The 42,971-nt window shown below is 24.9% G+C and carries 37 protein-coding genes and 1 pseudogene; 18 read left to right on the top strand and 20 right to left on the bottom strand.

What is annotated here, in order from left to right:
- Window positions 1-506 precede the first annotated feature (506 nt).
- The 3 genes from MBBAR_RS07820 (at window position 507) to speB (ending at window position 2,960) form a co-directional block, all read left to right on the top strand.
- The gene (locus MBBAR_RS07820; protein WP_080460737.1) at window positions 507-728 is read left to right on the top strand and encodes a histone-like protein; all 222 of its coding nucleotides are present in this window, start codon (window positions 507-509) and stop codon (window positions 726-728) included.
- A 589-nt stretch (window positions 729-1,317) separates the two neighbouring features.
- Window positions 1,318-1,707 (top strand): translation initiation factor IF-5A, encoded by a 390-nt coding sequence (locus tag MBBAR_RS07815; protein ID WP_042703418.1) that lies wholly within the window; start codon window positions 1,318-1,320, stop codon window positions 1,705-1,707.
- Between the two features lie 362 nt (window positions 1,708-2,069).
- Window positions 2,070-2,960 (top strand): agmatinase, encoded by an 891-nt coding sequence (gene speB / locus MBBAR_RS07810; RefSeq protein ID WP_080460736.1) that lies wholly within the window; start codon window positions 2,070-2,072, stop codon window positions 2,958-2,960.
- A gap of 110 nt (window positions 2,961-3,070) precedes the next feature.
- On the opposite strand, the gene MBBAR_RS07805 is transcribed toward speB, so the two are convergent.
- Genes MBBAR_RS07805 through MBBAR_RS07795 form a run of 3 tightly spaced genes read right to left on the bottom strand, consistent with a single transcriptional unit; the run spans window position 3,071 to window position 5,341 of the window.
- Complete coding sequence (locus MBBAR_RS07805; RefSeq protein WP_143746168.1) at window positions 3,071-3,859, bottom strand: ABC transporter permease; 789 nt, start codon at window positions 3,857-3,859, stop codon at window positions 3,071-3,073.
- A 5-nt stretch (window positions 3,860-3,864) separates the two neighbouring features.
- A complete protein-coding gene (locus MBBAR_RS07800) occupies window positions 3,865-4,815 on the bottom strand; it encodes an ATP-binding cassette domain-containing protein (RefSeq protein ID WP_080460734.1) in 951 nt (316 codons plus the stop codon).
- Window positions 4,805-5,341 (bottom strand): MarR family winged helix-turn-helix transcriptional regulator, encoded by a 537-nt coding sequence (locus MBBAR_RS07795; protein ID WP_158082561.1) that lies wholly within the window; start codon window positions 5,339-5,341, stop codon window positions 4,805-4,807. The genes MBBAR_RS07800 and MBBAR_RS07795 overlap by 11 nt, the downstream gene beginning before the upstream one ends.
- Before the next feature lie 507 nt (window positions 5,342-5,848).
- On the opposite strand from MBBAR_RS07795, the gene MBBAR_RS07790 reads away from it, so the two are divergent.
- From MBBAR_RS07790 to MBBAR_RS07780, 3 genes are read left to right on the top strand one after another with little or no spacing between them, the layout of a single operon-like run.
- Window positions 5,849-6,301 (top strand): MarR family winged helix-turn-helix transcriptional regulator, encoded by a 453-nt coding sequence (locus tag MBBAR_RS07790; RefSeq protein WP_080460732.1) that lies wholly within the window; start codon window positions 5,849-5,851, stop codon window positions 6,299-6,301.
- Between the two features lie 46 nt (window positions 6,302-6,347).
- A complete protein-coding gene (locus MBBAR_RS07785) occupies window positions 6,348-7,232 on the top strand; it encodes a DUF2156 domain-containing protein (protein ID WP_080460731.1) in 885 nt (294 codons plus the stop codon).
- A 2-nt stretch (window positions 7,233-7,234) separates the two neighbouring features.
- Window positions 7,235-7,825: a GNAT family N-acetyltransferase gene (locus MBBAR_RS07780; RefSeq protein WP_080460730.1), complete on the top strand. Its 591-nt coding sequence runs from the start codon at window positions 7,235-7,237 to the stop codon at window positions 7,823-7,825.
- A gap of 227 nt (window positions 7,826-8,052) precedes the next feature.
- Here the strand turns inward: MBBAR_RS07780 and MBBAR_RS07775 are convergent, their stop codons facing one another.
- The gene (locus MBBAR_RS07775) at window positions 8,053-8,790 is read right to left on the bottom strand and encodes an SAM-dependent methyltransferase (RefSeq protein ID WP_080460729.1); all 738 of its coding nucleotides are present in this window, start codon (window positions 8,788-8,790) and stop codon (window positions 8,053-8,055) included.
- 1,332 nt (window positions 8,791-10,122) lie between these two features.
- A complete protein-coding gene (locus MBBAR_RS07770) occupies window positions 10,123-11,502 on the bottom strand; it encodes a hypothetical protein (RefSeq protein ID WP_080460728.1) in 1,380 nt (459 codons plus the stop codon).
- Window positions 11,503-12,053: 551 nt separating this feature from the next.
- On the opposite strand from MBBAR_RS07770, the gene MBBAR_RS07765 reads away from it, so the two are divergent.
- On the top strand, window positions 12,054-12,275 hold the full coding sequence (locus tag MBBAR_RS07765; protein WP_080460727.1) for a TetR/AcrR family transcriptional regulator: 222 nt from the start codon (window positions 12,054-12,056) through the stop codon (window positions 12,273-12,275).
- A gap of 363 nt (window positions 12,276-12,638) precedes the next feature.
- Here the strand turns inward: MBBAR_RS07765 and MBBAR_RS07760 are convergent, their stop codons facing one another.
- On the bottom strand, window positions 12,639-13,448 hold the full coding sequence (locus MBBAR_RS07760) for a hypothetical protein (RefSeq protein WP_080460726.1): 810 nt from the start codon (window positions 13,446-13,448) through the stop codon (window positions 12,639-12,641).
- Window positions 13,449-14,037: 589 nt separating this feature from the next.
- On the opposite strand from MBBAR_RS07760, the gene MBBAR_RS07755 reads away from it, so the two are divergent.
- Both MBBAR_RS07755 and MBBAR_RS07750 read left to right on the top strand, forming a co-directional pair.
- The gene (locus tag MBBAR_RS07755) at window positions 14,038-14,292 is read left to right on the top strand and encodes an ArsR/SmtB family transcription factor (protein WP_225369526.1); all 255 of its coding nucleotides are present in this window, start codon (window positions 14,038-14,040) and stop codon (window positions 14,290-14,292) included.
- Between the two features lie 94 nt (window positions 14,293-14,386).
- On the top strand, window positions 14,387-14,656 hold the full coding sequence (locus MBBAR_RS07750; protein WP_080460724.1) for a hypothetical protein: 270 nt from the start codon (window positions 14,387-14,389) through the stop codon (window positions 14,654-14,656).
- A 370-nt stretch (window positions 14,657-15,026) separates the two neighbouring features.
- On the opposite strand, the gene MBBAR_RS10460 is transcribed toward MBBAR_RS07750, so the two are convergent.
- On the bottom strand, window positions 15,027-15,797 hold the full coding sequence (locus MBBAR_RS10460) for a hypothetical protein (protein WP_211272925.1): 771 nt from the start codon (window positions 15,795-15,797) through the stop codon (window positions 15,027-15,029).
- 284 nt (window positions 15,798-16,081) lie between these two features.
- Here MBBAR_RS10460 and MBBAR_RS07740 point away from each other — a divergent pair, with 284 nt between their 5' ends.
- The 6 genes from MBBAR_RS07740 to MBBAR_RS07715 all read left to right on the top strand — a co-directional run bounded on the left by MBBAR_RS07740 (window position 16,082) and on the right by MBBAR_RS07715 (window position 20,289).
- Window positions 16,082-16,375 (top strand): hypothetical protein, encoded by a 294-nt coding sequence (locus MBBAR_RS07740; protein WP_080460723.1) that lies wholly within the window; start codon window positions 16,082-16,084, stop codon window positions 16,373-16,375.
- 2 nt (window positions 16,376-16,377) lie between these two features.
- Window positions 16,378-16,782 (top strand): type II toxin-antitoxin system VapC family toxin, encoded by a 405-nt coding sequence (locus tag MBBAR_RS07735; RefSeq protein WP_080460722.1) that lies wholly within the window; start codon window positions 16,378-16,380, stop codon window positions 16,780-16,782.
- 732 nt (window positions 16,783-17,514) lie between these two features.
- The gene (gene pyrH, locus MBBAR_RS07730; RefSeq protein ID WP_080460721.1) at window positions 17,515-18,192 is read left to right on the top strand and encodes a UMP kinase; all 678 of its coding nucleotides are present in this window, start codon (window positions 17,515-17,517) and stop codon (window positions 18,190-18,192) included.
- Between the two features lie 372 nt (window positions 18,193-18,564).
- On the top strand, window positions 18,565-18,753 hold the full coding sequence (locus MBBAR_RS07725) for a DUF2116 family Zn-ribbon domain-containing protein (protein WP_080460720.1): 189 nt from the start codon (window positions 18,565-18,567) through the stop codon (window positions 18,751-18,753).
- A 188-nt stretch (window positions 18,754-18,941) separates the two neighbouring features.
- Window positions 18,942-19,268, top strand: coding sequence for a YbjQ family protein (locus tag MBBAR_RS07720; protein ID WP_080460719.1), 327 nt, complete (start codon window positions 18,942-18,944; stop codon window positions 19,266-19,268).
- Window positions 19,269-19,431: 163 nt separating this feature from the next.
- Window positions 19,432-20,289, top strand: a complete 858-nt coding sequence (locus tag MBBAR_RS07715; protein WP_143746167.1) for a heavy metal-binding domain-containing protein — start codon at window positions 19,432-19,434, stop codon at window positions 20,287-20,289.
- A 119-nt stretch (window positions 20,290-20,408) separates the two neighbouring features.
- On the opposite strand, the gene MBBAR_RS07710 is transcribed toward MBBAR_RS07715, so the two are convergent.
- A complete protein-coding gene (locus MBBAR_RS07710) occupies window positions 20,409-21,512 on the bottom strand; it encodes a sulfite exporter TauE/SafE family protein (protein WP_158082560.1) in 1,104 nt (367 codons plus the stop codon).
- A 490-nt stretch (window positions 21,513-22,002) separates the two neighbouring features.
- Between MBBAR_RS07710 and MBBAR_RS07705 the strand changes: the two genes are divergently transcribed.
- Both MBBAR_RS07705 and MBBAR_RS07700 read left to right on the top strand, forming a co-directional pair.
- Window positions 22,003-23,331 carry a hypothetical protein gene (locus tag MBBAR_RS07705; RefSeq protein WP_080460716.1) on the top strand — a complete coding sequence of 443 codons (1,329 nt, stop codon included), beginning with the start codon at window positions 22,003-22,005 and terminating at the stop codon, window positions 23,329-23,331.
- A gap of 239 nt (window positions 23,332-23,570) precedes the next feature.
- Entirely contained in the window at window positions 23,571-25,541 is a 1,971-nt protein-coding gene (locus tag MBBAR_RS07700) for an MJ1255/VC2487 family glycosyltransferase (protein WP_080460715.1), read from the top strand.
- Between the two features lie 564 nt (window positions 25,542-26,105).
- Here the strand turns inward: MBBAR_RS07700 and MBBAR_RS07695 are convergent.
- The 5 genes from MBBAR_RS07695 to MBBAR_RS07675 all read right to left on the bottom strand — a co-directional run bounded on the left by MBBAR_RS07695 (window position 26,106) and on the right by MBBAR_RS07675 (window position 32,328).
- On the bottom strand, window positions 26,106-28,025 hold the full coding sequence (locus MBBAR_RS07695) for a hypothetical protein (protein WP_080460714.1): 1,920 nt from the start codon (window positions 28,023-28,025) through the stop codon (window positions 26,106-26,108).
- A gap of 50 nt (window positions 28,026-28,075) precedes the next feature.
- Window positions 28,076-29,452 (bottom strand): right-handed parallel beta-helix repeat-containing protein, encoded by a 1,377-nt coding sequence (locus MBBAR_RS07690; protein WP_080460713.1) that lies wholly within the window; start codon window positions 29,450-29,452, stop codon window positions 28,076-28,078.
- Window positions 29,453-30,263: 811 nt separating this feature from the next.
- Window positions 30,264-30,566 carry a DNA-3-methyladenine glycosylase I gene (locus MBBAR_RS07685; protein WP_211272924.1) on the bottom strand — a complete coding sequence of 101 codons (303 nt, stop codon included), beginning with the start codon at window positions 30,564-30,566 and terminating at the stop codon, window positions 30,264-30,266.
- A gap of 60 nt (window positions 30,567-30,626) precedes the next feature.
- A complete protein-coding gene (locus MBBAR_RS07680; RefSeq protein WP_042703385.1) occupies window positions 30,627-31,559 on the bottom strand; it encodes a transcription initiation factor IIB in 933 nt (310 codons plus the stop codon).
- A gap of 385 nt (window positions 31,560-31,944) precedes the next feature.
- The gene (locus MBBAR_RS07675; RefSeq protein WP_080460712.1) at window positions 31,945-32,328 is read right to left on the bottom strand and encodes a Gar1/Naf1 family protein; all 384 of its coding nucleotides are present in this window, start codon (window positions 32,326-32,328) and stop codon (window positions 31,945-31,947) included.
- 687 nt (window positions 32,329-33,015) lie between these two features.
- Here MBBAR_RS07675 and MBBAR_RS07670 point away from each other — a divergent pair.
- On the top strand, window positions 33,016-33,480 hold the full coding sequence (locus MBBAR_RS07670; RefSeq protein WP_080460711.1) for a VOC family protein: 465 nt from the start codon (window positions 33,016-33,018) through the stop codon (window positions 33,478-33,480).
- Between the two features lie 75 nt (window positions 33,481-33,555).
- Here the strand turns inward: MBBAR_RS07670 and MBBAR_RS07665 are convergent, their stop codons facing one another.
- The 7 genes and pseudogenes from MBBAR_RS07665 to MBBAR_RS07640 all read right to left on the bottom strand — a co-directional run.
- A complete protein-coding gene (locus MBBAR_RS07665; RefSeq protein WP_080460710.1) occupies window positions 33,556-34,332 on the bottom strand; it encodes a type 1 glutamine amidotransferase in 777 nt (258 codons plus the stop codon).
- A 44-nt stretch (window positions 34,333-34,376) separates the two neighbouring features.
- On the bottom strand, window positions 34,377-35,834 hold the full coding sequence (locus MBBAR_RS07660) for a Mur ligase family protein (protein ID WP_080460709.1): 1,458 nt from the start codon (window positions 35,832-35,834) through the stop codon (window positions 34,377-34,379).
- Window positions 35,835-35,992: 158 nt separating this feature from the next.
- A complete protein-coding gene (gene xerA, locus MBBAR_RS07655; protein WP_249025052.1) occupies window positions 35,993-36,889 on the bottom strand; it encodes a site-specific tyrosine recombinase/integron integrase in 897 nt (298 codons plus the stop codon).
- 548 nt (window positions 36,890-37,437) lie between these two features.
- On the bottom strand, window positions 37,438-38,982 hold the full coding sequence (locus MBBAR_RS07650) for a hypothetical protein (RefSeq protein WP_080460707.1): 1,545 nt from the start codon (window positions 38,980-38,982) through the stop codon (window positions 37,438-37,440).
- Between the two features lie 355 nt (window positions 38,983-39,337).
- Window positions 39,338-41,632: an HAD-IC family P-type ATPase gene (locus tag MBBAR_RS07645; RefSeq protein ID WP_282956055.1), complete on the bottom strand. Its 2,295-nt coding sequence runs from the start codon at window positions 41,630-41,632 to the stop codon at window positions 39,338-39,340.
- Between the two features lie 57 nt (window positions 41,633-41,689).
- Window positions 41,690-41,848 (bottom strand): annotated as a pseudogene (locus MBBAR_RS10655) (cation-transporting P-type ATPase); the annotation flags it as partial.
- A gap of 289 nt (window positions 41,849-42,137) precedes the next feature.
- The coding region (locus MBBAR_RS07640; RefSeq protein WP_080460706.1) for a transposase at window positions 42,138-42,971 on the bottom strand (834 nt) is incomplete at its 5' end.

The following is a 42,971-nucleotide window of genomic DNA, read 5'->3' as shown; positions in this document are numbered from 1 at the left end:
GTTCTATTAATATTAGATTTCTATTTATTAATACATGTTCATATCTAATTAATAAAAATATAAATAAATATATTAATAGAAAAATTAATAAAAGTATTAATAATTATTTTAATAATCATATTAATAAATGTATTACTATAATTATTAAAGAAATTGCTATGACCAATAAAGATATGAAAAAGCTAATTTTATTTATAAAAAAGCAGAAAAATCCTTTAAAGTTTTATAGAAACTTTTATATACCATTGTACTGATATTAATTATATTACTTTAAAATAGTGAATATTCACTATCTAATTTAAAGTATATTTATCTCTTTATATATTATCCCAACTTTAGACTTTTTATATTAAATTTTTATAATTTTCAGAATAGCTATCTCTTTAAATGATATAAAAGCATTATAAAAATATGTTACTATTAAATAATTATAAAAATATTAATTAAAAAGCTATAAAAATATTAATTAGAGTTTAAATCTATAATGGAATGAATAAGGTGAAAAAATGACAGATTTACCAAAAGCAACTGTAAAACGAATGATAAAAGAAGTAAATGATGAATTATTAATAAGTAATGATGGACTTACTCAGATTATAGAAGAAACAACAGAATTTATTAAAAAATTAACAGAAGAATCTTTTAAAAGTGCTAAATCTAACAAGCGAAAAACTATTAAAACAGGGGATGTTACTAATGCTAAAAAGCATTTTTACTATATAAGTTAACAATCTTTTCTATAACATATATACTTGCTTTATACTTATCCTATAATTATTTTACTTCTTTTTAACTTTTCATAGGGATTATGTTATTAAAATTTTTTATTATTTATAAAAATTTTTTATTTTTATAAGTTTAAAAATGAAGTTTTTATTATGAATAATTCTAATAATTTCAATAATTCTACAACAAATTCTATTAATAAATAATATTAAAACTAATATTAAAACTAATAGAATACTTTATATAAAACTTGATTAAATATATTATTAATCTAATTATGTTACTTATATTAACTACATTTTTGTAAATTGAAGTTTATATAAAGCCCTAATAAACATGTGTAAAAACATAGTATTAGATGTAAATACATAATATTAAATGTAAAAACATAGTATTAGGTGTAAATACATAGTATTAATCAATATTAGATTTATAAAAGATTATAAAAGGAAAATACTTTTAATTAAAAATATTTTAAATTAAATATAACTTTAAATTAAATTTAACTTTAAATGAAATATATTTTTAATTAAATATTGACCCTTACAATAATTTTAACAAATATTATATCCTATATGTGGAGGAAAATTAATGTCAAAGAAAGTTGTTGAAGTAAAAACTTTAAAAGTAGGAAAATATGTAGTATTAGATGGAGAAGCTTCTAAAATAACCAGTTTATCAACTTCATCTCCTGGAAAACACGGAGCAGCTAAAGCAAGGCTTGAAGCTGTTGGTATTTTTGATAACCAAAAAAGAAGTATTGTTAAACCAGTAGATACTAAAATTGATATTCCAATTATTGACAAAAGAGTTGGACAAGTATTATCTATCATGGGTAGCGATGTTCAATTAATGGATATGGAAAATTATGAAACTCTCGAACTTCCTATACCTGAAGAAATAAGAGATCAGATTGTTGAAGGTGCAGAAGTAGATTATATCACTGCATTAGGAAACATGAAAATAATGAGAGTTAAATAGATAAATATCAAAATTTATCTAATAATTCTTTCTTATTTATTATCTTAATATTTATTATCTTAATATAAATTTTTAAACCTATTATTTTTAGATTATTAATAAAATAACTCATTAAAATCTAGTATTATCCAAATAACATACTATTTTTACTTATTTTTTCAATTATTAAATAAATAATTATAATATAAATAAAGAATATTAAATAAATAAAGAATTATATTAATATTAAAGATTTATAATTAATATTAAAGATTATGTTAATATTGAAGATTATATAATAATATTAATTATATCAATAAATTTTATGATATCAATAAATTTTAACTATATTTATTTTAAAATACTTAAAGGTGAGAGGTATTATGCTTTTTAACACTTACAAGCCATGGAAATTTGCTTTTTCACAAGAAACAGAAAATTTAAAAGAAGCTAAAGAATATAGCTGGGGAATAATTGGAGTTCCATTTGACAGCACTAGTTCTTATGGTCCTGGCTCAAGATTTGGTCCAACAACAGTTAGAGAAGCATCATACAGCTTTGAAAAATATAATATAACCTTTAAAAGTAATCTTGATGCGATTTTCTATGATTTTGGAAATATAAATGTTATATATGGAAATTGTAAGGAAACAATTAAAATTCTTGAAGACACAATATCTGACCTTGTTGAGCATAACATAAAACCAATAACTATTGGAGGAGAGCATAGTGTTAGCTTAGCTCCAATTAAAGCACTTTCAAAGAAGTATGATATTGAAGATATTACTATCATACATCTTGATGCACACATGGATATTATAGATGAATATCAAGGTGAAAAATGTTCTCATGCTACAATAATGAAAAGAGTGCATGATTTAAATCCAAAAGAAATAATTGAAATAGGAATTAGATCAGCTAGTCTTGAAGAAAAAGAGTTTGTTGATAGAACAGAAAATGTAACTATTTTTACTGCAAATGATACAAAAGAAAAATTTGAAAATATTAAAGATAAAATCAATCAAATTAATGAAGATGAACCAGTTTACCTAAGTATTGATATGGATGTTTTAGACCCATTATATGCTCCAGAAGTAGGAAATCCAATCCCCAATGGAATTTCACCAGAGATAATTGAAAATATATTGAAAATATTAGCTAATAATAATATAATTGGTTTTGACTTAGTGGAAGTAGCTACTAGCAAACTTGGAGATCCAACAGCAGTAACAGGATCTAAAATAATCTATGATTTTTTATCTTTGAATAAATAATAAGTTTTAATCCAATTAAGATACTAATAAATATTCAATGAAATTTTAATTATTAGCTTAAGTATTTAAGTGATTTAAGCCCTTTTAAAAAATAATTTTTATTTAAAAATTTATCTGTTTTTTTCAGATCTTGCAAAAAAGAATGTTCCTATCATTAGACAGATTACTGTCAATAGAAGTATTGCAGCAAAATTGATTATTGGATCAAAAATTGGTGTTTCAACACCTGTAACACCTCTTACTAAATCTATACAATATGTCATTGGCATAATACGGCTTAAAGAAAGTAATATCATATTAGATTCATTTATAGGAATAATTGCACCTGATAAAAATATTTGAGGCATTATTATTATCATCATTGCGAAATTCGCTGTTTTTGGATTTTTAATTAATCCCATTAAAATCATTGACATAGCACCAGCTGCAAAGCATATAAGTGGTGAAAGTGCTAAGATTAATAATAATTGGTCTAGTGGAAGATATATATTCATAATCAGTCCAACAATAAGTGTTCCTATCATACTGACTATAGCTACAAATGTAGAACCAAGTATTTTTCCTATAACAAGTGAATAACGTGAAATAGGCGATACTAACATTTCTTGAGTGAAATCTGTTTCATGATCATCTACAAGTGATGTCATCCCTAAGATTGTCACCATAAACAACATAGTAACAAGCATTCCCACAAGCATAAATTCACCAAGATTCGCACCTCCTACTATACCCATCATATTGCCACCAATCATACCCATCATAAAAAGTGGCATGATAAGTGTAACAATAAGCATAGAGGGAGATTTGAAAAATACTGTAATATCTCGTGCTACTACAGCAATAATTGAATTTAATTCTCTCAAAATATCTGACTTTCTATGATTTAAATTTTCGTTCATATTTCTCATGCCTCTATTTTATCTTTTTTATTTAAGAATTCAATGTATGCGTCTTCTAACATTGGCTCATGGATTTTTATTACACTTAGTTCTGTTTTTAATTGTGCAAAGATTTTTTGTGGTGATTTACTATAGGGAACTATTATATTTTTATCTATAATGAAAGGTATATCCAGTTCTGAAAGCTCTCTTATCAATGCATCTCGATTTTCTGCATCTATAATAAGTTGTGTTTTAAGTAAACTTTTTTTCAACTTTTCTGGAGAAGAACATGTAGCAATTTTACCATTGTTTATAATGCAAACATTATCAGCATTTTCTGCTTCATCAATGTAATGGGTTGTAAGAAAAATAGTAATACCAAATTGATCACGGATTTCATTAATATATTTCCATAAACTCCTACGACTTTCTGCATCTAATCCTTGCGTTGGTTCATCAAGGAATAAAACATCTGGTGTATGAATTAAGCTACGCATGATTTCAAGTTTTCTTTGCATTCCTCCTGACAAATTTTTTACAGGATTAAATAATGCATCAACATCAATATCCACAACTTTAGCAAGTTCCATTACTTTGTCACGATAGGTTTTTGGCATTAATTTAAAAGTAGGCCTATAAGTGAACATACCATAGAGACATGCATGAAAACGGATGTTTTCCTCTGCTGTAAGTTGTTTGTCAAGGCTAGGTTTTTGAAATATAATGCCTATTTTTTTCCGAATTTCTCTATCTTCATTATCTAGGTCAAATCCTGCGATTTTTACTATTCCAGATGTTTTTCCAAGTGTAGTGGTAAGTATTGAAATTGTTGTTGTTTTTCCAGCACCATTAGGACCTAAGAAAGCAAAAAATTCGCCTTTTTTAACTGAAAAACTTATATTGTCAATTGATAATTTTTTAGCACCTTTATAATTTTTAACTAAATTCTTTACTTCTATTACATTATCTGTCATGCCTCTTACCTCCAAAGCCTTTAAATTTATGATGATTGTGATGTGAAGAATCTTTATTATGAAAGCCCCAAAATCCTCTGAATAAATTATGATGTTGGTTTTCATGTTTTTCAAAGAAACGTTTTCTGAAAAATGTGATGTAATCATCCTCATCTAACTCATTTTCAATGTTTTTAATTATTATTTCTATGTAATTTAGGAGATTGTCTTGTTCTTCCTCAGTCAAACAGTCAAAAAGTTCTTCTACATAGTTATAATCCATTTCATCATTTTCTTCTGGAGTAGCTTCACGTCCTGCATCTGTTAATTTTATAACAAAAGAACGACGATCTTTTTTTGATTGTTCACGAATGATATATCCCTTTTTTTCAAGTTTATTAAGAAGTTCAGCCAATGCTTGTGTACTTATGTCAAGTAAATATCCAAGTTCTTTTTGCATTATTTCTGGTTGCATTTTCAAAAGAGCAAGGACCCTTCCCTGTCCCTTATATGGATTAATATCTTTATTCCTATATGTCTGTTGCATTTGATGTCTATATAAATGACCATATAAATGCATTAACTGCATAAACTGCGTTGCTAATTGTTTTCTTTTATTACTCATAATCATCACACTTCTTTTTAGTCAAATCTTTTAATTATACAGTAAAGTATACTATTAGTTTGACAAGTATATAATTATATTATCAAGTACTTAAGTATTTTGGTAAGGTCTGATCGATATACAAAAATAATTTTTATTATAATTTTGTTTGTTTTCTTAATTTTATATTAAAAATTAGTTTTAACCTTCATTAAATCGTTTAAAAAAAGGATTTTTTTAATTAAATATTAATTTATTTAGTGAATTCATTAATGAGAATTTTAAATTAATGAGAATTTTAATAGACTTTAAAAAAAATAATGTTATCAATGAAAAATGTTGGCAATGATAATTGTTGTCAACGACAACATTTATATATTATAAAAGTCATATATTACATTTTCTTTATTTCATTCGTAAAATAACAAATAAAAATTTCAGAGTTTTAAAATGCAAAAAATTAAAGATATGGATAATATGAGTTATTATTTAAATTGCTATATTTTAATCCTTAATAAAGCTCATCAAGCATTCATAAATCCTTATTTAAAAGAAAAGGATATTAGCTATAATCAATATGGATTGATTTTACATATTTATCATGATGAAGGTTCTATTCAAGGAAATATAGCTTCAGCCTGTGGAACTGATAAATGTGGAGCATCTAGATCCCTTAGAATATTAGAAGATAAAAAATTAATTATTAAAAAAATTGATGAAAATAATAGACGTTCTTACAAGCTATTTTTAACAGAAAAAGGTAAAAAAATAGTTGAAGATATGATTGAAAAGGAAATCCAATGGGAAGATCATATTTGTAAAAAGATGAACATTGAAAAAGATGAACTTTTTAAAATGTTAAATAAAGCTTGTATTAGTTCTTTAGAATTAATAAGTCTTTAGAATTAATATTTTTAGAATTAATAGAAATAATAGTTGATATGATAAAATGAAAGACATAGAATTTAAACCAATATCTTTATCAGATAAACCTATATTTGATGATTATTTTAATAAAACTAATTTCAATAATGCTGAAAAGAATTTTTCTAATCTTTTCATGTGGAGAAAGACCTATGAATATGAATATGCAATAATTAACGATTGTTTATGTATAAAAGGTAAATTAAGAGATAGTAAAAAACCATTTTGTCATTTTCCATATGGAGGGTGTGATATTAAAGATTCTTTATCTTTAATAAAAGAAGTTTTTAAAAAAGAAGGAGATACTTTAATCATTAAACCATTACTTCCTGAAATGAAAAAATGTTTAGAAAAAACCTTAGAAGATTTTACATTAATAGAAGATAGAGATTCATTTGATTATATTTATAAATCTAACAAACTAATTACATTATCTGGTTCTAAATTACGTAATAAGCGTAGATGGCTTAAAAAATTCAGAGAAAATTATGATTATACTTATGAAGAGATTAATTCAAATAATTTGATTGAAGCAAAAGAATTTACTATAAATATTATTAAAAATTCTAACAATGATACAGATGAAATTATAGCTATGGAAGAAATGTTTGATAATCTATTTGAATTAGATATTAAAGGATGTATTATTCGAATTGATGGCAAAATTGTTGGAATATCTACTGGAGAAGAATTAACTAAAGATACTGTCGTTATCCATTGCGAAAGAGCTGACACTAACTTTGAAGGAATATATAATTGTATTAACCAAGAATTCTGCGAAAAACAATGGTCAAACTATGAATTTATTAACCGTGAAGAAGATCTGGGAATTGAAGGTTTAAGACAGGCAAAATTAACCTACCGTCCAGATTTATTATTATCTAAATATATCGCTAAAATAGAGGTTTAATCATGATTTATGTTAATAAATTAGATGGCGATAGAATATTTCTAAGCTTAAGTCAAAAAGAAGATTTAAGCTTATATAATGATTGGTTAAATGATTCTGAGATTAATTTAACATTTGGTAGGAGCCATATTGTTTTTAATGAAGAAAAACAAGCTAAATATATTGAAGATTATAATAATAGTGATGATAAATTCTTCTTCGTTATAGTAAAAAAAGGAAACACTTCTGAAGATGAGCAAGCTATTGGAATTGGATTATTATATGATGTAGACTTTGTTCATGGAAAAGCTACTTTAGGCCTTTTATTAGATAAATCTTTCCAATCAGAAGGTTATGGTAAAGAATCTACTAATTTGCTTCTTGAGTTTGCTTTCAATATTTTAAATTTAAATAATGTTATGTTATATGCTATTGATTTCAATGAAAAAGCTATAGCTATGTATGAAAATATTGGATTTAAAATAATTGGGCATCGAAGAAAAGCTTATCATATAAATAATAAAGTTTATGACGAAGTATATATGGATATATTGAAAAAAGAATTTAATGAAAGAAACAGTTCTTTAAAATATGAAAATGAATACCTTTCATAAAAACACATCTTATTCCTTAAAACATTGAAAAATTATTTAAAACTAGTTTGTAAAGAAATAAAAGGAGAAAAAGAACAAAGGATCAGGAAATAAATAAAAAAATAAAAACAGCTGAAAAATAAAATTAAAAAACTTAAAAACAATAAATATAACCAATAAAAAAACTAAATATTCCCAATCTAATAAAATCGAGAGTTCAAATCCCTCCAAGTCCGTTTATTTTCTTACTATTTTTTTACTGCTGTCATTGCAATTAATGTTATTTGATTTTGTGCATCTGCATCCAAAAATTCAACATCATCAAATCCAATTTCTTCTTTTTGAGATGAAAAATGTTCTCTTGCCCAGTGTGCAAAAGGATACCAAATTTCCTTTGCATCAGGAATATTATAACAAGAACTAATATTAACAATTCCTGTTTTTTCCCACAAATTTTTCCACCAATCAGCACTATGGAATGAAAACATATCTTCATACCAAAATGATTTATGGGTTTCAGGATAACCATTTTTAAATTCTTGCATTAAACCTGGACAAACAATTCCAAATTGCCCTCCTGACTTTACTAATTTTGAAAAAGTAGTTGGAAAATATATCTCATCTGCACCGAAATACTGATAACTATCAATAGCTATTGCTGCATCAAAAAAACCTTCAGCATATGGAAGACTATGAGCTTCTGCTTTAATTGGAAACACTCTATCAGATACCCCTGCCTCTTTAAATCTTTCAAAATTTTCAGTTGGATCAATCCATAAATCATTGGCAAATACTGTTACACCAAATTCTTTAGCTAAAAAAATAGAAGTTAAACCCTTTCCACATCCCATATCTAAAACTTTCATATCTGGTCCTAATTTCATGTTATTACATAATTCTTCTAGGAGTTGTAGAGGATTAGGCCCCATCCAATTTTCTTCAACCCATTGTGATTCATATTTTTCAGTTCTTGGATACTTATTCATTTAAATTTACTCCTAAATTTATATTATATCAAAATAATTAAGGTTATCTTTTTATTATTAGGTATTTCTTTAATCAGCTTATTATTTAAGTCTTATGAAAAAATAATCTTAGAATCTATAGTTTAAATCACTAAAAGTCCGTTTTTTAACAATTAATAATTTAAGATTATTTTTTAAATAAAAGATTATAAGTATTTATTTAAAAAATAAGTGGGTTTTTAACTAATTAAATCAAATGTAAGGAATAAATTAAAATAATTAATTGAAAAAAAGAATAAAGAAATAGGCATGATTAATATAATAATTGAGGGTTCAAATCCCTCCAAGTCCTTTTTGAATTTTCATGAAATGAATAATATTTTAGCTTTATTTTTAAATAAAACTTTATAAAATAATTAATTAAAGAATAAAACGATTAAAATTATCCAATAGCATTGATTACTTTGTAAAATCAATTGAAAGGCATGAAATATTGATTTTTGAGTTGATCTTTATTTTCTTTTTAAGAGTACATTTTATAAAATATTTTTAATTAGTCTTTTTTCTCAAACATTTACTAAATATTTTTATTAATTACATAATAAAAATTTCAATTAACTTTAAAAAAAGTAAAGTAAAATTTATATATTACTATTTAACTACATAAGTAAATAATGTTTATGCAAACACCAAACATACTAACATCTATGTAGTACTCTAATCCCCATTATACTATACACATCCATCCCCCATTATTATGAAAAAACATACTTAAAAAATAACTACACATTTAAATCATTTTTAGGAACAATAATCGCAATACTAATAATAACATATGTGATAATTTTTTAACTCAAAATCATTTAATTCCAATGAAATTATACTGAGTACTTTCAGTAAATTATACTAATAATCAATACACCTAACCAAAAACAAAAAAACTAAACCTAGCCAAAATTAAGTATATAAATCTTAAAATCAAAAGTCCAAATCCCTCCCAGCCCGTTTACTTGTTTTAACATGAAAAATAATAAAGAGATATTATATATTATAGATATATAGATTTAGATAGATATATAGATATTTAGATTTATAAAAGATTAAATACTTAATAAATTACTAATTTTTAGAATACTTCATAATAATGCAGAAGCTATTAATTAAAATACTATTTTTCAAATAAGTATTACTTTAAAGTAATGAAAATATAAGAATTAGTTATTGGAAGAAGAATATTAAAAAATAGCTATTGAAAAAATAAATTCATAAAAAAATAATATTGATTTTAATAGTGAAAGTAAATCTTTAAAATAAAGAATTAAAATAAAAAAGAAAAGGATAAAAAAATAATTATTATCTCTTCCTAACCACTACTAAACCTAAACTACTTAAAAGTATTAATAACAATACAAATACTGGAATTCCTGTTTCTTTCATAGCTGCACTTGCAACTGGGTTTTTACTTGTGTTGTTTGTATTATTATTTGGTTCTGGAGGCACAGGTGGTATTGGTGGTATTGGTGGTATTGGTTCTGTGGCTAATATTATGAATTCTTGAGTTTCATAGTCTAATGTAGTTGAGAAGTTTGAAACTTTAGAATCCAACTCAGTAGTTAGAGACTGACTATTTCTACCATCAATAGTATCAATCAAAACACCATTTTTATAAATATCTACCTCAAAGTATGGGAAATATAAACCTGCATTAGCATTATTACTTGTACCATTAAGCACAAAATAATAATTATAATCTAATAAATCCCTAATTTCTAAAGTATTATTTAAAACACTAGTATTAAGTATCATAGTATAGTAATTGCTTAGATTGAAATTTGTTACATTGATTGGATTATTTGAACCCCACCAATTATAATCAGCCGTAGAATTACCAATACTATAAATAGTTTGATTATTATTATCTATAAGTATAGAATAGCTTATATTTAAACTGGAATGTAGTCCATGATCATCGATATATATTGCTCCTCCAATTTCTGCTGTGTTATTTTTAAATGTAGATCCAATGATTTTCACATCTCCACCAGCTGAAAAGATAGCTCCACCATCTTCTGCAATATTATTTTTAAATGTTGAATTTTCAATTGTAATATTCCCATAGTTATGAATTGATCCTCCAGCATCAGCTATATTATCTGAAAAATTTGAATTATAAATAAAGAAATTTCCACTCGGACTGTTGAAAATTACTCCACCAGATTGTGCATAGTTATCGGCTGAAATACAATTATTCATTATAGCGATACCAGTATTATGTATAGCTCCTCCATCAATTGCTGCTTGATTTCCTGTTAGAATACAATTATCCATAGTAACCATACCTCGATTAAATATAGCTCCAGCCACACCAGGAGCCACACCAGGAATAGTGGGATTTGAGAAACCATCTTTTAAAGTAACATTGATTAATGTTAAACTTCCAGTACTTGTAATATTGAATAATCTATTTATATTACCTCCATCTATTATAACAGTATTTGATGGACCATTTCCTCTAATTGTCACTGATTTGTTAATTACTATATTAGTATTATCGTTTCCAGAGTAGATTCCAGGATCAAGAATTATTGTATCACTTGGATCGTTTGTTATAGCTCCATTAATCCCCCCAGCTGTAGAATTATCAATTTGCGTTTCAGCTGCAGAAACAGAAGCTATACATAAACAAAAAGTTAAAATTACTAATAACAATATAGGTATTCTTTTAAATATCACTCTTTTCACCTCCATTTTAAATTTTATAATTATAATAAAAACTATTATAAATAATACATTGATAACAATATTAGAATAACTAATGCAGTCTAGAATACATTATGCAATCTATAATATGTTAATACAATATTACTTAAAATTATTGTATTTATTACTAAATTATTATAATTACATATAATATTATGATTATTTCCATATAAAACATTACTGCTTGTTTGTATTGTTACGATTTATATTATATTGAGAATAAAAAGATTGGTTTATAATTCAATTTATTATTCGGGGGAGAATAAATTAATATTATTTATATACCAATCTTTTTATTCGAAGTCATATTATTCAGATCTAATTTTTATAAAAAAATAAATCTTAATATATTGTAACGGATATTCGTTCCAATTATGACTTATTATACTCTTGGTTTATTCATATATATAAACTTTTTTTATTTATACAAACTAAATTTTTTTATTTAAAATTTATGCATTAATAGTATAATATATAATTAATTGTTTGACATATCTAATTATCACACTTATTAGGTATATTTAATGAAAACAAAAGAAAAAATTGTTGAATCTACTTTTCTACTATCAATGGAATATAGATATGATAATGTTTCTATAAAACAAATTAAAGAAAAATCTAGAATCGCCGCTAGCTCTATTTATCACCATTACAAAAATAAAGACGCTATTCTCCCCTATGTGATACAAAAATACTTTGTAGAAAAAACCATCGAACTAAAAAAAAATATGTTTAGCTATTTCTGAAGGTATTTTTGTATTCTCTCTAATAAATAACAATATTTTAACTCTATATTTTGAAGATTTTACAAATGAAAAAGATTAATTGTTTCTTTATCCATAGTTGATATAAAAAATGATTAAATTAAATTACTTAGTGACTTTTGAGGAGCATAATAAGGGCATTAATATAAATACTATGAGAGCATATAAAAAATAGATAAAAATAAATAAAGTAAATAAAGTAAAAGTAAGAAAAAACATATTATTAAACTAATAACATTTAAAAAGCTAATAAAAAAATCACAACACAAAAAAATATAATAAAAATATTTTAAAAAAAATATAAAAAGAAAGGATAAAAAATAATTATCCTCAAAAAAATAACTATTATTTCTTCCTAACCACTACTAAGCCTAAACTAGCTAATAAAACTAATAATACTGCGATTATTGGAATACCTGTCTCTTTCATAGCAGCACTAACTGCAGCAGGACTATCATTTGAATCATTAGAATTAGTATTATTCACTGTATCTACAGGATCAATAGGGTCTACAGGATCAACAGGATCAACTGGGTCTATCGGATCAATAGGATCAATAGGATCTACAGGATCAACAGGATCAATAGGGCCTACCGGATCAACAGGATCTTCTATAGGAATTAATTCAAATTCTTCAATTAAATTCTTAATATAATCCACTTTATATATTAAAAGATCCTGAATACCAATATTCCACCCATCCCCTACCATACGGAATAAGAAATCATAAGTTTCGCTTGTCCATCTGGTAACAGTGTAATTAGAGCCATTAATCTCTTCAACAGTCACTAATTTAGTGCTATTCAATACTTTTTGTGCTTTATAATAATCTTCATATGTTACAAAAGGCAAGCTAGTATTCTGAGTAATATTCCACATACCATTTTGCAACTCATCACTAGAAGTATTATGATAATTATCAACAAAATAATCTAAAGCACCATCTCTAATAGTAATATTATTCGTTGTATTCACTTTAGTATTATCATAGATAATCCTATTTTCATCAACACAAATAGTATCATAGGTTTCATTTACCCCACTTTCATTTAAAGTAACTTTACCATTTTTATACACGCCAGAATCAGCTGCAACAGTAGTTATACTGCCTAACATCAAAACCAATAAAAAACTGGCAACAAATTTTTTATTCATAAAAATCACCCCATAAAATATTTCACAACGATCAATAATAAATGAAAACAGTTTAAAAAACAATTCCACTTATTATTGCCAAGCATATATATAGGAAAAGGACATATATAACAATATTTCAAAATTGAACATAGATTAGGCAAGAAATTTTTACAAATTATATACAAATCTATCACAAAATAAGTGTATAAATAAATCTACAAATTTAATATTATTCAAAATAAGGAAATATTTATTAACCTTTAAACAAAATATTAACATTACAGTAATAATAGTTAAAAATAAGAATATAATTTTTAAAAACTTCTAAGAATCCTAATTAGCTATAAATACATTTATAAAATGTAATCTTTATCATAAAATGTTTTAATGCTAAATTTAATTATAAATTGTCCTTATAATTACTAAAATAACTTTTTAATTACTAAAAATGTGCTTATAATTATTAAAACTGTTTTTTAAATATTATTTTACTAAAAATATATTTAATAATTATAAAGATATTTTAAAATATTTATTATTACTTATTTAGCAATACATAATAAATAATCTGGTGAAAAACATGAAAAAAATTTTACTATGGTTAATAATGGGTACGAGAGGTGGCTTAAATCGGGGAAAAATAATAAAAACATTACATAAAAGACCTTATAATGCTAATAACCTAAGTGAAAAATTAAAACTTAACTATAGGACTGTAACTCATCATTTAAAGATATTGGAGAAAAATAAAGTCGTTAATAGTGTTGGGGAAAAATATGGAAAAGTTTATATTCTTTCAGATAATATGGAAAAAAACTATACTGAGTTCAATAACATCTGGAAACAATTAGGGGAAGATTAAATTAATAAATCACATAATTAAATTAATAATTAAGTATTAAATTAAATTAGTAGCTTAATAATGATTTAAGATACTTAAATAAGGAGTAAAAAAGATGATTGGTGTACAAGAAACAATAGAAATAGTCTTAATTATTATACAAATAATTATTCTAGTCGGTCTATTCAAAATATATTATACTAATTACAGAAAAGTTAAAATTGGATTTGCAATAGGGCTCTTATTATTTACAACAATTCTTATAATGGGAAATATATTTGCTTTAGTAACACTTTTTACATCAAAAAGCTTTTTACCAATTGTTGAAAATTCAATAGAACTTGCAGGGGTTGCAGTATTATATTATATGGCAAGGAAATATTAATAAAATAAAAACATCCAAAAACTTTATAATTATATAATCTGTATTTGATTTTAGCTTTATTTATATACTGTTTATCATAGATATTACCATGACTATTAAGTGTTGTTCTATATTTAAAATATTTAGATTTTTTATAATCTGTTTTATCAGTATAGTAATTTATTCCTTTTTTCCATCCTATAGTATGAGTTATTTTTTTATTAGGAGAATTTTTAACAACATTTTTTCCAAAAACATCCTTATTATTTATTTTAACTGTATAGTAGCTTGTTTTACTTGCACTTGTAGGAGCTAAATATAATCCTATTACATATAAAAAAATTACCCCTAATATTATTATTTTTTATTATTTATAAAATCACATTCTTATCTAATAGTAGTAATCATCATAGCTATAATCATCATAATAATAGTCATCATAATAGTAATCATCATCATAGTCATAATCATCATATGAATCATCGTCATAATAATCATCATCGTAGTATGAGTCATCATAGTAATCATCATAATATGAATCATCATAGTAATCATCGTATGAAGAAAAACCATCAGAATAGCCCATTATATATCCATATAATAATGCTAAAGCTAAATAATTATTATTGTCACCACTAACTGAATTTTTTTGATTACTAACTTCTGGTAGTTTAATTATATAAGGTTTCATTAATTCAAAAGTTTCACCCATCTTAATAACAGTGTTTAGATTTTCAGAGGATAAAACTATTATTGAATAAGAACTATCACCAAATAGTACAATTGAATAGACAGTATTATTATTATTAATATTACTCATATTATAGACAGTTCCATTATAATTATGATCACTATTATTCATTTTCTTTTTTGATAGTTTATTTAATATATCTCCTTTAAATTTTGAATAAGTTTCATTTGCATAACTATTATTTGGATCTATTGATGCAACAGAAATATTCAGTTTAGGGTTTGTACTTATATAATTTAAACTTGCGTTAGTAGGGTTTATTTGAAATTCAGTACCTTTTGGAACATCTAATTTTATATTAGTATCATTGTATGATGTATAAGCTGTGATAGCCCCAAAACTCACAGCCCCTAGTACAGCTATTATAACACATGCCACTCCAATAATAATATATAACTTTTTATTATCCATAATAAAACAACCATTGTTTATATTTATTATAATATAGTTAATAAAATTTTTGAAAAGATTCGGAAAAAACAATATAAAAATGTTTCCATATTAAGCCAATTTAAACTTTCTAAATCAATAATAGTTCTCCGTTTCCTAAAAAAATTCGAAATATTAAGATATAAATAAAAAAATTTAATAGAATTATAAAAAATTATATATATTTATATGTTTATATTATTATATGGTAATTAGCCATAAAAACATATATTAGAATATATAAGAATAAAAAAGGTTGATTTAAAATGGTTGCAAAAGTGAAGACTACTTTAAATTTAAATAAAGATATCATGAAAAGTATTAAATTAATAGCTTTAAACAAAGAAACTACACAAACAAAAGTTATTAATGACTTATTAGAAAAAGCTATTGAAAATGAAGACAATATATTTAAAAAAAATCCAAAAATTAAGCCAATGAAAAAATCTAAGTTTAAAAAAGATTCTAACAAATCACTTGAGGATTTAATAGGGAGTATAAAAACAAAAAAAGAAATTGATGCAGTTGAGTTAATAAATGAAGTAAGAAAAGGAGAATAATCATGATATTTTTAGATGCTAACTTTTTAATGTCTTTATTTATTAAAACTGAAAAACATCATGATACAGCTACTAAAATATACGAAAAAATCAAAGAAGAAAAGCTTATAATATCCAATTCTATAATACTTGAAATAATGACTGTTTCAAATATTAAAATAAAAGTTTCTCCTGAAAAACTAAAAGAAATATATATTATTTTAAATAGTGATTTATTTGAAATATTTGAAGACATTGAAATATACGATGACACCATGGAAAGACTACTTAATTATCATCCAGAAAGACTATCTTTTTTTGATTGTTTGTATATGGAGTTGATGGAACAATTAGGAGTAGAAAAAATAGTAACATTTGATAAACACTTTAATAATAAGGAAATTGAAGTGATAGGAGTAGTAAACTAATTAAAAAGTTTTTATACAATGTAAAGGGCCAAACTTAATATATTTAAAAAAATAATTAGCTAATAATTGTGAGAATTCCTAAAAAATTATTTTCATATATTTAAGATTAATAATAAATAACGATTTTATAAGGACGATTTTATAAGGATTGTATAAATTTGGTCTATTAATATTTTTCTAGCTATATATGTTGTTTCACCAAAATATTTACCAAAATATTTAATTTTTTGGGTTTCAAAGTTGTTTTTATTAATTTTTTATTTATAGATGCTCCATTATATGAGTAAAATACTGTCACTTTAAATTTTTTATTTAAATTTTTTAGTAATGTGTACTTCTATTTTAACATTTTATAGTTTTTAGAACTCTTATTTTTAGTAAATCTTACTTTTATAGTCGTTTCAGCCCATCCATAATCATTTTTAGCATTATTAATATTATTAATATTATTATTAGTACTCTTAATACTACTTAGTTTCCATACTATTAAGTCAATTTTAAGCCTATAATACTATAGTATTATTATATAAACATTTTATTAATTAAAAGTAATAAGCAAAAAGTCAAAAAAAATATAATAGAAAAATGACATATCTAAAAAATAGCTGTTATTAAAATAATATTATTTTTATAGATAATTTTATAAATACTAATTAATATATTGAAAATAAGTATAGAAAATATTAATAAATTACAATTTAAATATTTCATAAAACTCATATTGGTGAATTTATGCGTATAGTAGCTGCAATTGGTGGATCCATAATAATAAAAGATTATAATTATAAGAAGTTTCAGGAGTATGCTGAAATTTTAGGGAATTTAGCTAAAGAACATGAAATTTTTGTTGTTGTTGGTGGTGGAAAGCCTGCAAGAGATTATATTCAAATTGTAAGAGACCTTGATTGTGGTGAAGCAAAGTGTGATGATATAGGTATTGAAGTTACAAGAATAAATGCTAAACTACTACTTTTATCCTTAGAAGATAAAGCCTATCAGAAAGTCCCACATAATTTCCAAGAAGCTTTAGAATATTCAGCTAGTGGAAAAATCATTGTTATGGGTGGTACTGAACCTGCACATAGTACCGATGCTGTTAGTGCAATTTTAGCTGAGTATGTTAAAGCAGATCTTTTGATAAATTTAACCTCTGTTGATGGAATGTATAATAAAGATCCGAATAAATATCCTGATGCTGAATTAATAGAAGAAATCACAGCTGATGAAATGTTGGAAGCTATTAAAGGAAAAGATGTTAAGGCTGGAACATATGAATTTTTTGATATGACTGCTATTCAAATGATAAGGCGTTCTGCACTTGAAAGCATTATAGTTAATGGAGATAATCCTGAAAACTTAGTTAAAGCTATGAATGGTGAAAAAATTGGAACTAAGATTGTTTCTAAATAATATGAGTTTAATGCATAAAGTTATTAGTAATACTAATATTAATACCAATATAAATAATAATATAAATAATAATTAGAAGAATAATAAGAATAACTAGAATAATTAAAATAGTTATAATTATAATTAATAACTATAATAATAATTAAAATAATAATTATAAGGATATGTAACTATTAATAATAAAATTAGAATTAATAAAGAATTAATAATTAGAATATAGTAATAATTAGAATATTAACTATAATAATAGCTAGAATAGTAATTAAAATAAAATATTAAAAGATCAATAGAAATACTTTCTAAAAAAAATATTAAAAATATTAAATTAACATTGGAAAAATTATAAAAAGCAAAAAATAAAAGGTGAAAAATATGACTGATATACATAAACATTGTCCTGTTTGTAATACTCCTATACCATTAGATGAAACTACTTGTTCCCCAAAATGTCAGAAAGTTTTGAGAGATAGACAAGCTCAGATGAAGAGAAGTAGAATGATTTTATTTGTTGTGATGGTTATATTCATACTAGTATTCGCATATATGATGTTTTTTAGATAATCATTAAATTCTAAATTAATCTATTATTGATTTAACAAATATTATTAATTTAATATTGATTTATTTTAAATATTGATTTAACAAATATTATTAATTTAATATTTATTTATTTTATATTAATTAATATATTGATTTAATAAATTATATTCATTAAATTAAACTATATTCAACTAATAAGTGGTGTTTAAATGTTATTATCATCTACAAATACATTAGGCAATAAAGAAATAATCGAATATCATGGTTTGGTAACAGGTGATTCTTTAATGGGTTCTAATGTTTATAAAGATTTATTTTCAGGAGTTCGTGACGTTGTAGGTGGACGAACTTCAGCTTATGAAAAAGAATTAGAAAAAGCTAGGGAATTAGCTTTAGATAGCATGGAAGATAAAGCTAAAAAACTAGGTGGAAATGCTATCATAGGACTTAAAATCTCTTATAATAATCTTGGTGGAACAATGGGAAATACAATCCTTGTTACTGCTTATGGAACAGCTGTTTCTTATAAAGATTAAAATATATATTATTAATTAAATTGTTATTAATTTACTAATTAAGATTAGATTTACTAATTAAAAATATTTATAATTAATTTATTAATTAAAACTACATTCATTATTGAAAAGATATGGATTTAAATGCCTAAAATTACATAAAATTACATAAATCTTGATTCAAATGATTTTAACTAAATATAGAAAATCTAAAATTAAAGATATAGCTTATGCTACTGTTTTTATAGCTATTGGAACTGCAATAGGAGTTATTTCACTTATATTATTCTATGCATTTGACATAGCTATATTTGGATTTAATCTTGGGTTGATTTTTTCCCCCATAATTGCAGGTTATACTGAAACCTATCTTGCAGGGAAATTTTATGGTAAAACCACTGGAGCTGTTAGTGCATTCATATTGTTCTTTATAACAGTTCTTTATGGGTTTATATATGCAAATAGTAGTCTTGGATTGAATCTAATAACAATTGGAAGTGCGGGCATTATCTTACAAGCAGCATTCCCTATTTTTATAAATTATTTTTTAATTGTAGTTCTTTTAGGTGTATTATCATATACATTAGGGTTTTTCAAGAAATTTATTGATTATATGCATATATCTTTGAAAAAATTATACTATAAAATCCTTAGAAAAGAATATGTTGAAGAAACTAGTGAAATGGATTATGATGAGGATATGGATAGAATTAATATAAATAACCTAGGAATCTTATTTTTAACCACAAATTCAGTTTCAAATATGAATATAAAAGAATTTAAAGGGATTTATGAAGGAGAAATATTAATACAAACAAAAAAATCTCTAATGAAAGATAAAAAAGCTAAAGAAAATGAAATCTTAATAAAAAACCTTGAAAAAGCAAAAGAACAAGCAATAGTGAATCTATCAAATAATGCTAAAAAAGAAGGTTGTGATGGTATTTTAGATTTAGATATTCAATATGATACTTTAAGTAGCCTTAAAGAAGATAATATTCATATCATTGCTCGCGGAACTGGTGTTGAATTATTAAAATGATAAAATTGATATTGAATTATAAAACTATGATTAGAAGACAATTAAAAGATAATTAAATGATAATTAAAAGATAATTAAATAATATTAAATTATATTAAATTATATCCTAAGCTCATCTATTAAATTCCCAATATATAAGATATTGGGTCTAATCCCAACATTTTAATACCCATATAAAATAATAAAATAGCGAAAATTTGATTTAATCTTTTTTCAGGAATCCTATATACTAATTTTGCTCCTAAATAAGCCATTGGAATTGAAAAAAGAATTATAATTCCAAAGTTAACCAAGCTAATATATCCTAATGAATAAGGCAAAGTATTAACACCAATTCCAGTGAAAATATAAGATAAAGTCCCACCTATAGCTGTTAAAGATATAAAAACAGAAGATATGGCAATCGATCTTCTTAAATTAAATCCCAATATAATAAGTAAGGGAACTAAAAATACTCCTCCACCAATCCCAAGAAGACCAGATAAAAACCCAACGATTATTCCAAATAAAATAGATAATTTTAGTTTAGGACTATAAAGACCATATCTTTCAATATTATTATCTATTTCATTAGACTCATTATTAATCATATCAAAGCTAAGTTCAGTGTTAATTTTAATATTGTTTTCACAACCCTTTTCAATATCATCTTTACAAGTATGTTCAATACTATTTTTGTTATTGTTTTCAATGTCCTTTTTAATATCCTTTTCAATATCCCTTTTAATATCTTTTTTAATGTCCTTTTTAATATCCTTTTTAATATTCTTTTTAATATTAATTTCACTATCTGTTTCACTATTCTTTTCTGATATTTTCTTATTTAAAACCATGAATATGCTTGTAAAAATAAGGAAAAAACCTAAAATACTTCCAAGTATATTAGAAGGAAGGTGTGAAGAAGTAATTCCTCCTAAAATACCTCCAAACATACCTAATATTCCTAAAATAATTCCAATATTTAGTATATTTTTTAATTCACATTGATGACTATAAGCTCCAGAAATTGCTGTTGGAATAATAATGGCTAGGCTTGTTCCAATAGATATTCTTAAGGCTAAATCATGGTCAATACCCATAGAAGTTAAAAGGAAATATTGAAGAGGTACCATTAAAAATCCCCCACCAATACCTAATAAACCAGCTAAACTCCCTGCAAAAATTCCTATGATGATTAAAAAAAATATATATTCAATTAAAAGAATAATTACACCTCTAAACAAATGTGAAAGCATCAGAATATGTAAATATTTATATCTTTATCTATATTAATTGTTTGATACTTTATATTTATAATTACTAAATTATATAAGAACTTATAAACATATATAAAATTGTAAAAATAAGAATAATTTTATAAATTAATATTATAAATTAATAAAATCATTAACAAGGTAAAAATAACAAGTAAAGAATATTAAGAATAATAAGAACAATAAAAATAGCAATAATAAAAATAAAGATAAAACTAATGATAGCTAATAAAAATAATAATCAAATTCAATAAATAAATAAAAAAAATTGAAAAGATTAAACATAAAAGATTGAAAAGATTAAATATAAAAGATTAAAAAGATTGAAAAAATTAAATATAAAAGATTAAAAAGATTGAAAAAATTAAATATAAAAAATAGATTAAATATGAAAAATTTAATTAAAAATATTAAATATAAAGAAATTAGATATAAATAGATTAAATTAAAGAGATTAAACATGAAAATAGATAAATATACTTTATTTGGAATTTTTTTTATATTTATAGCAGTATCAATCTTTTTTACAGATGTTTTTAATCCATTCATAAGACCAATTACTCATTTATTCCTAATGGGGTCTTCAAAAGGAAAAGATATACTATTTTTCTTAATATTAGGTATTTTTCTAATATTCAGCCAATTATTTGAATATAATGGCAATTTTAGAGAAAATAAATATATTAAAAAAATAATCGCTAATAAAAGTTTATCTATATTTAAACTAGAAAATAATACTTATATAAAGTTTTCAATATTTCTTGTTTTAGTTACAGCAATTTTAGGATTAATAATGGAATTAATAATAAGATCACAAATGGGAATTTCTCCATTTACAATTTTTGTAGCCATGGATCCTACACCAACAACTACGAGCATATTACATTCTCATATTTATAAGTCTGTTATTGGAGGAATTATTGGATTTATTCTCTCAAATCTATCTTTAGGAGTTCCGATAGGAGTTAATACTGGAGATTCTTTATACCAATATGTTCCAAAACTAGCCAATATAATAATAATAGTTTTACCAATTCTATTTTTATCACAATTAAGTTCAATGAAAAATCGTTTAGCCCCAAGTAGGTTAATCTTAATATTTGCATCAACTATAGGATTAATTGGAATATTTGATGGAGGATTATTCTCAGTCCCTTGTGCAGGAGCAATATATGGTATGTTACTTATCTATTTTGATGGTAATGCCTTTGATTATTATACAATTAGACTATCTAATAAATTACATATTACTAATAATGATGAAGAGTATATGGAGAAAATTAGAAATAAAGTTAACTTCTCATATAAAAGTTTTAAAAGATATATTCCTCATATTTTTTTAGCTTTAATTATATTAACAGCTATATCTATTTCAATAATTGGAACAAATACAGAAAACTATGAAATAAATATAATAAATCAAACAAGCTCATTAACTGAATTGAACAATGCTTTAAGTGATTACTCAGTAATATCAATTGAAAATAATAATAATAGTAATAATAGTAATAAGATCAATAGTAATAATATTAATAGTAATAATATTAATGCGGATAATACCAAAAATGGCAATACTGATAATATTAATAATGGCAATAATATTAATAATAAGATTAATAATAACAATGATAAAAAAACATTGATTCTTATATCTCCCAAATATAACGAGATGGAACTACTTAACAGCTTAACAAAATCACTTAAAAATCAGGGCGATGCCTTTTCTATGAGTTGGAACTTTTATTCATACATTAATTCAAATAATACGAATTTAACCAACAATGAATAGTTTAGAAACACTTAAAATAAAATATAAATTTAAATATTATATTAACATATATAATTACCTACAAACATAAAAATAGAATAAAAAGTCAGCCTAGCTAATAACTTAGCTAATAGTTATATAATTAAATACTTATTAGTAATTAATACTTATTAGAACTATTTACTATTAACTAATATTTATTATAACTACTAATTACTTATTACAATTAATATTTACCCCATAAATAATGAATTGATAAAATGAAACTAAGTATTATAATTCCTACTTACAATGAAGAGGAATATCTTCCTAACTTATTAAAAAGTATTGAATCACAAAAATTTAAGGATTATGAAGTGATTGTAGCTGATGCTAACTCTTGTGACAGTACTGTAAGAATAGCTAAAAATTATGGTTGTACTGTAGTTCAAGGAGGAATGCCTGGTGTTGGAAGAAACAATGGGGCTAAAATTGCAAAAGGAGAAATACTTTTATTTTTAGATTCTGATCTAGAATTAACTCAAAGCTATCTTATAGAGATGATTGAAGAGTTTGAAGCTAATGAATTAGACATTGGAATTACACAAATAAACCCAATATCTGAAAAAAAAAGAGATAAAATCCTTCATGACTTAGCTAACTGGTTTATGATAGCTTTTGAAAAAATAAAACCTCATGGAGCAGGTTGTTATGGAATAATATGTAAAAAAGAGTTACATGAAAAATATTCTGGTTTTAATGAAAAGCTTACATTTGGAGAAGATACAGATTATATTGAAAGAATAGCTAAAAATAACAAGTTCAAAGTTCTTAGAAATCCTATAATAAATGTATCTACTCGCAGACTTGAAGAAGAAGGATTAGGTAAGCTTGCAATGCAATATGGAAAAAGTACATTCAATGATCTTAGGGGGATTAGAACTAGTGCTGAAGAATTAGAATATGAATTTGATCATTTTCCTAAAGATCCATTAGAAAAAGAAGATTTACTTGCAAAGATTAAAAAAATATCAGACAATCATTCAATAGTTAAAAGTGAAGACTTAAAATATATAGATAATAAAAAATTAGATAGTAAAAAACTGGATGATAAAAATCTTGATAATAAAAAATTAGAACTAAAAATTACTAATAATAAACTTCTAAACATTGAAAATCAGAAAATAAAAATATTTTATTCTGTTTGTGGAGAAGGTATGGGTCATGCTGTTAGAAGCGGAGTAATATTAGAAGAATTAACAAAAAAAGAAAACAAAGAAAAATATGACATATATATATTTTCAAGTGATAGATCATATAGATATTTAAAGAATAAATTTGATAATGTGTATGAAATCGGTGGTTTCAATACAGTTTATGAAAATAATGAGGTAAAAAACAAAAGAACCCTTTTAAACGCAATTAAGGCAACTCCTAACAATTTAAAGGAAAATTATGGAATATTATTTAAGAAAGCTAGAGAAGTTAAACCAAATATAATAATATCTGATTTTGAGAATTATTCAAGTATTCTAAGTAAGCTTATTAATGTTCCATTAATAAGCTTAGATAATATAAATATTATAACTCAAACATTCATAGATTATCCTCCTCATCATAGACAAGACATGTTAAAAGCAAAAAGTATTATAAGATCTTATATAATGAGACCAAAAAGATATATAATAACTAGCTACTTTTTCCCAAAGATAAAAAATCCAGATAAAGCAACTATTTATCCTCCAGTTATTAGAAATAAAATAAGAAATCTCGAAATCAGTTATGGAGAATATGTATTTGTTTATCAAACTAGTAATTCAAATAAGGAACTTATAAGAATATTAAAAAAATTTAATGAAAAATTCATTGTATATGGATTTAATAAAGAAGGAATCGAAGGAAATTTAACTTTTAGAAAATTTAATGAAGATAAAATATATGAAGACATGAGCAATGCAAAAGCTGTAATCACTAACGGAGGATTCACATTAATAAGTGAAGCCATTTATTTAAAAAAACCTATTTACAGTATTCCTGCTATTGGAAACTTTGAACAGCTACTTAATGGTTTTTATGTAGATAAATTAGGATATGGAGAAATGCATGAAAAGATTAATGTTTCAACACTTGAAAATTTTCTAAATAATTTAAATAAATACCAAAAAAACCTTTATAATGTTAAAAATAGTGATAATTCAGGAATAATAAAAGAATTAAAAAAATCAATAGAAATATTTTCTAAAAAATATTAAAAATATTAAAACTAAAAATATTAAGAATATTAAAATTAAAAATTGGCTTTGTAGAAATCCTAATTTTTTATATTTGAAATTTCATTTTTTTTGAAAAATTTACTCTTTAATTTTCAAATAAACTATCCTTTTTTTCTTTAAATTTTTATATTTTGGTTTATATTTAGTTATTTTAAAATTTAAGGATTAAAAAGATATAAATATTAATAATGAGAATATATATTATTATAAAACGCAAAAATACATACTCTCAGTTTAATGATTTAATTTCAAGACAATTAAATCTTTTCGGATGTTAACTTTGAAAAGCCTGAGAAATTATATTAAAAAATTTAAAAATCAATGCATCACTGATTTAAATGAAAATAAACTTATAAATTTCATTATTTATACTTATAACTAATGCTAAAATCTGTTTAAAAAAAATCAACACAAATAAGCTAAAAAAAAAGGATTTCTACAAAGCCAAAAATAATATAAAAAATAATAAAAACTAAAATATAAATAATAAAAATAAATATGGAGGAAAAAATAAAATAAGCCCTCCTAAAAAAAAATGTTTAATTATTGTTTTCTTCTTAAGCTGATTCCAAATATACTTATCAATACTAGTATAATAGCTATTATTGGTATTCCTGTTTTTTTCATAGTAGCTATTGCTACTGAATTATCACTTATATCACTTCCATTACCATTAGTATTATTAGTATTATTAGTATTGTTAGTGTTGTTAGTGTTATTGTTGTTTTTGGTTTCAAATTCAGCAAATGCTAAATTACTAAAGTAATTTCCATTGCCAAATGAAACTGTAATCTTATGTTTACCAGAGTTAAGTTTAGAATTGGGTATATGGAATATTCCAACTCCATCAGAGTCTGTTATCACAGATCCAATGTATTTACCATCCAATTCAACATCAACTTTATAATCTGGTATGGTATCACCATCTTCATCAACTACTTTAACAATCAAATCAACAGAACCATCCTTATTCTCATTAACAGTAACATTAACAAAGCTTTCACCTTTTTTAACATCAAAACTAGTGCTGTTAGTAAAACCTAAATATTTAGCATCACCATTGAAATTAAGTACAACTGTAGTTTTTCCAGTGCTTTTGGGTTTATAAGTTAAATACCAGTAACCATTAGAATTAGTTTTCACTAAATGTTTTTTACCATCAATAGTAATTTCTAATTCACTATCAGCTATTTTATTACCTTCCTCATCGAGAAGAACACCACTTATAACGGTAGTTTTCCCTACTCTAAAGTCAGCTGAAAGGTCAATACTAGAATATGTAGCTAATTTATTAACATTGAAGTTAGTATTATTGTTAAAACTAGTGTAATTTTCATTACCTTCCCAAGTAACATTAATAGTAAAGTCACCTGCATGAGTTGGGGTGTAATTAATATTCCAACTACCATTTTCAGCAGTTGTTACATTAAAGTTTTCACCATCAATAATAACAGTAATAGTAGTATTAGCTATTGGATTACCATTTTCATCAGCTAAAACACCATCAATTATTATAGAATCTTCAACCTTAACATCACTAGGAATATTAATAGAAGAATTAACACCATTCTTAGCCACTAAAAAGCTAGTCACATTAGTAAAACTAGTATAATTATCATTACCAACATAACTAACAGTAATAGTTATGTTTCCTGTGCGATTAGTTGTGTAATTAAGACTCCAACCACCAGTACCATTAACAGAAACATCTGTATAAATATTACCATCAACAGTAACATTAACACCAGATATACCAGTATAATTAGCTAACTGACCAGAAATAGTAACATTCTCACCAATATTCACTGGATTATTACTAACAATTATACTAGAATTAGTAGTTAATTGGGCATTAAAAGCTACATTATCATCTACATTATCTAAAGTAGCAGCTAAAGTTTGAACACCAACTGTAGCTGTTGCATTATAAACAAAACCATCAACACGACTACTATTAAAATCAGCACCATTAAAAGTTCCATTAACAACAAAATCAGGTAAAAATTCAACACCATCATTACTAAGCGTAGTATTCAAAACTAACAACATAAAACTAACATTATCACCAAAATGAACACCATCCAAACTAGAAATATTAGTAATATTCAAAATAAAATGATTAAGAGTATCAATACCCAAAATTTTACCAGTAATATCATTAACACCCCACCAATTACGATCAAAACTACTATTATCATTATGCCCAGTAATGTTAACACCAACAGAAGCAATAATACGATTATACTCAACAGTAACATTAACCAATGAACCAGAACTTAAACCAGCGAAATTCAAACCAGCCTTAGTAGCAAAAATAGTATTACCACGAATAATAAAATCAGTCACATTAGTAACACTACCACCACTAGTATAGAAATAAGTATAGAAATAAAAACCATCACCATTAGTAGCATTAATAGTATTATTTAAGAAATTAACACCCTTAATATTACCATTATACAAAGAAACATAAACACCATAATTAACACCAGTAATGTTGTTGTTGGCGAAGGTTATATTGTGTTGTTGCTGCTGTCTGCAGACAGATAAACACCAGATGCGTCTGTTCCTGTGATGTTGTTGTTGGTGAAGGTTACATTGGTGTTGTTGCTGATGGATGCAGACAGATAAACACCATAGCTGGATGTTCCTGTGATGTTGTTGTTGGCGAAGGTTATATTGGTGTTGTTGCTGCGGTCTGCAGACAGAGAAACGCCATTGCCTGATGTTCCTGTGATGTTGTTGTTGGCGAAGGTTACATTGGTGTTGTTGCTGCTGTATGCAGACAGCAAAACACCATTGTTTGATGTTCCTGTGATGTTGTTGTTGGCAAAGGTTATATTGGCGTTGTTGCTACTGTATGCAGACAGATCAACACCATAGCCGGATCTTCCTGTGATGTTGTTGTTGGCGAAGGTTACATTGGTGTTGTTGCTGATGGATGCAGACAGATAAACACCATTGCCTGATGTTCCTGTGATGTTGTTGTTGGCGAAGGTTATATTGGTGTTGTTGCTGATGGATGCAGCCAGATAAACACCATTGCCTGATGTTCCTGTGATGTTGTTGTTGGCGAAGGTTACATTGGTGTTGTTGCTGCTGTATGCAGACAGATAAACACCATAGCCGGATGTTCCTGTGATGTTGTTGTTGGCGAAGGTTATATTGGTGTTGTTGCTGCTGGATGCATACAGATAAACACCATAGCCTAATGTTCCTGTGATGTTGTTGTTTTCAAAAACCAAATTAGCAGACGAAACAGGACTATCATAACTACCACCACCTAAATAAACACCAGAAAAAACACCAATTATATTATTACCACTAAATAAAACATCAAAAACAGTCTTATCATCAGATTTACCGAATAAAGAAACAGCACCACGATAAAAATCAGATATACTGGATTTAATAATATTATCCTTAATAACAACACCTGTTATAGGATTAGCACTACCACTGCTACTTAAATTAATACTAACACCAGAAGTAGTAATATTATTATCACTAATAGTCAAATCACTACAATTAGATTTTATAGCTGTAGTATAACCACTAATAGTTAAATTAATAATCTTTACATTAGTAGCATTAATATTAAACAAAGTACCACCACTAGATGTTGTGAATTTAGCACCACCACGGTTTTTACCAACAATAGTAGCATTACGACTAATATTAAGCTGACCCCAATCAACATACTCACCATCATCAAAACTAATCACCAAATCATTATCATTATCATTATTAATAACACTTTGAAACTGTTCAGTAGTATTAAATGTAGTAAAATCATGATTAGCTGCACTAACACTAGATAAAGCTAAAAAGATAAATAAAACACACATAACAAAAATAATTGGCTTAAAAAGTCTATTTATTGTAAACATTTTCTTTTTTCACCCCCTGATCCAATCAATCAGTATATATAAAAAATACTAGCACAATGAGAACACACACTACGCTATAATAATATAATATAAAAAAACTACTATAAAAAACTTCCTACCCAAAAAAAATAAAAAAACAATAGCTACCCCCCCCCCCCCACAAAAACAGTAGAATAGCTGTATAAAAAAGAAAAAAAGAAGGAAACAAAATATAACACGAAAAAAACACATAATAACCAAATAAAATAAAAACAGCTAAAAAATAAAATAAAAAAGCCTAAAAACAATAAATACAACCAATAACAACTTAAAAATAATAAAAACAGATAAAAAAAACCAATAAAAAACTAAAAAAAGATAATAACCAAATAAAATAAAAAAATAAGCATATAAAATAAAGAAAAAAATGAGAAAAATATAAAAATAACAGCTAAACACCAAAACAATAGAGAAAATAAAACACAAAAAAAAACACAATATCACCAAAATCAAAATAGCTGTTATCAAACCAAAACATATATAAATAAAACCATAACTAAAAGAAACAAAAACAAAAGAAAACCACCATAAAAAAGGAAAAAACAACTAAAAAAGGAAAAAACACAAGAAAAACCCACCAAACTAATAAAAAAAAAATTAATCAACAAAATACTCTAATTTAAAAGAATAAACACCAAATTATTCTAATAATTAACTTCATACTATTAAAAATAAACTAAATATTCTCAATCTTGCAATCGAAGGTTCAAATCCATTTGATATTAATAACTAAAAAATCAATTTTTGTTTAATTTTCTATTTAAAAGGTAGCTTAATCACTATATTTAAATGGACATTCTTCTAAATGATTATTTACATAACCAATTGCCTGTAAAAAAGCGTAACAAATCACTGGACCAAAGAATTTGAAGCCATGTTTTTTCATATCTTTAGCAATAGTTTCAGACAAAAGTATTGAACTAGGAACTTCACTTAATGTTTTCCAATGATTATTAATGGGTTTTCTTTCTGGTAGAAATGTTCTCAAATAACTATTCAAAAATTTTATGATAATCTGTAACTTCTTTTCTCCATTCCGCATCATGATATTTGATATAAAGAGGGTCCAATCCAACCCACCCCCAACGTTTATAAAAAAAATAATTATTAAAAAATAATTATTAAAAAAATATAATTAAAGAGTTACACCCATTTCAAGTTGTTCTGTAAGCTCTTTATATCTATTTCTTATTGTAACTTCTGTAACACCAGCAATATCAGCAACATCCCTTTGTGTTTTTCTCTCACCTAAAAGAACAGAGGCAATATATAATGCAGCAGCAGCTACACCAGTAGGCCCTCTACCAGAAGTAAGACCTTTTTCCATAGCTTTTTCAATTATTTCAATAGCTCTTGATTGAACTTCACCAGAAAGACCAAGTTCACTTGCAAATCGTGGAACATAATCAACCGGTGATGTAGGTGGAAGTTTTATATTCAATTCACGAGTTAAGAACCTGTAAGTTCTTCCAACTTCTTTTTTACTGACTCTTGAAACTTCAGCTATCTCATCAAGAGTACGTGGAACATTACATCTCCTACATGCAGCATAAAGAGAAGCAGCTACTACACCTTCGATACTACGTCCCCTAATAAGTTTGTTTTCTACTGCACTTCTGTAAACAACAGATGCAGCTTCCCTAACACTTCTTGGAAGACCTAATCTTGAAGAATCTCTGTCAAGCTCACTTAAAGCAAATGCAAGATTTCTTTCTGTAGCACCAGAAATTCTAATTTTTCTTTGCCATTTCCTTAACCTATACCATTGTGCTCTGTTTCTTGCAGGGATATCTCTACCATAGATATCTTTATTCCTCCAATCAATCATAGTACTTAAACCTTTATCATGTATAGTATAAGTAATTGGAGCACCTACTCTTGTACGTTTGTCCCTTTGTTCATGATCAAATGCTCTCCATTCTGGGCCCATATCCACTAGATTTTCATCAATAACAAGCCCACAGCTAGCGCAAACTACTTCAGCCCTTTCATAATCCCCAATCAGATTTTCTGAACCACATTCTGGACATTTATTCTGTTTTTCTGTGTCAGAAACATCATTCTGCATTCTTTTTTTTGCAGAAACATTCTCTATAGGTTTTCTTTCTGAAACCTTAGTTTTTACTTCTTCTTTCGTGCTATTAACCCCTTTATTTTTTAAAAAAATTATTAAAGTATTTATAACTTTCAAATATTAAAATATGAAATTTAAGTTCATTAAAATCACTCAAATTAAATTCATTCAAATTACCCAAGTTATTCAAATTAAACAAAATTTAATTTAAACATTCAATGGAATTCGATGATTTATTAAGTAATTAAATATAATCATTATCAAAATATTGCTTAATATTATACAAAATATAATTTAAAACAATATCCTGTTAACATAGTGTTTAAATAGTGTTTATTGATTAATTGTAATCTTTTATTGCAATTGTTCAAAATATTATTCAATTGTTTTTTCTAGTATTTTTATTCTTATTTAGTTTTTTACTAGTATTGTTTTTATTATTTTTATTTTTCCTATAATTGTTTCTAGTTTTATTTTTAACACTCTTATTTTTATTCCTACTTTTATTGAATTTTCTATTTTTAGGATTTTCAGAAACATATAAATCTTCACCAATAGAATCTTTAAAATCATCAATAGACATTGATTTAAAAATTCCTATTGAGATATATGGATCTTTTGTAGGTCCAAAAATAGTTATAATTTTGCCTATTTTCTTTTTATCCTTATTAAAAACAGAAGCTCCTGAAGGAGGTGACTGTGAAGATCTAGCTACTAATCTTCCAGAATTAGATAAGTGAGAAATATTTCCTAAAAACTTCATAAAATCAAACTTAAAAATAAATAATTATTATATCACATATATAATATACACTTCATCATATATAAACCTTCCGATAGTATTATATATAATTAATATTGATTATTTAAATAACTTTCTATTTAATTAAAACCAAAAATATTGATTCTAAGATGTCAGATGTTAAATATTTTATAAGTTAAATGTTTTTTATTAAAAACAGATAGAATACTATTAATAATTAAAATATAAGCAATAAATATAAATGCTATTAAAAATAAGCATTTATGAAAATATTAAGTATTATATATGAATGATATAATATTAGATGAAAAAATACATGAAACATGAATCAAAAAATACAAATAAAGATAAATAGAGCTAAATAAAATTAAATAAGACTAAATAAAACTAAATAAGACTAAATAACGGTAAATTGTAAAAATTAAAATAAATTGCTCTATTACTAAAAATATTATAAAAATAAATATCAATATAATTTTATAATAGTTCTACTTAAATATAATAGTTCTATTTAAAAATATATATAAAATAATATATAAATATATATGTAAATATAATATATGGAAATATAATTTTTACAAATAAAAACAATATATAACTAAAAATAATTAAACAATATTTTGAACAATTACAATAAAAAATATATTTTGGAATAATAAAACAAAAATTGTAATAAAAGGTGATAAAATGAATATAGGAAAAGAGTTAGGTATTGTTCTTAATTTGATAGTACCTAACAGTATAGAAGCAATAGAATTCTATAAAAAAGCGTTTTCTGCAGAAGAAGTATCAAAGTACTTTGGACCTGATGGAAGTATCATGCATGCTGCAATAACCATCAATGGAGAATATTTTTATTTAAATGATTCTAATGAAAATTTCGGATCTTTTTCACCAAATGAAATAGGAGGATGTCCTCTAGATATTTGGATCATAACAGATGACGCAGATGAACTTTTCAAACAAGCTGTTGAAGCAGGATGTGAAATAACCATGGAGATGGATAATATGTTCTGGGGAGATAGAATGGGAAGTTTAAAAGATCCCTATGGATACAATTGGATGATATCCAAAACAATAGAAAAGCTATCTGATGAAGAAATAGAAATACGATCCAAAAAATTCTTTAAAGAAATGGAAAATATGTCTTAAAATTAATAATATGCCTTAATTTTATTCTTAATTTTAGTTTTTATTTTAGTTTTTTATTTTGTTTTTTATAAATGATTAAGTTTTTAATATTCTATTCTTCATTATATTATGAGCATTTATTTCAATATTATCATCAATATCTTTTAAATTTAATATATTTTCATTTAAATAATCAATATCATACTTATTTTTCAAAGCATTAAATATCATATAATCGGCAATATGAGGATTTTTAGGTAAAATAGGGCCATGCAAATAGCTACCAATGAAATTTTTATAAATCATACCTTCTTCTCCATCTTCCCCATTATTTCCAAAGCCTACTTTAACATTGCCTAATGGATCATAATTATGATAAGTTCTTCCACCATGATTTTCAAAGCCAATAATATCAGTTAAATCATATGATTGTTTTGATTTAAACAATGAATCTGACTTCAAATTATTAGAGATTAAAATATCTCCTGTAAGTCTCTCTTTTTTGCTTATAGTCTCCATTTCAAAAATTTCAAGACAAGGAATCTTTTCATTATAAGGGTTAAGATAATAATTACCAAATATTTGATAACTCCCACAAATAGCTAAAATAGGTTTTTCTGCCTCAATAAAGCTTTCTAAAGAATTTCTTTGATTAAGAATATGATCTGAAATAATATCTTGCCCTTTATCAGATCCTCCGCCAATTAAAATCATATCTGAATCTTCAAGGTTAGTTTCTTTATCGATTGTAAAGTTTTTGATGTTAATGTCAATTCCTCTCCATTCACATCTATTTTTAATACATATTAAATTTCCAATATCCCCATATATGTTTAAAATATCAGGATACATGTTGACTACTTCAAGTTTCATATTATTAACCTTATTATTAATTCAAGAGTTTATAGATTAAGAATTTAATCAGATTTAATATTATTTACACTATTATATTTTGATTGTTCTTTTAGTAAAACTTTCCTTACCTCAGGAACAGCAGTAAAAGTCCCAATAATATAAGATTTAACATTTTCATCTAAAATCTCTTTTATTGGTGTTTTAACATCTCCTGCTTCTTTTGAAACATATTTTTTTATTTTATCTGTGTTAAAATTACTATATTTTAGTCTTAAAACTGCTTCATTTGCTCTTGTTCCTGAACAGTGAAAATAATTAATGTTTTTTATATTATTTATTTGCTCAAAATCAGCATCCCAAATCCAAGATATGTCTTTCCCATCTGCAGGAGTATCATTAATTAAAAACATTATAGATTTTGGTTCTTCATCATGAGAAAAGCTATTAAAAACTTCACTCAATCCAACAGGATTTTTTGATAAAACTAAAACCACATCTTTTTTTGGGAAACTTATAGTTTCCATTCGTCCCAATTTATAATCAAAATTTTCAACTTGATTTTGAACAAAGGATATATCAAAATTTTCAGTTAAACAAAGAGAAATAGCTGCTAAACAGTTGTAAATATTATAAATACCCATATATTTAAATACAAATTTATTTTCAGCAATATTTTCACTAACACTTTCACTAATACTTTCACTAATACTTTCATTAATATTCTCATTAATATTCTCAGAATTATTAATTTTTAATAGAAATTCATAGATATTATCTTTAATATCTATTGATTCAGCAGCATAATTAATTTCTGGACGTTTAACACCACAACTATCACAATAATAATCTCCAACATTACCATAACTTATAAAATTATAGCTTAAACGATTACCACAATTTTTACAAAATATAGACTCTGCTACACTATGATCTATTTTAGAAAATTGATTTTTATTAAAGCCATAATATATTTTTTCATTAGGGAGCTTATTAAACTGAGTAGTTGAAGGATCATCTGCATTTAAGATTAAAGTAGAGTCAACATCCTTTAAAGTATCATATACTAAATGTATTGTATTTTCAACCTCACCATATCTATCAAGTTGATCTCTAAAAAAATTTGTTAAAATAACATAATCTGGAGAGAAGAAATGAATTACATCTGGAATAGAACCTTCATCCACTTCAAATATTCCCCAATCATAGGAATTTTTGTTATTTACAATGAAAGAAGTTACCACCCCTTGAATCATATTAGCTCCTTTAAGATTAGAAACTAAATTATCATATTTTCCACCAATAATATGATTTGTTAAATTATTCGTAGTGGTTTTACCATTTGTACCAGTAATAACAACAGTTTTATTACACTTTTTAGTTAACTCTTTCAGAATACCTGGAAAAATTTTAATAGCTACTTTCCCAGGCATTGCTGTCCCTTGTCTTCCTGTAACTTTTAAAACAATGAAACTAATCTTTCCAGCTAAAATTGCTAAATTTAATAATAGTTTTTCATACATTTTGCATCAATAAATAGTATTGATATGAATAATATAAATACTTTTCACTTATTAAAAAATAAATAAAAAGCAAAAAAGTAATCATATAAAATCTAATTGTAATATTTAATAATTGTTAGTAATAATTAAATTAATAATAATTGATATTTAATAACAATTCACATTCTAGCTTTATCATAAACATTTTTAAGGGTTTCCATATCGACACTAGTATAAATTTGAGTAGTGGATAAATTAGAGTGACCTAAAAGCTGTTGTATAACTCTAATATCAACCCCATTTTTTAAAAGATGTGTTGCAAAAGAATGTCTCAAAATATGAGGAGTTACTTTTTTATCAATTCCAGCTTTCTTTCCATAATCTTTTATCATGATTTGAATATATCTAGTTGATAAAGAGTTACCCAACCTATTTGCAAATAAATAATCGCTATCAGATTCTCGAATAATCATATATTTTTTAATCAAAGATTTAGCATTATTATCAAAAAGAACAACTCTATCTTTATCCCCTTTACCTCTAATTCTCATAGTCCTATCTTCAAGATCTATATCTTTTGTTAGTAATGAAACAAGTTCTGAAACTCGAATTCCTGAGGAATATAGTAATGTTAAAATAAGCTTATTTCTAATTTTGTTCTTTGTTTTACTATTATTCTCATTAAGATTAAGCTTACTAATTTCTTCATTATTATCATCATCAATATCTTTATCATAAGCACTGATGAGTTTTTTAACTTCTGATTCATTTAGTGATTTTGGAAGAGATTTGGTTCTTTTAGGAGCTTTAACTTCATCTAAAAAATACAATCTATTAAACTCGAGGAATTTTTTTGAAACAACAGTTACTAAATATATATAATTTTGAGAAACTAACTTATCTCTTTTTAAATGTTGAATATATCTTTTAAAACTTCTTAAAAATCTTTTTTCATCATTTAGATCATCTTGAGTCTTTAAAAATTCATGAAAATTAGTAATAATAGATTTATATGTTTTAATTGTATTTTTAGAATAATTTCTTATTTCTAATTCTATTAAATATTCCTCAATCATATCTGGAAAATTAAAAACCTCTAAAACACTCAATAAATTACCATTATCATCATAAGCAGGTAAACCTGTGTTTGGTGGATCGAACCATTTTTTAGATATTTTTATTTGATCTGTATCAGAATATTCTGCCATTATAACAACCCAATTTAATAATATAATTTCAAATTAGAATTTATATAAATATCTAAACTATTTTCAAAAGCTTCAATTTAAAATATAGTATGAGAAATATTTATAATTTTTGAATATAATAATGATTTTATTTTTAATAATATTTATATAAACTACAGTAATAAACATTACTTTTCAATAGCTATCAAAAAAAGAACATAATTAAAATTTTAAAAATATAATATTTTCAGTTAGTGCAATTTTTACACAAACTAGAAAATATCTTATAAATTTGTTATTAAACCTAAAAACAACTTCCTGAAAAAATAGTGAATAGATCTAAAAAAGATTTCTCAACAACAATAAGCTGAAAGTGTTAAAGATATAATAAAAAAAGAAAATAATGGTAGAATAAAAAATAAGACACTACCCAAAAATTATTGTTTACGAGCTAACAAACCAATACAAGATAATAACACCAATATTACAGCTATCACAGGCATACCAGTTTCTTTCATAGCAGCATTTGCAATTGAATTATTATTTATATTTTTTGTATTATTGTTGTTGTTTGGTTCTGGTGTAGGATTTGGCGGTAAAGGTGGTACTGGTGGAGTAGGAGGTACTGGAGGTACTGGAGGTATTGGAGGTACAGGTGGTTCAGGAGGTAGCGTCATGTTTCCTTCTAATGTTTGAACTTCATTATCAAGTATAAAACTATATAATATACTGTTGTTTTGTTTTACAGTGATATTAAATATTTTTTCATATCTTGCATCAAATGATTTTATAACTCCATTTGTAATGTTAGTGTAAACATCAGTAGTGAAATAAGGCAATAGACTAGAATCAAAAGATATTGTAGTGTCATTTAATTTGAAAGTATATTTGAATGTGACTGTACCATTAGAATTTAAAGAAGTTAAGTTAGTAACATTCATGATAAAATAGTTGTTCACATTAGTCCCATTTATTTGCTGATTAGGATTGATGTTAGAACCCCACCAATTATAATCTAAAATAGTGGTTGTTCCACGAGCATTTATTGTGTAATTATTATTATCAGTATTGTTTACAAAACGAGAATATGAAACATTTAAATTAGCCTGATTATCAGTGCTTATAGCACCACCAACCCCTGCAGTATTGTTAATAAAAGAAGAACCAATCACAGTAGTATTACCAGGATTTTGACTACGTATAGCACCACCTGTTGGCGCAGTATTATTTATAAATGTAGAGTTACTTATTTTTAAAATATTATTCAGCTGACTATTAAAGATTGCGCCACCATGACTACTAGCCTCATTGTTTATAAAACTAGAATTATTAATGATAGATGTTTTTGCATTATATATTGCAGCACCTGAAGCTGCAGTATTCTTTGTGAATGTAGAATTATTAATATTCATGAAATTTGTATTGTATATTGCTCCTCCTTGACGATTAGCAGTAGCTATTAATGCATTATTATTATTAAATATTGAGTTATTTATCGTTAGGTTTCCTGCACTGCCTATGTTGTATATTGCACCACCACGTGCATTGGTACTTGATGATGCAGTATTGTTCTCAAATATACAATAGTTTATTGTTACTTTTCCATTATTATTATAAATAGCACCACCATCACTTGCATTTCCATTAATCAATGTGATATTTATTAGTGTTAATGTTCCAGTACTTGTTATGTTGAATATTCTTCCCAAATTTTGTGCATTTATTATTGTAGTCTGAGGATTTTTTCCTTGTATAGTTAAACTTTTATTAACCAATATATTAGTTACATTATTAGTGTATATTCCCGCTTCTAAATTTATTATGTCTCCATTTGAAGCATTTTCTATGGTTTGACCTAAATTATCAGTACTATTTATATTTGTTTCAGCAGCATTTATTGTTGATAATGTAATTAATAATAAGAATAATACTGATATTAAAAGTAATATTTTACTAGATAGGCTATTTTTTAAAATTTCCATCTTTTCACCCCCTTATAATCGGTTCTTATATACTCTAATATGTCCTTTATATAATTTAATTTCATACATATAAATTTGTATATAACACTAATACTTTTATATTTAATAATATTTAACAATTTTTATTATTAGGAACATTTTATATCATAACTAAAAAGACATATAATTTTGATAATAAATGCTCAAAAGTAAAAAATAAAATTAAGTATAAATAATTTAAATTATTTATGAACAGTATCAATTTCTATAAAAAATATCAATTATGAAGAATTTAAGCTCTTATAAAACCATCTTTTAGTTATCTCTGCAGATACTATATAAAACACCACAATACTTAATAAAACTAGATAAAAAATTAGAGGCACAGGTTTAATCCTAATATTGACGCAAATGGAATATAAGGTAATATCATTACAAATAAAGCTATTGATATTGAAAAAAATGCTAAATATTTACTTGGTTTACTCTTAGTAAAAGATTTTCTTGTTCTAATAACTAAAACAATTAAAGTAGCTGAAACAACAGATTCAATAAACCAACCAGTTTGAAATTCAACTTCACTTGCTTTAAATAGAAATATTAAAACCCCAAAAGTTATATAATCAAAGACAGAACTTAAAATCCCGAAGACTATCATGAATTTTTTTATAAAACTTAAATCCCAACCTCTTGGATGTTTTATCCACTCATCATCAACATTATCTGAAGGAAGGGCCATAGATGGAATATTTGTCATTAAATTAGTAAGAAGAACTTGTTTTGGCAATAATGGCAGAAATGGCAAAAAAATTGAAGCTCCTGCCATACTAAACATATTCCCAAAATTGGCACTTGTAGCCATGAATATATATTTTTGAGTGTTTGCAAAAGTTCGTCTACCTTCTTTTATACCTTCAATAAGAACTTCTAAATCTTTATCTAATAAAACCATATCAGCTGCTTCTTTAGCTACATCAACAGCAGTATTAACAGATAAACCTACATCTGCACTATGAATAGCTGAAACATCATTAATACCATCACCCATATATCCAACTACTTTTCCTATGCTTTTTAAAGCTAGTATTATTCTTTCTTTTTGATTTGGTTCAATTTCGGCAAATACACTATATTTAGAAACATTATGAACAAAAGCAGCATCACTCATATTTTGAATATCACTACCAGTAAGAACCTCATTGTTATTCATACCGACCTTTTTAGCCATATTTTTAGCTATTAAAGCATTATCACCAGTTATTACCTTAATTTCGACCTCAAGATTATTTAAATCAGATATATTATCTTTTATTCCATCTTTTGGAGGGTCAAAAAGAGAAATAAATCCAGTGAAAATCATTTGAGATTCATCATTACGATTAATAACCGATGTACTTCCAAAATCTCTATAGGCTACTGCTAGTGTTCTAAAACCTTCAGAACTTAATTTATTATAAAGAGCATTTATTTGATCAATTACAGTAGAAATATCAACAACTTTCCCTTCATTATCAACTGCATGACTACAAATACTTAATATTTCAATAACAGCCCCTTTAGTAATTAAAATATTAGATTTTTCAAAAATATTTTTATTATCAATATTATCAGTACTATTAAGACTATTACTAAATTTATTATTCAGGTTATTACTAAGATTATTATTAAAATCATTAGTATTAGTATTAATGATATTATTTATGTTTTTTTCAGATTTAAGTCTTACTAACAAGCTAAGTCTTTTTCTAATGAAGTCATAAGGAATTTCATCAACCCTAACATATTCTTCAAAGTTTTTTAATTCAATACTTGAAATAGCATTATCAATAAGATTTTTAAATCCTTGTTGTAAAGTTGCATTTATTTTAGCTAATTTAAGAACCATTTCACTGTTATTACCTAAATAATCTAAAGTATTGTCTACTTCAACTTTGCCTTCAGTTAAAGTTCCAGTCTTATCTGAACACATAACAGTCATATTACCAAAATTTTCAATAGAATTAAGACGTTTAACAATAACCTTCTTTTTAGCCATTTGTTTTGCACCTTTAGCTAAATTAACACTTATTATAGCTGGTAATAATTGAGGAGTCAATCCTACAGCTAAAGCCAATGTAAAAAGTAAAGAATCAAAAAAAGGTTTGTTTAAAAGAACATTAACTGCAAAAAGGAAAATCACCATGATTAAAGTAATTTCCATTAGAAGAGCACCAAATCGCTTAATTCCAATTTCAAAATCTGTTAATGGAGTTTTAGAGCTTAATTTTTCACTTATATATCCTAATTCAGTATTTTTTCCTGTAGAAATAATCAAAACTGTCCCAGTCCCACTAACAACATGAGAACCCATGAAAACAGAATTAATCCTTTTATTTAAAGGAGTATCCTTATCTAAAACACATATTTTTTTCTCAACAGGAAAAGTTTCACCAGTGAATGTAGCTTCATCAACAAAAAGCTCATCTTCTTCAATAATAAGGCCATCAGCAGGAATAATATCCCCTGCACTTAAAAAAACAATATCTCCCATTACAACTTCTTCAACAAATATTTCTTCTTTTTTTCCATCTCTAAGAACAGTAGTTTTAACTTTAATAAGATTTAAAAGTTCATTTACAGCATCACCTGCAGATTTTTCCTGCCAAAACCCCAAGATTGTTGAAAATAATATAATTAATAATATTATAATTGAATTAGTAGTATCTTGTAGAAAAAAAGAAAGAGATGCTGCAAAAAGTAATATAAGAGTAATTGGGTTTTTAAATTGATTTATAAACAATAAAAAATCAGATTGGGTTTTCTTATCATTTTTTAAAGTATTGGGGCCAAATTCATCTAATCTATCAGATGATTCCTGAGAAGATAAACCAGAAAATGAAGATTTAGCTTGATTTAAAGCATTTTTCCTATCGAAAGCCTAAAAAGGAATTTTTGATTTAGAGTTACTCATTTAAACTCCTATAATTAGCTATTTAATTGTTAATAATTAAAAAGTTTCTTAGATTATTATTTCAAATATATTTATTTTTCACCTATAAATTTATATTTAGGAGTATATATTAATTTTGATTGATTAATTAATATTAACAATAAGTTAAATAGTGAGAATAAAACAAATATTAAGAAAATTAAAGAAAAAAGAGAAAAAAGAATAAAATAGTTAGGGTGCTAGATTTTTAGGTTTCTGAGAGCTTTTGCATGCTCTCTGATTCGTTGTATCCTTGTTTTATGATGAGTCCTGTTAAAAGTACAAGCAGATAACTTGTTTTTGCTATGGATTCTTTTGTATATTTGTGGAATTTGTTATTTTTCAGTCCTTTTTTGGTTAATTTGAAGAAATCTTCGATTTTTCCTCTTATTTTTTTAAATTTCTTCCATTTGGTGATTAGTTTTTTGAATTTAGAAACTAATTCTTTGTAAATGTCTTCTTTTTTGTTTTTAACTTTGAAATATTCTAAAGGATAATTGAATTGGCTTAAAATTTTGTTTATTTTCATGTTTTCTTTTGGAAATATTAATGGAACTATTTTATACTTTAAAATTCCCTCACGATAATTATTAAAACTTATATATCCTTTATCTGCTATTATAATGTCTTTGTTTCTTATTATTCTTCTTTTTCTTAGTTTTTCCATTATTTCAGGGAATAATTCAGAGTCATGCTTAGATCCTTTATGTATTAACATGGTCAATGGTTGTCCAGTGTGATAATCAAGTGCTAAAGTTAATTTAAATCCTATATAAAACCCTTTTGAAGCTGATTTGGCCCAATAAAGCCCTTTTTTCTCGAGAAATTTTTTAGTGTAATTTTGCTTGTTCCAGTTCATATCAACCTGTATATCGGTTCCATCAATTAAAACTGTGCGTTTTCCTCTTTTAATTGGTTTAAATTCCTTATTTAATGTTTTAATCACGAATTCAAGTATTTGATTTTGATTAAATCTTGCCAAAAATTCATATATTTGATTTGATTCTGGAACTTGATTAAATCCTAAAGACTTTCTCAACTC

Source organism: Methanobrevibacter arboriphilus JCM 13429 = DSM 1125 (assembly GCF_002072215.1).
Classification (GTDB): Archaea; Methanobacteriota; Methanobacteria; order Methanobacteriales; family Methanobacteriaceae; genus Methanobinarius; species Methanobinarius arboriphilicus.
Note: the sequence above shows the minus strand (reverse complement) of the source record. Positions and strands in the feature narration are given on the sequence as shown.

Excerpts from the sequence above, each read along its gene's own strand:
- MBBAR_RS07700 (WP_080460715.1), top strand. The coding sequence starts at position 23,571 with ATGAAACTAAGTATTATAATTCCTACTTACAATGAAGAGGAATATCTT.
- xerA (WP_249025052.1), bottom strand. The coding sequence starts at position 36,889 with ATGATTGAGGAATATTTAATAGAATTAGAAATAAGAAATTATTCTAAA.
- MBBAR_RS07660 (WP_080460709.1), bottom strand. The coding sequence starts at position 35,834 with ATGTATGAAAAACTATTATTAAATTTAGCAATTTTAGCTGGAAAGATT.
- MBBAR_RS07760 (WP_080460726.1), bottom strand. The coding sequence starts at position 13,448 with ATGAATAAAAAATTTGTTGCCAGTTTTTTATTGGTTTTGATGTTAGGC.
- MBBAR_RS07670 (WP_080460711.1), top strand. The coding sequence starts at position 33,016 with ATGAATATAGGAAAAGAGTTAGGTATTGTTCTTAATTTGATAGTACCT.
- MBBAR_RS10460 (WP_211272925.1), bottom strand. The coding sequence starts at position 15,797 with ATGGATAATAAAAAGTTATATATTATTATTGGAGTGGCATGTGTTATA.
- MBBAR_RS07820 (WP_080460737.1), top strand. The coding sequence starts at position 507 with ATGACAGATTTACCAAAAGCAACTGTAAAACGAATGATAAAAGAAGTA.
- MBBAR_RS07775 (WP_080460729.1), bottom strand. The coding sequence starts at position 8,790 with ATGAATAAGTATCCAAGAACTGAAAAATATGAATCACAATGGGTTGAA.
- MBBAR_RS07690 (WP_080460713.1), bottom strand. The coding sequence starts at position 29,452 with ATGTTTACAATAAATAGACTTTTTAAGCCAATTATTTTTGTTATGTGT.
- MBBAR_RS07765 (WP_080460727.1), top strand. The coding sequence starts at position 12,054 with ATGAAAACAAAAGAAAAAATTGTTGAATCTACTTTTCTACTATCAATG.
- MBBAR_RS07790 (WP_080460732.1), top strand. The coding sequence starts at position 5,849 with ATGCAAAAAATTAAAGATATGGATAATATGAGTTATTATTTAAATTGC.
- MBBAR_RS07795 (WP_158082561.1), bottom strand. The coding sequence starts at position 5,341 with ATGCAACAGACATATAGGAATAAAGATATTAATCCATATAAGGGACAG.
- MBBAR_RS07800 (WP_080460734.1), bottom strand. The coding sequence starts at position 4,815 with ATGACAGATAATGTAATAGAAGTAAAGAATTTAGTTAAAAATTATAAA.
- MBBAR_RS07705 (WP_080460716.1), top strand. The coding sequence starts at position 22,003 with ATGAAAATAGATAAATATACTTTATTTGGAATTTTTTTTATATTTATA.
- MBBAR_RS07675 (WP_080460712.1), bottom strand. The coding sequence starts at position 32,328 with ATGAAGTTTTTAGGAAATATTTCTCACTTATCTAATTCTGGAAGATTA.
- MBBAR_RS07785 (WP_080460731.1), top strand. The coding sequence starts at position 6,348 with ATGAAAGACATAGAATTTAAACCAATATCTTTATCAGATAAACCTATA.
- MBBAR_RS07780 (WP_080460730.1), top strand. The coding sequence starts at position 7,235 with ATGATTTATGTTAATAAATTAGATGGCGATAGAATATTTCTAAGCTTA.
- MBBAR_RS07735 (WP_080460722.1), top strand. The coding sequence starts at position 16,378 with ATGATATTTTTAGATGCTAACTTTTTAATGTCTTTATTTATTAAAACT.
- MBBAR_RS07725 (WP_080460720.1), top strand. The coding sequence starts at position 18,565 with ATGACTGATATACATAAACATTGTCCTGTTTGTAATACTCCTATACCA.
- speB (WP_080460736.1), top strand. The coding sequence starts at position 2,070 with ATGCTTTTTAACACTTACAAGCCATGGAAATTTGCTTTTTCACAAGAA.
- MBBAR_RS07720 (WP_080460719.1), top strand. The coding sequence starts at position 18,942 with ATGTTATTATCATCTACAAATACATTAGGCAATAAAGAAATAATCGAA.
- MBBAR_RS07650 (WP_080460707.1), bottom strand. The coding sequence starts at position 38,982 with ATGGAAATTTTAAAAAATAGCCTATCTAGTAAAATATTACTTTTAATA.
- MBBAR_RS07715 (WP_143746167.1), top strand. The coding sequence starts at position 19,432 with ATGATTTTAACTAAATATAGAAAATCTAAAATTAAAGATATAGCTTAT.
- MBBAR_RS07815 (WP_042703418.1), top strand. The coding sequence starts at position 1,318 with ATGTCAAAGAAAGTTGTTGAAGTAAAAACTTTAAAAGTAGGAAAATAT.
- MBBAR_RS07740 (WP_080460723.1), top strand. The coding sequence starts at position 16,082 with ATGGTTGCAAAAGTGAAGACTACTTTAAATTTAAATAAAGATATCATG.
- MBBAR_RS07750 (WP_080460724.1), top strand. The coding sequence starts at position 14,387 with ATGATTGGTGTACAAGAAACAATAGAAATAGTCTTAATTATTATACAA.
- pyrH (WP_080460721.1), top strand. The coding sequence starts at position 17,515 with ATGCGTATAGTAGCTGCAATTGGTGGATCCATAATAATAAAAGATTAT.
- MBBAR_RS07805 (WP_143746168.1), bottom strand. The coding sequence starts at position 3,859 with ATGAACGAAAATTTAAATCATAGAAAGTCAGATATTTTGAGAGAATTA.
- MBBAR_RS07680 (WP_042703385.1), bottom strand. The coding sequence starts at position 31,559 with ATGCAGAATGATGTTTCTGACACAGAAAAACAGAATAAATGTCCAGAA.
- MBBAR_RS07665 (WP_080460710.1), bottom strand. The coding sequence starts at position 34,332 with ATGAAACTTGAAGTAGTCAACATGTATCCTGATATTTTAAACATATAT.
- MBBAR_RS07755 (WP_225369526.1), top strand. The coding sequence starts at position 14,038 with ATGGGTACGAGAGGTGGCTTAAATCGGGGAAAAATAATAAAAACATTA.